Consider the following 57,671-nt stretch of genomic DNA (forward strand, 5'->3'; position numbering starts at 1 on the left):
ACCGCCATACTTCGAACCGTATCGTTGTTGACTACGCTCAGCTACTCGAGTCACATACTAAATACTCCGAGCTGCCAATTAATTATTCTCAGCTCACTACCTACGTCGCTCTTAAAATTTTTGTGTTCAAATAATAAAAAGAAACTGCGGCGACTGTTTTCCAAAATGGAAAATAGCGTTTCACGATTAATCAATATCTTAAATAACCTGTTATGATTAAAATCATGCTTGTTTATCATCAGGATGCCTTTTGTACCATGATCAAATATGTTCTTTTTAGTTTTTGGATAGTGTTAATTTATCCTCTGGGTGTAGATCTTCATCTAACCGGAATTCCACTTATCGCCGCCGACTTACACGCCACTGAAAGTCAGTTACACATGGCTTTTTCCATCTATCTGGCGGGAATGGCTTCAACCATGCTAATCGCAGGCTGGTGCGCAGATCATATCGGACGTAAACCAGTCGTTTTAGTGGGTGCAATGGTTTTTGCCGCCGCATCAATCATGGCCGGCTCAGCGACCACAGCGAATGTATTTTTAGTGGCTCGTTTCTTACAAGGAATTGGCGCTGGATTCTGCTATGTGGTGACATTCGCAATCTTACGCGATGTTTTATCCGCAAGAGTGCGGACTAAAGTGTTGTCGATGATGAATGGCGTCACCTGCATCGCTCCCGTGCTTGCACCTGTCATTGGCTTTGCTATTTTGCTGTTTTATCATTGGTCAGTAATGTTCTACTTTATGGCAGCCTATGCAATCGTCAGTATTCTCTTTTGCTTAGTTGGCATCAAAGAAACCAAGCCAACAATCAACAAAAGTGAGCAAGGAACCGTTTCGGCGTCCTCCTCTTCAGATGAAAACTTTTTAAATGTGTTCTTTCTGACTCGCTTAGTGATTTCATGTTTAGGTATCGCAGTGATCCTAACTTATGTGAACGTTTCGCCAATTATTTTGATGGGAAACCTTGGTTTCACAACGGGGCAATTCTCCACCGCGATGACATTATTGGCTATGCTAAGTATGGCAACGTCATTTTCTATGCCAAAATTGATATCGACATTTAAAAGTCAATCTTTGATCTACATTGGGCTAAGTTTATTTATTATCAACTCATTGATTTTAATTATTTATCAGTCAGGCTTTAACTCTATTATTCTCTTGTTTGTCGTGTTTGGTTTTTGTGGTGTTGGCTTCTCGATGTTATTCGGTATCATCATGAGCCAAGCGTTATCCCCTTATGCCCGAAAAGCGGGGATCGCCAGTTCGATTTTAGGAATTTCCCAACTCGGTTTTGCGTCGATTTATATTTGGGTAATGGGCTGGGCAGGTGTGCAATCAATGAGTATGTTGTTAATTATTTTGCTCGCCGCCGGTCTTATCGGAATGATTTTACTGAAAATATCGTCAACTCACGCAAATCAGCCAATGGAAGCGATGGAATAATCAATCAGTCATCATCAAGTAGGAGATGGGGTCACTCCCATCGTCCTCTCACACCACTGCACGTCTGGTTTGGTGCGGTAGTTCATGTTATCCCATTAGAGCCAAATACCTGTGCTATCGTCGTGTGTAATGGCCAAATAAAACAATAAAGATTTATAGCGTATATACTAGTCATACTTCAATTTGCAGGGTTGTTGACGACACTCAGCGAGTCGAGTCGAGTGAATCACTGAGTTTATCTATACTCCCCGCCTACATGCAACTCGAATTATTTAGAGTATAATTAAGCAAAATCTTATAGATATAAAAGTCTCCTATTTTTATAAACATCGGTGAAAACGCTGCCATACTTTCAGGCTAAATTAGCTCGTTTTTTAGTTCTGATTTTTACACTGGTACAAACCAGTACGTTTGATAACAGAATTAAGAGAATGATTATTATGGGATTACTTGTCATTAAATCTGATTCATAAACATAAGGCAACGCTATTCCCCCCAAAATATCTCCTGTAAGAAAAGCCGTTTGTACCAAACCAAAAATATGTTCCGCATTGTTATTTTGTGCAATTTCCATTTCAATAAAATTAATTAGCAATGAACAAACCGTTCTAAACATATACATTGCAATAATAGATACCGCAAAAACTAAAGGTAGTTCAAATTTCATAGACCAGAACATCGTATAAAGCATAAACATGCATAAACAAGAAAAAAACAATAATGAAATAGATTTATCTTTGCCAGAAAAAATAAGCACAAAATAATTCTTGAGTAGAAACCCCGCTATTACACCTGCTGACATGACTAAACCTACATTTGCATCTGAGAAATGCATATTCTTTAGATAAATGGGAATAATCGGCAATATTAATGCCCAACATGTTCCACTAATAATAAATGCAATAAAAAGGATCAAATTAGTTTTATTAAAAAATTTGAGAGATGAAGATGACTTTTTTTTACTTATTTTGGATACTTCCAACTCACTTTGATGAATGTCTAATGAAGGGATAGCGATTATTGCGATTAACACCATCACTCCACTGGCAAAAAGAGCTGAATGATATGGGTATTGAATTACCATAGAAAGAATCGACACTAAGCCCCCTGCAACAAAAGCACCAAGACTCTGTGCTATCGTGCTTATATTATCGGTGTGCAATAAGACTTTATCTTGTTCTTTTTTATGGAAATTAAAGATCAATGATTTAAGAGCAATAGCAATAATACTGGCCCCCACTCCAGCCATCAAACCTGAAGTTACAGCAATGCTTATCCCTATAGGGTATGCTCTGAGTATAAGACCTCCGCCGTAGAGAGAGAAACCAATAAATAAACCGATCTTAGTACCAATAAGAGATAACCCTTTTGCATAAAGAAGTGAACATGCACCTGCTACTGCCATCATTACATAAGAAATTGAAAATAATTTTAATTGTTCTTCCTGTTGCCAATATATCGGTTGTAGTGTTTTTGAGATCCACATGGGAAAAAGATACAAAAAGTATAAGATATATATTTTGTATGCCATGCTTAAACTCTCAACATTTCAATATTTTTATTAATTAAATGGTGCTCTGGGAAAATACGTTGACATTCTAAAAGGTAATTAAACGCCTCTTTATCAGAATATTGAGCAATATTTTCAGCTTGCAAAATTAGCCATTCGGGGATCAGAAAAACACTCGTTTTTTGCATAAGGCGATGCAACATCTTATAGTTATTATTCAAGGAAAGTATATGGGCATAATTATAAGCGGTAATGCTATCACCTGAAATTTCCCAAGCCAGTCTGGCATGCTTTTCGGCTAAAATGTCATCTTCAGATGATGATAGCTCAATACTCAGATGATAGTGACTATCGCTATGTAATGGACTAACAGATAATGCATTATTAATTTTTTCAATATAACTCGTCATATCTCCTTTTTCATAATAACACATTGCTAATTCAAGGTGATATTCAGGAAAGGTATAGTCAATCTCTAATAGTTGATTAAAGTATATGATTGCTTCATCATATCTACCCAACCATTTATAACACAGGCATATGTTATAAATAATGACTGACCGATGCATATAGTGCTGCATACTATCGCCATCTGATAATTGTTTAATTCCCCAATTAAGTAGTTTTATAGCCTCTTCAGAATGCCCGTCTCTAAAAAGAACAAGCCCATATCCATTACGATTGAATACTGAATAAAAATTTTTCTTATCTTGACCTAAATAATCTAGCTTTCCTAATTTAATAAGGTCATATGCTTCCTGTAGAAAATAACGTCCTTTTTCAAGGTTAAGCTTATTAGCTTTATGGTGGCGAAGATATAACATTGATAATGCATAATTAGCTTTAACAATACTTAATGCATCTCCAGACTCTTTACTTTTTAGATAGTAGTACTCCGCCTCTATAGGTTTATTAAGACAGTTTTTAATTGTGCCAATCAAATTTGCATGTGAACGCTCATAATTATCAAAACAAGTTAAACAATGTTCTATTAAATGGTCTGCGCTGTATATATCTCCAGAATTAATAATCATTTTTATATAATCATGAAGGATATCAACATTTCCAAACTCCCACCTAATTATTTCCTTCGTTAATTTCACTTCATTTTCTGTTAATTTAAATTCATTTACTACAGCATAGTCTGCAATTAAAATCACAGAAACACCCATACGATATAATGCTTGAATAAAATCATTAACAATTGGATACGTGGATGACTGAGCGAGAATGCTAATAACATTAACGCCTGAGTCAGATATTTTTTTTGCTAACTCAGCAACCTTTCTTGATACTCTATCACTTAAGTAAAATCTAATTTGGTCATCGGGACTAATTTTATCTGTCAATGACAAATCGCTTTTATCAAAATATTCCAAAGGATAAAGAAATTTTTTATCATTAATAGTTAATGTTTCTTTTGAAACATACCTGAGTAATACTTCGCGTATTATTAAATATTCCAATGGGATATTTATAGCCAAGTTAAAGTAATTCATTGAATATAGCCTCCTTAAATAAAAAGGAGATAGTTACTCTCCTTTTTATTACTCCAAATTACTTAACGTTATACATTACCGAAAAATCTATCCGTTTAGCGCTTGGTTTCATCTTTATCATTTTCATAATTATTTCCTTCAGATATAATTTAACTTTATTATTTAACCAACGTACTTATTATATTGGCCTATTTAAAGTTACACACATAAAATAATCATGTCAAAATTTATTTTTATTTTAATAACCACAATATACCACATATTATAATTAGTCTTTGAAACATTAGCCCACCTTTAATTTAATGGTGATATGATTTAATGAAAATCAGCTTAAGCATATCTGTTTTAGCGATTTTATTGATTTTTAATTTCAGTGATTTGAAATTAAATCTCGGACTTTTAATAATTACTCGCCAATCAAAATTAGCTAATTATTGAATTATTAATTCCTCTATTAATTAAATTGAAAGTGTAAACTAAAAAAATAGAACAAGTCAACCTACGTTAATTGAGAACATTAAGGTTTGATTAACTTTATAATGTTAGGTAGGCAATTAATCATATTCGGTTCTTGTCAGCACCAGACTTGGCGACCAATAAAAAAACCATCACAGTACAGAACAACTGCGATGGTTCAGGAAAATTGAAGTAAATAACTCGAAGACCAACAATCCCTGTATAAATCAGCGTTTTTTCTTACAACCTTGCACGGCTTTGAAGCGCGGATTTGTTTTACAAATAACATATACACGACCGTGGCGACGCACCACTTGGCAGTCTGGGTGGCGTAGTTTTGCCGTTTTTAACGAACTCAATACCTTCACGTTTATTTCTCCTCTTTTGACAAGAAGCGTGCAAAACGTTTCTGGAACTGTGCCGTTTTTCCTTCTTGTGAAATCATTTTCTGTTTACCGGTATAAAACGGGTGTGACTCCGAAGAGACATCTAGAGTGACATAAGGAAAGCTTTCGCCTTCAAACTCAATGGTTTTCTCCGTTTTAATCGTTGAACCAACTTTAAAATAGGCATCGGCACTGGTGTCATGGAAAACAACAGTTCGATATTTTGGGTGGATTCCGTGTTTCATCATAATGCACCATTTGTTATGTTATAATATAACAATACTAGAAATAAAAAAGAGGTGCAATTATTTTCGTGTGGAATAAAAGTAAAAAATGGATAATCAGAATGAAACTGTGAAATGAAGCTAGCCAATTATTTGGCTAGCTTTTTGATTTTAAATTGAAAAATGTATTATCTAAAAGATTGCGATAACGGCACTTCTGGATCAGGCTCATGTGTGATTCGGTTTCTTAAATCACGTCTTATAATTTCAATCGACCAAAACCAAACTGCGTGACCGAAGATCTCAGAAAAATACTCATCAAAAGGTAGCTCGGTTAAAGGCGGTGTCAGGTGCAATAGCGGGAAGCTAATGCCATGAACTGCAACAGTCGCGAGTAAACCCGCCATGATCCCTTGCCACATTTTTACTTTCGGGAAAATCTCGGCAACAAGGCAATAGCCAATTGCAAAGACCAAAGAGAAAATAATGTGCGTTATCATTACTGGATTAATAATGTGCTCAGAAAAGGTATAAACCGTTGAAGTAGGATCAATTCCTAAATAGTCACGCAAAAAGAGATAAGGTGGATTAAATTCATTCCTTCCCCCCGTAAAGGTTCTTGGCGGAAAAGGAACTTCTGCCCCCCATTTTACAAATGCAGAAACGATACCTCCCACTATCCCCACAATAAAAGCCACACCAAAACGACGTCGATGTTTTTCCGTGCGATAAAATAACCCTATAGACATAAACCACCATTATTTAATTTAAATTGGATGAGCTTTATTTATTCTCTTTTTTAAGAGAAACGTATATGACACATATCAAAAAAAGACTAATTAACGATATTAACTTTTCTTATCTATATTTCTATTTTATTCCTAACGCTTTATTTTTTGTGCAATTAAGCGTAATACTTATCTCCTTTCAATGAACCAGACTATTCCACATAATTTAAGTTACGACTAAACACTTTCAGCAACTTAAATTATTTTATGGATGGCTTATCAATACGCTATGCTATTTGAGGCTTTGGTAAATTGTATGACAATATTAATGTTAGTCCACACACAGAAAGAAATACACCAACATAGATCAAATTCAAACCGACCAAATAACTGATAATGAGAGGAGTAACTCCACCAACAAGAGTTGATGTTAAATTATAGCCCATGCTGAGTGTTGTGACTTGTCCATTCGCATCCTTTGCCATCATATAAGACCAATTACACAAGACCATAGAAGTAATTAGCATAATGCAGAGCAATGCAAACAGAATCAATTCAGTCACTTCACTAGCCATCATGAAATAAAGTGGCACAGAACATAAAATAAGCCCTAAAACGCCCACGTTATAAACCTTAATAGCTGAACTGTATTTATCTGTTAACCAGCTACAAATAGCAATCATTAACAGCAGCAAACTTGATAGCACAATAGAATATAGACTTTTTAAATCGCCAAGATTTAAATGTTCACGTATCAAAGAAGACGACAAATTCTGGGTATAGAATGCGACAGAACCGGGAACTACTACTAGGAAAATATGAAATGATATATACCAATTTACCTTGCGATACTCCTTCGAAATAATTGGAATATCAGGAAGACGAGAACGAAACCAAAAACTGATGGCGATATTGACTACGCCTAGCAACAAAGGGATACGCCAGCCAATCGTCTGCATTATTTGTAAATCAAGCGTACTTTCGAGTAATAGCACAACAGCTAAAGAAATAACCACCCCAGAAAGTCCACTACCTGTCATTAAGGCTGAGATCCTTGAGTACTCATTACTTTTTGCATCATGTAATAAATAAGTTGCTAACGCTGGATATTCCCCTGCATAGCTAAACGATAAAACCATTTGTAGTATTAATATCACTAATGGTGTGTAAATACCTAAAAGCGATATCGGTAAAAATGCCATGCATAACGTGGCTGTACCCGTAATAGAACTAGTGAGTATAAGCGCGCTTTTCTTTCCCACACGGTCAGCATAACGACCAATAATATAGCCGCCTATTGGTCGAGTAATAAATCTTAATGCAAAAATCCCCCAGATCATTTCGGTTGCTTGTAAATAACCTTGCCGTTCCAACTCGGCACTTAAATACATAGATATCGCAGTAAATACGGCAATATCATAATACTCAAGTGCATTTCCAATCACTGTGCCAAACCTGAATTTCCATTTCATTTATTGCCCTTACTATAGTTAATCATTGCTACTAGCGATTGATATTGGCATTACATATCAATCGCCTTAATGTCAAAGCAATTACGGATAACGTACTAATGTTTCCAAGCAAGACAATGTTATTCCCTGCTCTTTTAATGCATTAAATAACCCACTATCAGTTGCATGGGAACAATCGAGTTTATCTTTAATTTTTTGAATTCTTTGATTTTCAATCTCTTCAGAACATCCTTGAATAATACTAATTTCTGAAACTTGACAATTTGAGAGTAGTAGCCGAATAGTCATGATCTCTTCGCGGGTAAAACGGATATTACCAAAGCGCATATATTGTTGAATATCGGATGACTCAATCGATAGCTCCTCTATTGTTTGCAATGATCCTAAAGGTAATGCAATTTCGGCCCTGAGAGGCAAAACAATTTCCTCATTTTTTTCCCATGTTGTGTGAATATAATCAGCAATTGAAGGTCGATGACTATAAATAGCTAACAAATCATCCATTGATAATTGTTTTTTAGAATTAATTGATGTGATTTCAAATACATTTCCATATTGATTACAAAAATCCAATTTCAATGCATTTTTATTGGTCTTAGACAAAGCATCTGCATGAGCTTGTGAGTAGTTATTCCAATATTGAATGCCTGCCGTAAGCCTTTCACTTATTAACAGATCTAAGTCATCCCCCCAATATGTTAACATCCAATCATAATTACTTGATACGGTATGAATAACCTTATCACATATATCAATGCGCGAATAAGTTACATCTATATCATTCCAATCAAAATTATTAGTAAAGTTATTTTTAAAATCAACGCAGTTTTTTTCTATGAAATTATTTTCAATATTCATAACACTCCTTATATTATTAATTTTATATATCAAAAAAAATACATTTTACTCAAAAATCATCATCGTGACATGTCACGATATGGACTTATTACATTAAAACGAAATAATTACCTCGCAATATACTAAAGAAGAATAGTATTTATATTTATAGCGACAACTTAACGTGTTAAATAAATATTGAATTAATAAATAATGATAGACATTGATTAATCAAAACCCATAAAAATCAAATGCGAAAGACAGAAATTAGCCTATATATCATTATGATGAATTAACCAACGTTTCTAAACAGGCTAATGTAACACCCTGCTCTTTTAAGGCACTAAACAATCCACTTGGTGATGCGTACGGGCAATTGAGTTTCTCTTTAATTCGTTGAATACGTTTATGCTCAGAAGCTTCTGAACAACCTTGAATAGCACTAATTTCTTTAACTCTACAATGGGATAGGAACAATCTAATGGTGATGATCTCTTTGCGAGTAAATCGAATATTTCCAAAACGCATATATTGATGGATATCTAACAATTCAGTAGATTTTTCAATATTATTATTTAGTTCCATTGATTTTGGAAGATCAATTCGAAGTGGTAGAATTATACTTTTTTCTTTCCCTAATAATTGATGTATATAATCAGAAATAGTAGGGGTTAATTTATAAATCATCGTCATATCCAATAAAGAAAGCTGCCTCTTGGAATTGAACGATATAATTTCAAAATTATTCCCATATTTATTACAAAAATCAACCTTCATATTTCTTTTATCTGACTTTTCTAGAATTTTAGCAAAAACACTTGAATAATTACTCCAATATTGAATCCCAGGCTCTAGCCTCTCACGTAAGCTTAAATCTAAATCATGATCCCAACAAGTTAATAACCATTCGTAATTATTTGAGATGGCTTTAACTTTTTCATTAACCGTATCTACATGCATAACTGAAATATCCATATCATTCCAATCAAAATAATTAGCAAAGTTTTTTGTTAAGTTAGCACACGCCTTCTCTAGAAATTTGTTTTTTATGTCCATAAACACACCATTAAATTTAATTTAAAATTAATGGGCGTATCTTTAACACGTCGAATTAAATATTAAAATACTAAATTTATGATAATTTAAAAACACTAATATCTATGTGTTGTTATCAATCCTGAAAAACAAGAACTAGATATAATTAAATAGGTAATAATTAATATTGATAATAAATAGAAATATTACAATAGAAAATTTTCATCACTCCGTTCAGAATTAAATTATTAATTTTTTTGATACGAAACATAATTTGATCTCGTATAGGTGATAAATATCACCACACCTCAGCACTGTTTTTCTGTTAGCATTGTCCTTGGTATAGTTATTTTCAGTGCTTTCGCGAAATCAATTATAAAACATCACCATAATGAAATAATTTTTTACCTTAAATAATGGTTTAAAAATAGCCAAAAGTGACAAAATGGCACTTTTAGCGTTATTTTATGATGAGTTTGAGCTGAAAATACGACGACAAGAGAAGCAATACCAATAAACAAGCGCTAGGTGCATACATAGCTATGTGACTAGTGCGAATGAGCGCAGTGCCATATTTAAAAGCTATATTTAGAATGCATGCGCTGCAACTTAAAGTATGACGGGTAAGGCTAATAGGAGAATACCATGTATTACGGCTTCGATATGGGCGGTACAAAAATTGAACTTGCAGTGTTTGATGAATCACTCAAGCAGGTATGGCAAAAGCGTGTACCGACACCTAAAGAGGATTATCAAGCTCTCCTTAATGTTTTTAAGAGCCTAACCGAAGAGGCAGATGCGGCATTAGGTTGCCGAGGAAAAATAGGGGTCGGCGTACCTGGTATCGTTAATCACGAAAAAGGCACTGTTTTTACCACCAATGTTCCTGCCGCAAAATATAAACCGCTGATCCATGACTTAGCAAATATCTTACAGCGCCCAGTTAAAGTTGAAAATGATGCTAACTGCTTTGCACTATCTGAAGCTTGGGATCCTGAATTTACTCGCTACCCAACGGTGCTTGGCCTAATTCTTGGTACAGGTGTTGGTGGCGGATTTGTCACTAATGGCAAAGTACTATCGGGTAAAAATGGTATCGCTGGCGAAATTGGCCATATGAACATTTCACTACAGGGTGCTCGACTACTGGGTGAGACAGTACCAGAAATAGCCTGTGGTTGTGGTAAAACGGCCTGTTTTGAAACCTATTTGGCAGGCCCAGGTTTCGAGCGAATTTACGCCGCATTTACGGGTAAAAAACGTTCCGCTGTTGAAATTATTCAGCTTTACCAGCAAGGCGATGCCGTCGCAAAACAGCATGTCGATCGCTATATCAATTTATTAGCTATGTTTTTAGGGCAAGTACTGACCGTGCTAGATCCTGATCTTGTGGTTATCGGTGGTGGATTATCGCAGTTTGATGGCATATACCAGCTATTACCTACCGCACTGCCACAATATTTATATGGTATAGCCAATCTTCCTGCGATAGAAAGGGCTCGCTACGGTGATTCAGGTGGTGCAAGAGGCGCTGCTTGTTTAAATCTGAGAGACTAATCTCCTCAAACGAGTAACGTGGCCGCTTATATTTAAATTAATGGGCAGATAGCGCGGGAAAATGACCTTTTCCTGCGTTGTATTGAATCCTTAATCTGTCATTTAATTATTTGTTTATTTTCTTACTAATTGCATTGGTAATAATTCAATTTATAAGTAGGCAATAAACGACACTATTCCTATAAAAACACGCTTAAAGTTAGAATAGTGTAATGATTTAACTTGTTGAGGGATGTTAATATCCATCCAACTCTCAATATGATGAATAAGTTGACTTCCAATTATCTATATTTGATCACAGGTTATATTTAGCTTTTTTAATTAGTGCATTTCGATAATAAATAACATTTAATTACATATTACTGAGATTACTCATTATCTTTTGTTATTGATTGATGGCAAGATAATCCTTATATATCAATTTTTTATAATTTATCTTTGTTAATCCAAAATAAATCATAAAAATCAGCTAGATATTAGAGACTAGTCCGATACTACAAATCATTAAAATCGATATTATTCGGCAATACAAGTAATGCTTTAATTGTGTGACATCGTTTTAAATGCAGATCCTCGCCCGGTCATCAAATTTACATCATTATCTATGTTCATCGGGCTGGTTGGTTTTATCGAAATAGCACACGTCAACAACGCTGCGGCTTGAAGTATAAAGGGTATACCCAGTTTGAAATATAAATGGCTACCCTAAATAATTCGAATTGCAGCTAGGCGACAAGCGAAGATATCTCGGGGAGCATACATAAGTATGTGACTCGAGTAGCGAAGAGCAGTCAACAACGCTGCGGCTCGAAGTATGACGGGTATGGAGAACCTGATGAACTTATTCCTACAAAACTGCCTGACCTTTCCGGCGATTATTTTTAGCGGATTGCTCATTATTGTTATGTTTTATTGGCTATGCGCCGCCTTCGGCCTATTAGATATTGATTTATTCAGTGTTGATACTTCTATCGATAGTAACGGATTTGATGCAACAGGCTTTGCTGGCTGGCTCACAAAATTAGGCTTAGCGGGTATTCCGGTCACCATTATTCTGACTTTATTTACTCTCTTTGGTTGGCTACTGAGCTACTTTAGTGTTCATTGGTTTATTCGCTTTATTGATATCACGCCGCTGCGATACTTGGCTGCTGTAGTCGCATTATTGATAATTCTCTTTATTTCCCTTCATCTTACTGCCCTCTGTTTAAAACCATTACGCGATAAATTGGCTAACTATAACAAGCCGAAAAGTGTCCACCAATTAATGGGCAAACTCGCCACAGTACGTTCAGGCGAAGTAAACGAACAGAAAGGGGAAGCTGTTTTAGAGGATGGTGGTGCAGGGTTGATTTTACAAATTCGTTCAGCCTCAACAGAAAATATTAAACGTGGCGATCGTGTTGTCATCATTAGTTATGACGCGGATTCACACAGCTATCATGTCGTGACTGAAGAAGAGTTTCGACGCTAATAGCAAACCATATACCCTAAATCATTCAAGCTGCATTTAGATGTCCGACACCGATGCAACTTGAAGTATGACTGATATATATTAAAACGACGACATCGTCTGAACCCATGGAGAAAAAATATGGAATTGGCTGCATTTATGCCCTTTTTAACCATTGTCGGGGGCATTATCCTAGTCATACTAGGATTTTTTGGGCTGTTTAAAGCCTTCTATATCAAAGTACCGCAAGGAACTGCACTGATTGTTAACGACATGTCGGCGCAACCAAAAGTCCACTTTACGGGGGCATTAGTCTATCCAGTTATCTATAAAAAAGAGTTTATGCGCATTTCTCTTTTGACCTTAGAAGTGGATCGCCGCGGTAAAGATGGCTTAATCTGTCACGATAACCTACGTGCAGATATCACTGTTGCCTTCTATCTGCGTGTTAATGAAACAACAGAAGATGTATTAAAAGTGGCAAAAGCCATTGGTGTTGAGCGTGCATCTGATCATCAAGCGGTTAGTGCCTTATTCAGTGCAAAATTCTCAGAAGCGCTGAAAACGGTTGGTAAGCAATTCGACTTAGCGAAACTGTTTGAAGATAGACAAAATTTCCGCGATCGCATTGTTGATGTTATCGGCAAAGATCTTAACGGTTACGCCCTAGAAGATGTGGCGATTGACTATTTAGAACAAACACCAAAATCCGCACTTGATCCAAACAATATCTTTGACTCTGAAGGTATTCGGAAAATCACCGAAATCACAGCAATCCATAACATTGAAACTAACCAGAAAGAACGTGACCAAGAGCTGGCGATTCAAAAGAAAAATGTGGAAACCCGTGAGGCAAGCTTAGCGCTAGAACGCCAACAAGCTGATGCTGAAGCGCGTCAAAAACGTGAAATCGACAACATCCGTTCTCGTGAACAAGCTGAAACATTGCGAGTTCAAGAAGAAGAACGTCTGAAATCAGAACAAGCACGCATCCAAACCCAACAAGAGATCGAAATTCGCGAAGAGAACCGCATGCGTGAAGTTGAGGTCGCTCAACAAAACCGTACCCGTGCTGTCACTATTGAAGAAGAGCGTGTCACTCGTGCCCGTGACCTCGAAATTGTTGCTCGCGAACGCGAAGTTGAATTACAACGCATTGAAAAAGAAAAAGCGTTAGAAGAAGAACGCAAAAATATTGCTAATGTGATCCGTGAACGTGTTGTGGTTGAAAAAAGTGTGGCACAAGAAGAAGAGCGCATTAAAGAAGTGCGTGAAATTTCAGAAGCTGACCGTTTAAAACAAGTCACCATCATCAATGCTCAAGCCGAAGCAGAAGAATCATTGGTTCGCCAAGTGAAGAAAGCCGAAGCTGATGAGGCAAGCGCAAAACACCGCGCTGAAGAAATTAGCACCATGGCTCAAGCTGAGCTGGAAGCTTCAGCAAAACAAGCCGAATCGAAAAAACGCTTAGCGGAAGGGATTGAAGCCGAGCATGCTGCACTAGGTCTTGCTGAAGCTCGTGTGCGACAAGCAACCGCTGAAGCAGAAGAGAAAGAAGGTTTAGTCCTCGCCAATATTACTGCTGAGAAACTGTTAGCTGAAGCACGTGGCCTGAAAGAAAAAGGCTTAACTGAAGCGCAAGTGATGGAAGCAAAAGCTCACGCAGAACAGCAACAAGGCTTAGCAGAAGCGAAAATTCTCGAAGAGAAATTAACGGCTCAAGCACGTGGTGATGAGCAACAAGCCATAGCTAAAGAGAAACTGGGGCTGGCTGATGCTAAAGTCCTCGAAGAAAAACTGGCGGCACAAGCTCGCGGTGAAGGCCAACTGGGTGCAGCACAAGCTGAAGTCATTCGCCAACGCCTGAAAGCAGAAGCAGACGGTTTAACCGATAAATTCAAATCTATGGATCACCTCAGCGATACCGCTCGTAACCATGAAGAGTTCCGTATGCGTCTTGAGAAAGAGTTCGAGCAAGCGATGGCATCGATTGATGCAAATAAAGAGATCGCGCGTGAACAAGCCGATGTCTTGGCGGCAGCTCTGGCGAAAACCAATATCGAGATCGTTGGCGGGGATGGCAGCTTCTTTAATACCTTCTCTAAAGCCTTGAGTTTAGGTAAAGCAGTCGATGGCTTTATAGACAAGAGCAGCTTTGTCAAAGAAAATGTCGAAAAGCTTATCAACCGTAAAGACGATAAAAAAATCGATATCGCTGCACTGCTGAAAAATCCTGAAGTCCAAGAATTAGTTAATGGATTTATGGCAGCGAAAGGCGCAGGTCAGCTGGCAAAAACAGTAACAGCAAAAGCTGAAATCTCAACAGATGATGAACGCTAATTAGCCTATATCCAGATAATTCAAGATGTATGTCAGCAACTCCTATAAAGAACTGCGAATGACATAGGAAAGCTGACAACTTGAATAATTACAGATATATACCCAAAATATTCTAGGTGCATGTAGGCGATAAACGAAGCTAGTCGGGAAGCATAACATTAATAGCTATGTGACTCGGCTAACTGAGAATGTAGTCAACAACCATGCAACTTGAAGTATGAGGGTATATCAAGTTCAAAGGCATACTCTCTGGGTATGCTTGTTTTAATGTGTTGTTATACCCCAACTCATGGTTATTACGGCTGAGTGTCAAAGCCAATGATATCCTGAAAGATAAATTTGCTGGGTATAAGTTTGAGCCAAGGAAATCAGTCACACCATGTCAAATATTCAAGATACGAATAACGAACAGGAAATACTGGATAGCGCTGTTGCACAAGGTGGAGCTTATGACATATTACGTAAGCGTCTCACCGAACAAGGTCAGCAGCTCCACCAAAAAGCGGTACAACTCAATGACAGTCGTTTACAAGAGTTTGGCCAAAGCCAAATGGACATTATTGGCCGTATTCGTATTCGCACAGAAAATAATTGCCAAGCACGGGATATTGTTCGTGTGGGTGAATGGCTGCTATTTGGTTATAACGTTTTTCTTGGCCTCAAAAAAGAAACCCATCTTGAAGATGTTTTCTCGCTCTATCGATTAACTGAAAATAATGGCGAATTCGACGTTGAAACAGTCCCTTACGAAGAGACGTTCCTCAATGATACACGTTTCATTCAAGACTTTACTGAGCTATACACTTATTACAAAAACACGCAATTATTACAGCTAGTCGAACGCGACGGCAAATTACTCGCGAGCTTCCAAATTGGTGATCGGATCACTGATGTGCGTGTTTTCCGCTGGTCTATCTCCAGTGATAAACGCAAAATTGAGTACATTGATAACCGTGGTGAGCGCGATATCGCCCTACCACCTGCTTATGATTTTGAATGGACCAGAACCACTCGTGAAGACACCGTCAATGGTCGCTTCCCACATATCAATATTTTAGACACGGTCTTTGTTGAAACTATTGGTGGTGATCTCACCATTAAATGCGAAAACAACACAGAAGATGGTTTAGGGATTTATCGCGAAGCCGTTCTCGATAAAAACCAATCTCTCGATGATGGTCAAATTGAATATGCTCAGACGGGCAGTTTAATTTTACTGAAAATATTACCTTACCGCGAAGAAAGCTGGCGTTATCTGGTTTACAACACGTTGACGCAATCTGTGCAACGTATTGATGCTATTGGTCAAGCATGCGTGCAGCTACCGGAAGACCACGGTATTATTTTCCCTGGTGGTTATTACCTGCAAAATGGTGAGTACAAAACCTTTGATCAGCCTATGGATGGCATGCGTTTTCGCCGTCTGCGTCGCTCACCAAACGGTGAGGATGTGCTGTATGTTTTCTATTCGCCAAATCAAGGTCGTATTGCCCTATTTAACTATAATTTAATTGAAAGAAAGCTGGCTATTCCGCTGATCGGGCATGGTTATGCCATATTTGAAGATGGCAAGATGGTGCTATTTGAAGGGGAAGGCGAAGAAGCAACGCGCGTCCACCCAATGCAAGTATGGCAAACGCCTTTCTATTCTGATGAATTTGCCGACCAACAACCTCCTCGTGGTGGCTTTTTTGGTCGCATCGGTAACCCTGACTTGGTGCGTGGTATTTCCGAACTGTTGCATATCGCCAAAGAAATTGAAGGCAATCAAGTTTCTATCGCCCGCTATGAACAACTCAGTCAGCAACCGAAAAACCTATTAGATATCTATTATTGGTTCAATGATGAACAATGCTTAGGTCTTGGAAAATTACTCAAAGAGATCACCCAAACCAGTGAATTAGTCTTAGATGAATATGAAAAAGTAGAAAGTATTCGTCAGCAATCTGCAAAATCCATGAGCGAGGCGATTAGCCGCCAAAAATCCCTCATTTCACTGACGTTACCTGATAGTTGGCATGATATTCAGCAGTTTGTTGATGGCCTAAATGCACTCAGTGCACAGCGAGGTCACTTAATTTCCCTGCGAGAGTTCCGTTATATGGATTTAACGAAGCTCAGTCAGATGGAGACTGAAATTACCGAAGCACAACAACGTGTATCTCAAGCCACAGCGGCGTTTCTGGCGAGTGAAAAAGCATTACAGCCGTTTAGAAAACAACTGGCGACTTTTGAAGAGCAGATGGAAAGTGCTCAAAACAGCTCACAACTCGACATTCCAATGAACGGCATAGAAACCCTGTCTGCCGATTTGGATATGCTGTCGAATTTAATGGCTTCTCTAAAATTTGAAGATGTGACCCAACAAACTAGCATCATTGATGCCATCTCCCAAATTTATGCTCAATTAAACCAATCTCGCGCTCGCTTACAACAAAAACGTAAATCACAAAGCAGTGTCGAGACTGTCGCCCAATTTGGTGCCCAATTCCGTTTATTCAGCCAAGGGATTACTAACGCACTGTCACTCTCAACCGACCCTGAACGTTGCGATGATCAGTTATCACGATTATTAGTGCAGTTGGAAGAGCTAGAAAGCCAGTTCAGCAATCATGATGAGTTTCTTGAGGATATCTTATCTAAACGCGAAGAACTTATTGAGACGTTTGAATCACACAAACAAGCGTTACTTGATGATCGCCAGCGTCGTTCTCAGAACTTGCAAACGGCGGCAGAACGCCTGTTAGAAAGCTTACAGCGCCGCACCCTTCGTCTTCAGTCACAAGATGAATTGAATGCTTTTTTTGCTTCAGATCCTCTGGCTGCGAAAACCCGTGAAATCATTGAAAAACTCAAAGAAATCAATGATAACGTCAAAGCTGATGATATTGATGCACGACTGAAAGCCGCACGTGACCAAGCTATTCGCACATTGCGTGATAAAACGGATATTTTTGAAGACGGCGGCAACATCATCAAGTTGGGGCCTCGTCACCGTTTTAGCGTTAATACTCAAGAGTTGGATCTGACTATCTTGCCGAAAAATAACCAGCTTTGGTTATATCTTACGGGCACCGATTTCCAAGAACCGATCGACAATGCACAATTAGCCGAGCTACAACCCTATTGGTCAGCAACGCTTGAATCAGAATCTGACAGCGTTTATCGGGCAGAATATCTCGCTTATTCAATTATCTATGCCGCTAGCAAACGTCAAGATGGACTCGATTATGAACACATTAAATCAGCGCTGTCTGTCCCTGAAAAATTAGAGAAGATTGTTCGCGATTTTGCAGCCCCACGCTACAAAGAAGGTTATGAAAAAGGTATCCATGACCACGATGCCATCGCCATCTTAAAAAAACTGATCCCGGTTGGAGAAAGCGCAGACTTGTTGCGTTATAACCCAACTGCACGGGCTATTGCAGCAATATTCTGGGAATATGCACAAACTCTCGAATATCCAGCTCTCTGGCCAGAACGCGCCAGAACGGCAATGAACATCCATCAATTATTCCACAATGATGATGCCCTACTCGATTTACAAGCCGAAATCGAAGCGGATATCAGCCTATTTTTACAAGAACACCCAATTCCTTGTGAAGGTTACCAACAAACACAAGCGGCGGAATATCTTAGCTTTGCGTTAGCCAGAACCCCTATCGACCTTATCTACAGTAAATATGCACGTGATTTAGTGACAGCATTGCAAAGTCGATTAGAAGAAGCGCATATGTGGATTGACTTCAACCGTTCACAACAGAACCTTGCCGGTCGTTATGCACAGCGTTGGGCGTTAATTCAAAACTGGCTCCAAGGGTTATGCTCAGTACCTGAATTTGCCTATCTGATGCCTTATATTCCGGGTGCAATTGCGATTGTTATCTTGGATAAAGTGGCCTCTGCACGCTATAGCGAAGCCGACCTCTATTTTAAAGTGAGTGGCTTACTCGGCGAACATCCAACGATAGAAAATCAAACACTGTCTCTGAGTTTGGATAACTATTTCAGTCGCATGCGTCGCCAAAGAAAACAGTTCATCCCTGCATTTCGTGAATATCAGACCTTACGCCAGCGTATTGTTGTTGATGAGCGTCGTCGCCTGAAACTTCATGAATTTAAAGCTCGCCCACTGAGCTCTTTTGTGCGCAATAAGCTGATCAATGACGTCTATTTGCCGATTATTGGCGACAATATGGCGAAGCAGATCGGGGCATTAGGTGAAGGTAAGCGAACCGACTTAATGGGGCTGCTATTGATGATCTCCCCTCCTGGCTACGGTAAAACGACCTTAATGGAGTATGTTGCTGATCGTTTAGGTCTGATTTTCATGAAAGTGAATGGACCTGCTCTCGGCCATGATGTGCTATCACTCGACCCCGAGCAAGCCCCGAATGCGACAGCAAGGCAAGAGTTGGAGAAACTCAACCTCGCCTTAGAAATGGGAAATAATGTGATGCTGTATGTGGATGATATTCAGCACACGCACCCTGAATTCCTACAGAAATTTATCTCGCTATGTGATGGTACAAGGCGCATCGAAGGTATCTGGAAAGGGCAAACCAAAACCTATGACATGCGCGGCAAAAAATTCTGCGTGGTTATGGCCGGTAACCCTTACACTGAGTCTGGCGAAGTATTCCGTATTCCAGATATGTTGGCTAACCGTGCCGATATCTATAACTTAGGTGAAGTCCTTGGCGGCATGGATGAAGCCTTTGCGCTGAGCTATATCGAAAATAGTCTGACATCCAACCCTGTTCTCGCCCCACTAGCGTTGCGTGACTTAAATGACTTGTACCTTTTTGTCGATAGAGCCATGGGCAAGTCGGTCTCAACCAATGCCTTAAGCTATCCTTATTCTGATGCTGAAATTAGTGAAATCGTTTCTGTGATCAAGCACCTGATCAAATTGCGCGATGTGGTACTGAAAGTGAACCAGCAATATATTGCTAGCGCGGCTCAATCCGATAAATACCGCACCGAGCCTGCATTCCGCTTGCAGGGCAGTTACCGTAATATGAATAAACTCAGTGAAAAAGTCTCTTCGGTCATGAATGAAGAAGAACTCGAACGTTTATTAGACGACCATTACCTAGGTGAAGCGCAATTACTGACGACTGGAGCAGAAGAAAACTTGCTAAAATTAGCCGAGCTTCGCGGTACATTAACGGAACAAGAAGCCGCTCGTTGGCAGCAAATTAAGCGAGATTTCATGCGTAATAAAGCCCTTGGTGGCGATAATGCCGATGTGGGTGATCGCGTTGTTGCTCAACTTGCTGATTTGGTTGAGAGCGTACAAGCACTAAGTGCTCAATAAAAAGTGATCAATAAAAGGCGGTCATTATCATGAAGCCATGGTTGGTTCAGCGTATTAAATTGCTCGTCATCTTGACGGGATTACTGGTTGCGATACAAATTATCAACAGCCTAACGGGTTACGCGCTGACGGCCTTCGGAATAATACCAAGAACCATTGACGGGCTGGCTGGCATTCTGCTTGCCCCGTTTATTCATGGTAGTTGGAGCCATTTATTGAGTAATCTGCCGCCTTTGCTGATCCTCAGTGCATTACTCTTGCGCGATCAAATCAGGCAGTATCTGTATGCTTCACTGTTTATCATTATCACGACAGGACTCGCCGTTTGGCTGGTGGGTCGCTATGCTGTTCATGTTGGTGCCAGTGGTTGGATTTTTGGCCTTTGGGGATTACTGATCGCACAGGGCATTTTTCGCCGCCGCCTCTCTGATATTATTATCGCGATTCTGGTGCTATTTTATTTTGGCGCCATGGCATCCGGCTTATTACCCGTTCATCAAACTATCTCAACCGAATCCCACATTGCAGGCGCAATATCCGGCGGCTTTTATGCATGGTGGATAAATCAACGTCGTAAAAAATCACTGCAATCGACACCTCGAGCTTATTAGTTATCAAAACTGTCATACACTCGATTACACACCGCGATTTGAATGAAGTTTGACCATTTGAATAGCATTGTAAAACGCACTCAGAGAGCGACAAGTCTACGATATACTTTGCCATGAAATTATGATGTTAAGTGATCACAATCACCAACCTAACATATGTGTCTGATGAGGATAAGGAAAATGTCGAAAGCGCTACTGATTATCGATATGCAAAATTTTGTTATTGAGCGAATTGAATCTGGTATTAATTATTTTCCATTAAATAGTATTGATAACATGGAAAAGCTCCTTAACCGCTTTAGACATCATCAATACCCCATCCTTCATGTAAGACATCAAACTGTTGAAGAAGGCTCAGCATTACATCCTTCATCCTCCTATTGCTTTCCAATGACAGCGTTCACTGAACAAGCAAATGAACCTGTGTTTATCAAACATACCTCTTCAGCATTCGCCTCGACATCCCTAAAAGACTACATCGACCATGCTGATATATCAGAACTGATCGTGATTGGCGCGGTAGCCGGCTATTGCGTTAACTCGACGGTAAGAATGGGGGCTGATTTGGGTATTAAAATGACGGTAGTCAGCGACGCAGTCATCAGTTTTGATATTGCTAATGCAAATCTTCTAGCCGAAGATATACTTAAGGTAACTATCGGGTTACTCGATACTGAATTTGCTAAAATCGTAAATTTAACAGAGCTTACGTTCTAACAACCCTGACCACTTTAATACCCTGAAAAATAAGTAAAATAATATGGAGCGCATTATTGAAAGTTATACTTCTTTTTTTGAAAGTGGTAGCTTTGTCTCACTTACCCTATTTGCAATTACGGGATTATACCTAACCATCGAGTTAATGCCTCTTTTTGAAGGTGTTTTCGTAAGAAAAGTCAATAATTGACCTTTTCTGTTCATTCATAACATATGATTAAAAATCTAGCTACCCTCTGATTTTTAATCATAATAAGCCTCGTAAACACGATAACCTTGAGACTAAAAATGAAAACTTATTATTTTTATATGAAAGTGGATGAAGTGGTTGCTGTTGAAAAAAACAATGAGCAAGAAGCGAATAAATTAATAACGGCTGGCTTTAAAAAACAGTTTGAAGAAATCGACTCTAGCTCGGCTGAAAATGCACTAAAACGCTTTGCTGATATACGGGGTGATGAAATTGATACTATGCATGCATTTACCAGTGGTGCCGTGGTTTTAGGTCTGTTCTCTGCCATTTTAAGGTAATACAAAAAGCTGGGTTTCGCTGACCTTTTCAGATAATAGACCGCTAAGCGATCCTTTTCAATAACATCAATTAAGTCGTGTCGCTACGCAAATACTTCCTGACTGGCATATTTTTGATGGCCGAAAGCCCAACAATATTTTTATATTAGCAAACGTAGATCAATTTTAAATTCCCCACGACCGAGAACCTATCTCGGCCATGCGTTATTTCTCTGGTTGAACACGATAAACACAGCGCCCTGCGCCATCCAATAAATATTGCTCGCGTTCAACAGTTACATCATGTCCCATAATCTCGCGAAACAATTGCAGCTCTGAGCGGCAAAAATTTTGGCAAACTGTCGCAGCAGCACATATCGGACAGTGGTTTTCAATAAACAACCAACTATCACCTTCTTGCTCAACGTGTGCCATATAGCCTTCTTCACTGCGAATTTCGGCTAATTCCTGCAATCGTTCAACAAATGATAGTGATGTGCAACGAGATAGATATTTGGTTTTTATCTCACCTTCTCTTTGGCTGATCAGCTTCTCTAACCCTTCATTACCAAAAATATTTCGCACAGAATCAATCAGCTGTAATGCTAATTGGGCATGAGTATCAGGGAAGCGTTGATGTCCCAATTCGGTTAATACCCAGTTTTGTCTTGGCCTGCCCGCGCCGGTTTGCGAAGCACATTGCACGCCTTCCACCAGCCCTAAGGATGTTAGCTTTTGCAGGTGCTGCCGCGCAGCTTCTCCCGTCATAGCTAAATCTTTTGCTATCACCGCTGTCGAGATAGGCCCTTTTGTTTTAATACAAAACAGCACTTTATCGACAGCTTGGCTAAGGTTTAAATTATCAAAGTAATTACTTGCATTAATCATGGTGTCACTCTAATATCCAAGTCGATACTTGGATATTACCTTTTTTTTAACCCTTTCGTCCAGCAGGTCTCGCTATGAGCAATGATCAATCTATCGTCACCCAAGCCAAATGGGCTGATTTACTCCGTGGCACCAATGCATTACTGACTATTGCCCTAACAGGGGGCGTCGCACTGCATGCCATCAATATTTATATCGTGACAACCATCCTACCGAGTGTCGTGAATGACATCGGCGGCCTTGAGTATTATGCATGGAATACCACCTTATTTGTTGCTACCTCAATTGTTGGCTCAGCCCTTTCCAGTAAAGTACTCAATAGCTTAGGCCCTAAATTTGCGTATTTAACTGCATTATTGATTTTCATTTTAGGTTCTATTTGGTGTGCTGCATCGCCTTCAATGTTAATCCTGCTTGGCGGTCGCGCGCTTCAAGGGCTCGGTGGTGGGATCTTATTTGCCCTGAGTTATGCCTTAATCCGTATCGTTTTTGCCGAAAAACTTTGGTCTCGTGCCATGGGGGTGATTTCTGGCATGTGGGGAATTGCAACGCTATGTGGCCCTGCTATCGGTGGAATTTTTGCCCAAAGTGGACATTGGCGTTGGGCTTTTTGGGCGCTATTACCTGTTGCGATGCTGCTGGCATTGATCGTAATGAGTCAACTTCCAGGAAAGAAAAACCAACCGCAACAGGTCAACAAACTGCCCGTCTTGGCAATTTCGCTGTTGGTCGCCTCTGTTTTAGTTATCTCTATCGGCAGTTTATCTGAGAAATTACTGTTCAATGCAATTGGATTATTAGCAGGTATCGCCATTCTTATCACCATCGCATTGATTGACGGAAGAAAAGGTAAACGCTTATTACCAACAGGGTCGTATTCATTTAAAAGCTCACTGGGTGTGCTTTATTTATCCATGAGTCTGTTGGTTGGCGGTATGACAACCGAAATTTATGTGCCTTATTTCTTGCAAACAATCCATCACTTCTCGCCATTATCTGCGGGATACCTCACGGCAATTATGGCAGCAGGTTGGACCGTTGGTGCTCTATTAAGTGCAAATAAAACGGGTCCCATCGTATTAAAGATACTCAGAGCTGGACCGGTCATCATATTTATTTCACTGGTCGTCCTCGCCATTTTGACGCCTAACTTAGCGTTAGTGCACTCGACTGTGTTGTTTATTATTTATCTACTGGCGATGATGGGAGTGGGTCTTGGCATTGGCGTTTGCTGGCCACATCTTGTTTTACGGGTATTTAATGCTGCACCCAAGGGCGAAGAAAATCTCACTTCCTCCTCAAGTATCACGATCCAATTGTATGCAACTGCCTTCTCGGCAGCACTGGTCGGCGTGGTCGTGAACAACAGTGGGCTGATTAATCCTGGGGGGATTGAAGGTGCACAGCAAGCCTCAGTTTGGCTATTTGCTGTATTTGCTATTTTCCCATTCCTAGCGGCAATATTGATCCGAAAAGTGAAATAAGCACTAAAAGTGGAATTTTGACCACCGAACACCGCGGCATCACACACAGCGGCTCTTTCTGGAAGCGATGATCTGTTATCAGCATCGAGAGCTATGATTAGGAAACGAGAATAAAAAGACATTCTGTTTCCTAACCTTAGAGGGTCACGCAAGATATTTTATCTTAAATTCAATACGTTAGTGAAAAAAATCACTAACGTAGTCTCGTCACCTTAAATACAAAAAAACGATATCATGCATTTGCATCAATTTCTTTTTGTGTGCCTCGATATTTTTTTAGGTATGCCTCTATTTTTTCCTCTACTTCATCAATGCATTTACTTACCCACGCTTTATTATTGGGATCTTGTTGCTTACATCTATCACCCTCATTCGATATTTTCACTATGTCAACGTAGGTATCGAAATTCTTTAAGTAATACGCGTACTGTCCTCTAGGATTATCTTTTGCTAATTGTTCTAAATAATATTTGGCTTTATTAAAATCATTCGGCACCCCTCCATGTCCATGCATATAAATGCCATAAAGATTACCCCCTGCGGTAAGTATTCGATTTCCATGAAGACGATAAGCTTTCTCATAGTATGAGATAGCCTTTTGCATATTTTCTTCACCACTACCATCGCCGTGTTGATAGCTGGATCCAGTAGCCAATAATGCTAATCCGTTATTGGGATTAATGTTTAAAACCCGATTTAAAAAAAAGTTAGCAAGAGTGCACTCTTCTTTTACCGTTTCCGCATAAAAATGCGGGCTATTCATATCCGTACAGCCCACGCGAAAAAACTTGAATAACAAATAGTTATCATCTTCATGGTTGCCTGCCAACGCCTTATGATACAGGTCGATGACCTGTTGCTGTGTTTTTGGGCGCGGTGTACGTTTGGGTAAATCGGGGTCATAACGCAGCTCTGTTTCAGTATAATCGAGGTTGAACAACCTATCTCTGACTGTAGGAACGGTGGGAGCATCGGTATTTTCTCCCCATGTTGGTGTACTCATCATTAATGCTCCCGTGACGATGAACAATAAAACAGATTTCATCATACTCACCTTAAATAGTTTGTCGCCAGTGAAGCTGTATATGAATATTCCGTCGCGAGATGCGCAATTAAAGCAGTATTTCCATTGCTGAGCTGGGTAAAACTGACTATATCATCAATCATTTTATCGACAGTTTGTTGTATGCTAGGCATCTGTATTGAGGGCATTTTTTGATGAAATAACACATCGGTAATGTCGGTTTGTTTACCATCATCCCAATTCACCTTAGCCATTAATTTATGAAAGTTCCCATTATCGTCATAAAAATTGGTCTCTTTCACATTTAACTCAATCGATTTAGTTCCCAACTTTTCTAAGGTAGTTAATTCATGGGATTGGCTAATGCCATCTGAATTTTTATCTTGCCACACTTTTAGCTCAGACCATTGGCTATCGCTTCGGTCAATAATGCCATCGGCATTACTATCAAATTCAGATAACGCAGAAAAACCATCTTTGGCTTTTATGTTGTTACTCAGCAAACTATCATCACCAAACAATTCTTCGCCATGATTAATCAAACCATCTTTATTTTTATCCCACACCAGTAACCCGTCATCCGGGTGTACCCAACCTGTTTGTGATTTCGTTCCTTTCTCTTCAAAGTCGAAGCTAACCCCAAAGCTATCAGCAAGGGTTTGTACACCATTACCGTTTAAGTCAATCACCAACGGTGTTCTGTAATCATCAGCCAATTCTTGTAAATCCTCATAAGCATCATCTGGCAACAATGGGATCTGAACACCTTGTATACCCGCTTTTTTTAAAACAGCTTGAATGAATTTACCGCATGTTTTTTCGCCTGTTAAACTGAAAGGGTTATAGTTTGGCGGCAAGGTTTTTCCAGATCTATAATCATTAACGACATTAAATAAATTATTCAAATCGTTACGAAACCGCTCACTATTTGACAAGATGGTTAGCGTAGAAGCATCTTTATAACGAATATGATCATTAAAGGATAAATTATCTTTCGACGAACCCCAATCTTCCCTAGGGCTAAGACCAATACTTGTTTGTTCGTACTTACCTGTTGCTGGATTAAGACCGCTAACAGTCATGTAGGTATGCCCAAAATCGGAGGTTTTATCTGTGATATTCCCCTGCTCATCATAGATTTGACTACCCCTTGGTGCTACATGGATGGTAAAACTTGGCGGTCTTGGTTCCAATGGATCAAAGTTTGGACCTAAATCTTGTTGCACATTCATATCTTCGAGTTTAAACATTTGTAGATGTTTTATCGGTTTAGTCATTTTGATGCTCCTTATGTTCGCCGTTTCCTGTTTTTATTTCCGCGCTTAACGTCAATCCCACCTTTATGAGAAAGAAAGAGAACTCGCACCATTAATGATTCTCATTCAAGATTGATAAAGCAAAATAAATCAATCCTTCTTTTTCGTCTAGCCGCGCAACATAATTGAGACTTTTTATTATTCCCGTTAAGTAATCCTGTTATGTATAGGGAATATCGACCCAACATAAATCCCCTTCCTTACCTTTCCCTCTTGACCTAAATCAAAGAGCAAGTGGTTTGTAGCTTTATAACTTGACCGTTTATTAACCTTTAAACTATAAATCTAAATGATACGAATTATCATTCTCAAAAAGGTTAACTTTGAAAACTGAACTCAATTTAACACCTCATTATGCTATGGAGGGTAATCAGCCCTTCAAAGATCGCCATGCGACTATGCCATGGCGCGGTGCAATGCCCATTAGTCCAGAAAAACGCCAACAAACTTGGCAACAGTTGATCAACACAACCCCCGTGGCTCGTAAGCGATTGGTCTACTTGCACATTCCTTTTTGTGCCACACACTGTACCTTTTGTGGCTTTTATCAAAACCGCTATAAAGTTGACGAGTGTCATCACTATACCGATGTTTTAATTCGCGAAATCGAAGCTGAAGCCGATAGCCAATTACACCAATCAGCACCGATTCATGCAGTCTATTTTGGCGGAGGTACTCCTTCGGCATTATCAGCGCATGACCTTGCCCGCATCATCAGTACGTTGAGACGCTGTTTACCTTTGGCTCCTGATTGCGAAATAACGATTGAAGGACGAGTATTGAATTTCGACAATGAGCGAATCGATGCCTGTTTAGATGCCGGAGCAAACCGTTTTTCAATTGGTATTCAATCATTTAATAGCAAGATCCGTAAAAAAATGGCCCGAACCTCAAATGGGGAAGAAGCCAGAATCTTTATGGCAAATCTGTGCCGCCGTGATCGTGCTGCCGTTGTTTGTGACCTTTTATTTGGTCTCCCCGAACAAAATGCGAAACTTTGGGGAGAAGATCTAGCGATTGCCCGCGATATTGGTCTAGATGGGGTCGATCTCTACGCACTCAATTTAATTCCGAGTACTCCACTTGGAAAAGCCGTTGAAAATGGCCGAGTTACAATCCCTTCTCCAACTGAACGTCGTGATCTTTATTTGCAAGGTTGCGAATTTATGGACAAAGAAGGCTGGCGCTGTATCAGTAATAGCCACTGGGCACGTACTACCCGCGAACGTAATTTGTATAACCTACTTATAAAGCAAGGTGCTGATTGCTTAGCGTTTGGCTCAGGTGCGGGAGGTTCGGTAAATGGATTTTCATGGATGGGAGAACGCAATCTAGAGACTTATTATGATGCCGTTAATACGGGTCAAAAACCGCTGATGATGTTAATGCGTACCATCGACCCACAATATCAGTGGCGCCATCAGCTACAAGCGGGCATTGAAACAGCTCGTGTTGTCCTCGACCAACTCACTCCACATGCTGTGAAGCTCACGCCATTATTACAACAATGGTATCAAGTGGGGCTTACGCAGGATAGTTCCAGCTGTGTCAGACTGACCAACGAAGGTCGATTCTGGGCAAGTAATATTTTGCAGTCACTCCAAGAGCTGATTGCCGAACTCAATTTACCGCAATCAGCGGTCGAAAAAACCATTTAAAGGGGGCTTTCATGAGCAATATTGCATTATCTGATTTTTTAAAAACCGAGCCAGATGGAACATTGGAAGCGATTGCAAAACAATATGATACGACGCTACTTGAGGTTGTTAAAAATCTCCCAACTTACGTACTGGCCAGCGGTGAGTCTTTTGATCTGATCTGGGATACAGTGCATGAATGGGGTACTGTCACCACGCTTGTTCATACCGAAGATGTGATCCTCGAGTTTTCAGGTGAACTGCCATCGGGTTTTCATCGACATGGCTACTTTAATCTACGCGGCAAAAAGGGCATGACAGGTCATATCAAAGCCGAAAATTGCACTCATATTGCACTGATTGAACGAAAATTTATGGGAATAGATACCGCCTCAATTCTATTTTTTAACTCGTCTGGTGACGCGATGCTTAAAATTTTCTTGGGTCGTGATGAACATCGCCAATTGCTCTCAGAACAAGTTGAAGCCTTCCGTTCACTGGCAAAAAAGTTAAAAGTATCTGTTTAATAAAACGTTAAATTATATTGATTACCAACATATGCAATCGCGGCCAACGTTACACGTGGCCGGATTTTTTTGCATAATAGATTAGCGGTATCACCACCTAATCAATGCATTTTATTTCTTTGTACGGAAAAAGTGCTGAATAAACAATATGCTCAATATCAATACAATAATTGTTGCAACCATTACCCCAAAAAAGGCTTGGTCAAAGGCGATACTGGCTTGATTAACCAATAAATCTGCACTCTCTTTTGGCAATCTCTCAGCCACAATCACCGCTTCATCAAGACTGTCATAGGCTGTTTCATTTACAGATAAGCTATCTGGCAACGATAACTTCATCGTATAAATAGCGGTCATTAATCCACCCATGAAGGTCACGCCTAGCACATTACCCATTTCATAGGCAACAGCCTCAATAGAAGCCGCCATTCCCGCTTTATCATCAGAAGCATTTAACATCACAGTTGTTGATGCCGTCGTGAAAATCACCCCCAACCCAAAGCCGACTAAGAATAAAAATGCCAGTAATATCAAACCCGTTGATGTTTGATAAACATAGGTAAGCCCGATCACCCCAACCAATGTGCATGTAAAACCAAATATCGTTAGGAGTCTTTCACCAATTTTATGTAAAAACATCCCCGCTAATGGGCCCGCTAGCACAGAAGCGACAGGAATAGGAATAATATAAAGCGCGGCATGAAGCGGCGTGTAACCCATCACCAATTGCAATCGTTGACTTAATAACAGTTCAATACCGACAATAATCACCATCGATAAGATTGCCATCACAATACCCGCACTGAAGCGCGGGTTAGTGAATAATGTAAAGTCGGTCATTGGCGATTCCGCGGCTATTTGTCGACGACTGAAGATAGTCAAAAACACGCTAGCAATCGCAGCAGAAATAATGAAAGCCCACCAATCTGTGTAAGGTTTACCGATCTCTTTCAAAGCATAAATCGCGCCAATAAGCCCAATGAGAACCAATATAGAGCCGATATAATCAATGTGTTTTGCATTTTTACCACCACATTTTGGAATTAAAAAGTAAGCAAAAGGCAAAACGAATAGAACGACAGGAACATTAATTAAGAAGACAGATCCCCACCAAAAATGGTTAAGCAATGCGCCACCAACCAATGGACCCAGCGCTGCACCACCTGATGCGACTGCCGACCAAATGCCAATCGCTAATGCACGCTCTTTTGGGTCGAGGAAAACATGTCGCACAATGGCCAATGTGGCAGGCATGCTCATAGCGGCACCCACGGCTAAAAAGCCTCTTGATAAAATCAAGCTCGTCGCTGTTGGTGAGAATGCAGCACAAAGTGAAGCCAGTGCAAATAATGGCAAACCCGCAATAAACATCTCTTTATGGCCGACACGGTCGCTGAGCATACCCGCAGCCGGTAATAGCCCCGCGACAACCAGCGGATAGGCATTCATGATCCATAATTTTTCGGAAGCCGTGGCGCCTAAGTCATGGGTTAATCGCGGTAATGCGGTATATAAAACGGTGACATCAACGACGATGAGAAAGAGTACACTCGAAATTAAAAGTAAAACAATCCAGCGTCTATAATCTGCTAGCATAAAATCATCTCTACAAGTTTATTTAGTCACTGTTTATCAGTGATCGTGCTATAATATAAATCCATACGTATGTATTGAAAAGAGGTTTTTGCTAAATGGGACGTCAACGAACAATCGATCGCGATAAAGTATTAGATGCTGCTGAAGACATCGTGATTAACCAAGGTGCAGCAGCATTGACGATCGACGCTGTTGCAAAAGCAATGGGAATATCAAAAGGTGGGGTTCAATACTGCTTTGGTAATAAAGACGCTTTAATTGATGCGATGTTTGAACGTTGGAGCTATAGCTATGATGAAATATTCAATCGTGAAATTGAGCAAGATAGCTCCCCAGAAAATAGAATCAATGCCCATCGCCTTGCCACCTGTGAACATGACAAAGCGGCAATAGCAAAAGGGGCTGCATTAATGGCTGCTCTACTACAAACACCAGAATACTTAGAAAGCACGCGTATTTGGTATCGCGATAAGCTCCGTAATTTAGACACTTCAACAGAACGTGGAAAACAGGCACGACTGATGTTCCTCGCCACAGAAGGTGCTTTTATGCTGCGCTATTTTGGCTTTATGGATATTGATGATAATGAATGGCAATCGATGTTTGCTGATATGGCCGATCTTTTAGATAAAAAATAATTCGAGTTGCGTCTAGGCAATAAACAAATATATTCTGAACAACCTGAAATATGGCCGTTAATTACCCGAAATAATTCGAGTCGCATCTAGACGACAAACGAAGATATCTCGGGGAGTATACATAAGTATGTGGCCCGTGTTGCTCAGTACAGTCAACAACGATGCGGCTTGAAGTATGAAGGGTATAAAGGTTAACAACAATGCAAAATAGTAAACAAACTCCCCTGCTCCCCAACATGGACTCATTCTTTTTCTATGGGAAAATGACACCCGAGGCGGGAAAATGGAGCAGTGAACCTTTATGGAAAGGCATCAAAATCGTTCTGATGATGAATGGTGAGTTGGAATGCCAGCCAAATAATAAAGAGGTCGTCTCTTTATCGGGAACATCCCTGTGCGTGATCGCCAACCAAAGTGAACAAGAAAGTCAGCAACGTTTTTTACAGTCTGAAGATGTTCGCTATATTTCCGTTTGTTTGTCGGATAATTTATTAGATGCCTTTAAAATTAACCAACCAGAGTTACTATCTAAAGCAAAAACTGATGGGCCTCAGTTAATTTCTCGAAATGCGGGAAGCGTATTAACTACATTGGGTAATCAAATTTTAAATTGCCCACTAAATGGATCACTCGGTGATATCTATCTCACGGGGAAAATACTCGAGTTTTGTGCCTACTCTTTTGAGTTTCTTCAACAAGATACTCACCCTATTCATACACCAAAACTGACCACTCAAGATATAAATCGATTAAATGAGATCAAAGCACTGATTTTATCTGATTTAGCAAATCCGCCAAATTTATACCAACTAAGCCGATTATCAGGCTTGAACACCCGTAAACTTAACTTCGGCTTTAAACAGTTATTTGGCAGCTCGATTGCACCATTTATCCAAGAACAGCGACTACAATTAGCTTATCGCCTCCTTTCTACAGGTGCTGAACCTGTTTCTTCCATTGCGTGGAAAGTTGGATATTCACCTGCATATCTGTCAACGAGTTTCCGCAAACGCTTCGGTTTTTCCCCCAAAGAATTATGCTGAATAAAATCAATGTGATGCTCATTTCGCGAAATTAATAGTCATAAAACTAGAAGCGACTTTTTGCTAACAAGAATGAAAATGAGATACATTCTCGTTTTACATTTTTTGTTTCTATAGGTTCGCATCTTAATGAAAAATAATACAGATAATCAAATCGTTACAAAAAAAAGAAAACTATCACCTGTATATATAGCTATCTTGCCATTGTGTATATCTTCGTTCGCCTATGCTGATGAAAAAAACGAAACTATTATCGTAACAGCAAAACCTATTCAATCACCTACTGGTAAAGTAGATGGATATGTTGCAACACGTAGTACCAGCGCAACAAAAACCAATACCGCTCTCATTGAAACACCGCAAGCTGTTAGTGTTGTCACACGCGATGAAATTACGGCTCACAATGCACAAACAGTAAGCGAAGCGCTTCGTTACACTTCAGGCGTATTGCAAACAAATGGTGCCGCAGCCTCTCGTTTTGACAATATCAGTATTCGCGGTTTTAACGTCACAAGCACAGGGATGCTAAGAGATGGTTTGCGTAGTACAACAGCACAAGCATGGCCAAAAGTAGAACCTTATGGTCTCGAGCGTATTGATGTGATCCGAGGCCCATCATCTGTTCTTTACGGACAAAATTCTCCCGGCGGTATTGTCAATCAAGTGACTAAACGTCCGTTATATCAGCCATTCCATGAGGTAGAAATCCAACATGGCAACTTTGATCGCAACCAATTTCAAGCTGATTTCAGTGGACCGGTAAATGATAGCGATAAATATTTTTATCGCCTCACAGGTATGGTGCGCAAAAGCGATACGCAAATAAAACATATCAACGACGATAAAGTTTATATTGCGCCAGCATTTACGTGGTTACCTAATGACAATACCACGTTCACTATTTTGGCTGACTATAGCCATGATGAATTTGGGGCACCTCGACCTTTCTTACCACTTGCTGGCACGCTATTACCCAACCCAAATGGCAAAGTAAATCCGAATGTGTTTCTTGATGAACCGGGTTTGAAAAATGATCGAAAACAGGCCTCTATCGGTTACCAACTCGACCATAATTTTAACGATATATTATCAGGGCATTCTGCGGCGCGTTTTAGCCACACGGATTTGAACACCAATATTGCTCAAGGCTTATCACTCTTGCCAGATATGAGAACACTCAATCGCGCGGCTTACTATTTCCGTATTAAAGGGGATGTCTACAGTTTAGATAATAATCTGAATGCGAATTGGTGGGTTAATAATACCGAGATGACTTCTCTTGTCGGTATCGATTATCGTCATACCCGAGAAGATTATTTATTGATGGCGGGTAAAGCTAGCCCGATAGATATCTTTGACCCCAATTATGGTGGGTCATATGGACCCGTCAATAACATGATGTCAAATACGCTACAAACCAGCGTTCAAGTCGGTATTTATGCACAACAGCAAGCGAAATTTGATAATGGCCTTATTTTAGTTGTTAGCGGACGCGAAGATTGGTCAGACAGTAAAACCCAAAATCGCAAAAATGCCAATACCACTGAACAACGCGATAGCAAATTTACCTATCGTACCGCTGCGATGTATTTAACCGAGATTGGTTTAGCGCCTTATGTCAGTTATTCAACCTCATTTAACCCACAGCTCGGGGTTAATTTCTATGGTAATAATTACAAACCTATCACCGCAAAACAAATTGAAGCAGGGATTAAATACCAACCGGAAAATGAGAATATCAATCTTACTCTAACCGCATTTGAGTTGAAGCAGCAAAACATGCTAACGACCGACCCCGATAACAATTTAAATAGCATTCAAATTGGCGAAGTGCGCTCTCGCGGTATTGAACTCCAAGGCGTATACATGCCAATTGAAGGGTTAAATTTAACGGCTGCCTACACCTATAACCAATTAGAAAATACCAAAACCAATAAACCTGAAGAGAAAGGCCAACGCCCTACTGGATTACCAGAACACACGGCTTCCGCATGGGCAGATTACACCATTCAAGGCGGTCAGTTACAAGGGTTAGGCTTTGGTGCTGGCGTACGCTATACCGGCTCTTCACCAGTCAACACAGATGGATCAATTTCGAACCCATCAACGACGTTAGTTGATGCTGCGGCACATTATGACCTTGGGGGGCTGTCGTCTAATCTGAAAAATTGGCGTCTAGGTGTCAACGTCACTAACTTAACCGATAAGCAATATTATACCAGTTGCTCGATGGGTGGATGTTCTGTTGGGTTTGATAGAACCATTATTGGTTCACTTCGCTATCGCTGGTGATAATGATGGCGCTATTTTTAACGCGGCGAACTTGGTTAAAAATCCATTTATGGTTGGGATTAGTAATTGGTTTTTTTATCGCAATATTAGGGATTTCAGGTTCGCTATTATTATTAAAAAAACCGATTCTTGAATGGGAGATTGGGCGAAGCGCACTGTATGCTTCCCCCCATTCTGAGCACAGTGAAGCGAATACTTCGGCGCCTGATCTCTGGCGTCAAAGTGCTCAACAAAACTATCCTCAGCTTATCAAGATTATGGGCGTTGCCTTGCCGGAAACAGGATTTATCCCTGCGACGAATGTGATGGTTTTTGGTAAAACGTCACCGTCTAATAAGCTCGGAATTGCTTTTATTGATCCTGTTGATGCCAGCGCCAAAGGTTTTGTGATTTTCGATGATTTGATTTTTTCGCAAATCGTTTCATTGCATCGTGTATTGTTGTTACCTTCAAATATCGGAAGTTGGTTAGTCCTTAGCTGCGGTGTGATGCTCACTTTATCACTTATCAGCGGTGTCATTTTATGGTGGCCTAAAAAAAGCATTAAATCTTTATTTTCAGCATTGATTGATTGGCGTAGAGGTTTGAAAGGTGCGGCTAAATGGCGGCAATGGCATTATTTCGTAGCGATTTATCTCACCATTCCCTTATTCGTCATAGCCCTAAGTGGCATCGTACTTTCACGCCCAGAGCTTTCCTCGCTTCTGTCGTTATCACCTGAAAATAAACGATTCATTTCTCAATTACACAGTGAATTGGGACTCGGATTTTCTGGTCTGATTATCGCTTTTTTCTCTGGTTTCGTTTTACCTCTTCTTTATGTGAGTGGCGTCATCATCTGGTGGAAAAAAAGAATCCACCGTCGCTCCGAAATTATTTCGCCCCTAAATAGGAATGCAAAATGACACATTTAAATGGGTGGAAAACCCTCTTATCAATCGCATTGTTAAGCTTCTCTTTGAATATACAAGCCGTTACGGTGACCGATATTACAGGACGCAAAGTTGAAGTACCCGATAATGTAAAACGTATTTTATTGGGTGAAGGCCGGATGATTTACCCAATCTCAATCTTAGAAAAAGACGCACCTTTTGCACGAATTGTTGGCTGGCAAGGTGATTTTCGCGATCTTGATGTGCAAGGCTACGCCGCATACAAAGCCGTTTTTAAACAAATAGATGATATTCCAGCAGTGGGAGGGGGTTCCGAGGATACTTTCAGTATTGAAAAAGCCTTAGCACTGCAACCTGATTTAGTCATTTTACCCTTAACGGGAGGTCATGGTCCTGGGGCGGGCAGTGAAGCCGCTAAATTATTAGAATCTGCAGGTATTGCAGTAATCCACGTCGATTTTAGTCAACATCCAATCAAAAACACCCAATTAAGTATGAAAATATTGGGTCAAGCGATTGGTAAAAATGATCAAGCCAGAGCCTTTAATGATTACTATCAGCAAAAAATGGATTATGTGACGGCAAAAATCCCTGCAAACCTACCTATTGACCAAAAAACTACCATATTTGTTGATTACTTACCGGGTCTACAAGAATGCTGTGGTTCACCGGGTAAAGGCAGTATGACGGATATGATTAATCTTGCTGGTGGAATCGCTATTGGTGAAAATATCATTCCCGGTGCTATTGGCAAATTAAACCCAGAATATATTTTAAGCCGCCAGCCAGATGTGTATGTTGCAACCGGAGTTTTTCCTGAAGGCAAACCCGGCGTCACACTTGGCTATTCAGCCACTGAGCAAGCTGCACAATCTAGCTTAAAAGTACTATCTCATCGTAAACCTATCGGATAATTAACGGCTGTCGAGCAAGGACGAGTTCATGGGTTATGGCACATATTCTATGACTCACCCGAAAATATTATTGCCTTATTATCTTTAGCGAAATGGATGCACCCTGAACTCTTTCCAGATTTAGATCCTGAATTGGAACGCAAGCAGATGTATGAGCAATTTATGCCAATCCCACCAACTGGGGTGTTTTCTATTACGTTAAAATAACTGCTTTCAATATTATAACCGCACGGTGATTATCGATTTCCATAAAAAAGCCCAGTGTGCTTTTTAATCAGCACTACTGGGCATATTTGCATCACAACTATTTTTTCTAACTAAACAACCCGCAACTTAATCGATGATTATTTATTCTACCGTTACCGATTTCGCTAAGTTACGTGGTTGGTCAACGTCAGTACCTTTGATCAACGCAACGTGGTAAGAAAGTAATTGCAGTGGAACGGTATAGAAAATAGGTGCAATCAGTTCTTCAACATGTGGCAGTGAAATAATTTTCATATTTTCACTTGGCTCGAAGCCTGCGTCTTGATCGGCAAACACATACAGTAAACCACCACGAGCACGAACTTCTTCGATGTTAGATTTTAATTTTTCCAACAATTCATTGTTCGGTGCAATGATGATGACTGGCATATCTGCATCTATGAGGGCTAAAGGTCCATGTTTTAATTCACCAGCAGCATAAGCTTCAGCATGAATATAAGAGATCTCTTTTAGTTTCAATGCACCTTCAACGGCGATTGGGAACTGCTCACCACGACCAAGAAATAACGCATGATGTTTATCAGAAAAATCTTCCGCCAGCGCTTCAATCACTTTATCCTGAGATAACATGCTTTCAATACGTGCAGGCAATGCGTGCAATGCGTTAGCAATATTCTCTTCAAGCTCAGGATTAGCCTTTTTCAAACGCCCCATAAATCCAACAAGCATCAGTAAAACGGTCAACTGAGTGGTGAACGCTTTCGTTGAAGCGACACCAATCTCAACGCCTGCTTTTGTCATCAGCGCAAATTCTGATTCACGCACCAGTGAAGAACCTGCAACGTTACAAACAGCTAGCGAGGTTAAATAACCGAGATCTTTTGCTAAACGCAGTGCTGCTAATGTATCCGCCGTTTCACCAGACTGTGAAAGGGTGATCATCAAGCTGCCATTGCGAGGAGCAGGCTTGCGGTAACGATATTCCGATGCAATTTCAACATCACAAGGAATACCCGCTAATGACTCGAACCAATAACGAGCAACCATACCGGCATTGTAAGAGGTACCACAAGCAACAATTTGGATATGTTCAACTTGAGATAAAATCTCGTTTGCTTTAGGACCTAATTCACTGAGGTCAATGCCATTGTCTTTGCTAAAACGCCCTTCAAGGGTGTTTTTAATCGCCATTGGCTGCTCATAGATCTCTTTTTGCATGTAGTGACGATAAATACCTTTATCACCCGCATCGTATTGCGCGCTTGATTCTACCTGCTCACGTTCAACAGGCTCACCTTGTTTATCAAAAATTCGGACTGTGCGACGAGTGACTTCCGCAACATCACCTTCTTCAAGATACATAAAGCGGCGAGTCACAGGCAATAATGCAAGTTGGTCTGATGCAAGGAAATTCTCACCCATACCAAGACCAATCACTAATGGGCTTCCCGAGCGGGCTGCCACTAATAATTCAGGAATACGGCTATCCATAATAACGGTACCGTATGCGCCACGTAATTGTGGGATAACCCGTTGAACGACTTCAACTAAAGAACCCCCTTTTTGCTGTTCATGATGAACAAGGTGAGCAATCACTTCAGTATCTGTCTCAGAACTAAAGACATAACCAAGTTGTTTTAACTCGTCTTTAAGTTCTAAATAGTTTTCAATAATTCCGTTATGTACTACGGCAATAAAACCAGAAGTATGTGGGTGAGCATTACGTTCGCTAGGAACACCATGCGTAGCCCAACGGGTATGTGCAATCCCCGTTCCACCTGATACCGGATTTTTCTCCGCTTCTTCCGCCAGCATTTGAACTTTACCGACTTCACGTAAGCGTTGAACATGACCTTCATGGTCGATGACGGCCAAACCGGCTGAATCATAACCACGATACTCAAGGCGGCGAAGACCTTCGATCAGAATTTCTGCGATATCACGTTGTGCGACAGCACCTACAATTCCACACATATTAATTTATTCCTAAACAAAAGGGCTCTTGCCCTTATGGTGTCGCTGCCTGATTGTTTTCACAGCTTTTGCTGTATACCCCGAGCCTTGTAGAGATTGGGGTTTATTTTTATATACTCGCCACTCTTCAAGTTGCCGCGTTGTTGACTGCACTCGAATTATTTAGAGTATTGTTAACGCTAATAGAGGAGAAACATTGTCTCCTCCTTAAAATTTATTTTATTTTTTCTTTACTGGACGCTGCCAGTTTTTAATATGGACTTGTTTAACGCGGCTAACCACTAACTCACCTTCGTTAACATCACGAGTAACCGTGGTACCAGCACCAATAGTGACACCATTAGCCACCGTTACTGGCGCGACTAGCTGAGTATCAGAACCGACAAAGACATCATCACCAATAACTGTTTTATGCTTATTTGCACCATCATAATTACAAGTGATAGTACCAGCGCCGATATTGACGTTTTCGCCTATCTGGGCATCACCTAAATAACTTAAATGACCTGCTTTAGAACCAAGGCCAAGTGAGGCATTCTTTATTTCAACAAAGTTGCCTACATGTGCTTTAGCTGCCAATTTAGCACCTGGACGTAAACGAGCAAAAGGTCCAACGGTACATTCTGTCGATAATTCAGAGTTTTCTATGACCGAGTAAGGGCTAATAACGGAGTTATCACCAATTACACAGTTTTTAAGAATACAGCCCGACTGGATATGAACGTTGTTGCCTAAAGTGACATGTCCTTCAATGATAACGTTAGTATCAATGATAATATCGCGCCCATGTGTTAATGTGCCGCGAATATCAAAACGCTCAGGGTCAATTAACATCACGCCAGCTAACAACAGCTTTTCAGCTTGTTCTTTTTGATAAATTCGCTCAAGAGCAGCAAGTTGTAAACGATTATTCACGCCTTCCATCTCACTTAGACGACTAGGGTGGACAGTTTCAATCTTGTTCCCTTCTTTGTGAGCTAAAGCAATAATGTCAGTGATATAGTATTCACCCTGCGCATTATTGTTATTCAATTGGGACAACCAGCGTTTGAAGTCTTTTCCGCTCGCGACCATGATCCCTGTATTGATTTCTTGGATCTTACGCTGCTCTTCACTCGCATCTTTTTGTTCAATAATACCAACGACTTCACCGTTTTCACGGATAATACGTCCATAGCCTGTTGGATTATCCAGAATTACGGTTAATAAACCAATGCCACCTTCAGGTTTGGCTTCAATTAACCGCTGTAAGGTGTCTTGAGCGATTAATGGCACATCACCATAAAGCATGATGACATCTTCATCATCGTGAAAATTTGGAGCAGCTTGTTGCATTGCGTGGCCAGTACCAAGCTGTTCGGCTTGTAAAACCCAGTTTAAGTTTTGCTCACCCAATTTTTCTTTCAGTAAATCACCACCGTGTCCATATACAAGGTGGATGTCTGACGCACCTACTGATTTAGCTGTATCTATTACATGCTGAACCATTGATTTACCTGCTAATAAATGCAGGACTTTAGGCAGTTCTGAATACATTCGAGTGCCCTTACCAGCAGCAAGAATGACGACACTTTTTCTTTGCACAGTCATAATTTCCTGAAACTCCAACTTTGGGGGGAAAGTAAACCTATTTCCTTCATAAAATACTACATATTTCGCACAAATAAAAAAGCCAGTCAGGTATTAACTAACTGGCTTCTCACTAAACTGCCGTCATTACATCCGCTTTTTAGTCAACTCGATCACTCGAAGTTTGGCTATTGCTTTCGCAAGTTCTGCCGATGCCTGAGCATAATCAACATCACCGTGCGCTTTACGGACATGATCTTCCGCTCTGCGTTTAGATTCTAGCGCACGCGCTTCATCTAAATCTTTACCACGGATAGCCGTATCAGCCAGTACGATAACACCAATTGGTTGCACTTCTAAAATACCACCAGAGAGGTAAATTAGCTCTTCTTCACCAGATTGCTTAGTAATACGTACCATGCCCGGTTTTATGGCAGTCAGCAGCGGGGTGTGCTGTGGATAAATCCCCAGTTCACCTTCACTACCTGTCACCTGAATTTTCTGTACCAGTCCTTCAAACATCTGTTTTTCAGCACTGACAACTGTCAGGTGGTATGTCATTGCAGCTACCATATCAAACTCCCGTCAGCCAGATTAAAGCTTCTTAGCTTTTTCCACAGCTTCTTCAATGGTACCAACCATGTAGAACGCCTGTTCTGGCAGGTGGTCGTAATCGCCATTCAGAATACCACTGAAACCACGGATAGTGTCTTTCAGGGAAACGAACTTACCTGGTGAACCGGTAAAGACTTCTGCAACGAAGAATGGTTGAGACAGGAAGCGCTGGATCTTACGAGCACGAGCAACAACCAGTTTGTCTTCTTCAGACAATTCATCCATACCCAGAATTGCAATAATATCTTTCAGTTCTTGGTAACGCTGAAGGATAGACTGAACGCCACGTGCAACATCATAGTGCTCTTGACCAACAACGAGTGGGTCAAGCTGACGGCTGGTAGAATCCAGAGGGTCAACCGCTGGGTAGATACCCAAAGAAGCGATTTGACGGCTCAGAACCACGGTTGCGTCTAAGTGAGCAAAGGTTGTTGCTGGTGATGGGTCAGTCAAGTCATCCGCAGGTACGTAAACAGCTTGTACAGAGGTGATTGAACCCGTCTTAGTAGAAGTGATACGTTCTTGAAGAACGCCCATCTCTTCTGCCAATGTTGGCTGATAACCTACTGCTGATGGCATACGACCTAATAGCGCGGATACTTCTGTACCTGCCAGTGTATAACGATAGATGTTATCCACGAACAATAGAACATCACGGCCTTCATCACGGAATTTTTCCGCCATAGTCAGACCAGTCAGAGCAACACGCAGACGGTTTCCTGGTGGCTCGTTCATTTGACCATAAACCAGCGATACTTTATCCAGAACGTTAGAGTCAGTCATTTCATGATAGAAGTCGTTACCTTCACGGGTACGCTCACCAACACCCGCGAACACTGAGTAACCTGAGTGCTCAATCGCGATGTTACGGATAAGTTCCATCATGTTTACTGTTTTACCAACACCCGCACCACCGAACAGACCAACTTTACCACCTTTCGCGAATGGACAGATTAAGTCCATTACTTTGATACCGGTTTCGAGTAATTCTGTTGAGCTTGATAGCTCTTCGTAGCTTGGCGCAGCACGGTGAATAGACCAGCGCTCTTCTTCGCCGATATCACCTTTCATATCAATAGGCTGGCCCAGAACGTTCATGATACGTCCCAGAGTTGCTTTACCTACTGGTACTTCAATTGGGTTTTCTAAATCTGTAACTATTAAACCACGGCTCAAACCATCTGATGTACCCATTGCGATACAACGGACAACACCGCCGCCTAACTGTTGCTGAACTTCCAGCACGAGTTTTTCTTTACCGTTCATAACCTCAAGAGCATTGTACACTTTTGGTACCGCATCTTGAGGGAACTCGACGTCCACAACGGCGCCGATTACCTGGATAATCTTTCCAGTAGCCATCTTGAATCCTCTACGTAATTCGTAAACCTAGCTGTTAAACCGCGGAAGCACCTGAAACAATTTCGGTAAGCTCCTGAGTAATGCTAGCCTGACGAGCTTTGTTGTAAACCAACTGCAACTCTTTGATCAGGTTTCCACCATTATCAGTAGCCGCTTTCATCGCTACCATTCGTGCGGCCTGCTCACTAGCTAGGTTTTCAACGACGCCCTGATAAACCTGAGACTCGATATAACGACGTAGCAGGGTATCCAGCAACGCCTTAGGATCGGGTTCATATATATAATCCCAAGATTTTTTCTTCAATGTTTCGTCATTGCTTGGTGGCAATGGCAGAAGTTGAAGAATAGTAGGCTCTTGAGACATTGTATTGATGAACTTGTTTGTCACCACATACAGTTTATCTAAACGCCCTTCATCATAGGCTTGTAGCATAGAGTTAACTGGACCAATCAAATCCGAAAGCGTTGGGTTATCCCCCATTCCAGTTACTTGTGTAACGACATTGCCGCCAACAGAACCGAAGAATGAAACTGCTTTAGAACCGATTAAAGCCAAATCAACCTGAACATTTTTTTCAGACCATGACTTCATATCTGCTAGTAACTTTTTGAACAAGTTAATGTTCAAACCACCACATAGACCACGGTCTGTTGAAACAACCAGATACCCGACGCGTTTAACTTCACGCTCTTCGAGATATGGGTGTTTATATTCCAGATTACCTAACGCTAGGTGACCAATCACACTGCGCATGGTTTCTGCATAAGGACGGCTGGCCGCCATGCGTTCCTGCGATTTACGCATTTTGGACGCAGCAACCATTTCCATCGCTTTAGTGATCTTTTGCGTGTTTTGCACGCTGGCGATCTTGGAACGTATCTCTTTTGCGCCGGCCATCTCTGCTTCTCCTTATTAACCAGACGGCCCACTAAAATTCATGGGCCGAATAGTATTACCAGGACTGGGTTGCTTTAAATGATTCGAGGAGTTGTTTCAACTTACCTTCGATTTCATCGTTATAGTTACCCTTCTGGCCGATTTGATTCATAAGGTCAGCATGCTCGCGCAATGCATAAGAAACTAATGCAGCTTCAAACGCACCAATTTTCGCTAACTCAACATCGTCCAAATATCCACGTTCTGCAGCAAACAGAGAAAGAGCCTGTTCCGCTACTGACATAGGTGCATATTGTTTCTGTTTGAGCAACTCAGTTACTTTCTGACCATGGCTCAACTGTTTACGAGTTGCGTCATCAAGGTCGGAAGCAAACTGAGCAAACGCAGCCAGTTCACGATATTGAGCAAGTGCAGTACGGATACCACCAGACAGTTTCTTGATAATTTTAGTCTGAGCAGCACCACCAACACGAGATACTGAAATACCTGGGTTAACCGCTGGACGAATACCAGAGTTAAACAGGTTAGATTCCAGGAAGATCTGACCATCAGTAATCGAAATTACGTTCGTTGGTACGAATGCAGAAACGTCACCGCCTTGAGTTTCAATGATAGGCAGAGCCGTCAGTGAACCAGTTTGGCCTTTTACTTCACCTTTAGTAAAGTTTTCAACGTATTCAGCGTTAACACGAGCAGCACGCTCAAGTAAACGTGAGTGCAGATAGAAAACATCACCTGGATAAGCTTCACGTCCTGGCGGACGACGTAGCAACAGTGAAATTTGACGGTATGCAACAGCCTGTTTAGACAGGTCATCATAAACGATCAGAGCATCTTCACCGCGGTCACGGAAGTATTCACCCATTGCACAGCCAGAGTAGGCTGAAAGGTATTGCAGTGCAGCTGATTCAGATGCAGTTGCAACAACAACAATCGTATTTGCCAGTGCGCCGTGTTCTTCGAGTTTACGAACTACGTTAGAAACGGTAGACGCTTTCTGACCGATAGCAACATAAACACATTTGATACCAGAGTCGCGTTGGTTGATGATTGCATCGATAGCCAAAGCAGTTTTACCCGTTTGACGGTCACCGATAACAAGCTCACGCTGACCACGACCGATTGGAATCATCGCATCAACTGATTTATAACCAGTTTGTACAGGTTGATCAACCGATTGACGTTCGATAACACCTGGAGCAATAACTTCTATTGGCGAGAAGCCATCGTTCTCAACAGGGCCTTTACCATCAATAGGCTCACCCAGTGTATTCACAATACGTCCCAACAGGCCACGGCCAACTGGAACTTCAAGAATACGACCAGTACATTTAACTTTCATTCCTTCTGCCAAATCGGCATAAGGGCCCATGACAACAGCACCAACAGAGTCGCGCTCTAAGTTCAATGCAATTGCGTAACGGTTGCCAGGCAGTGCGATCATCTCACCCTGCATGACTTCGGCTAAGCCGTGGACACGAATGATACCGTCATTAACGGATACAATCGTACCTTCGTTGTGAGCTTCACTCACTACATCGAACTGAGCAATACGCTGTTTGATCAGTTCGCTGATTTCGGTGGAATTCAGTTGCATATGCTCCAGTCCCCTTAAGACTGCAAGACGTCTGTTAAACGCTCTAAGCGACCGCGGACACTCCCGTCAATAACGAGATCTCCCGCACGAATGATCACTCCAGCAATAACAGACTTATCAATTTTGCAATTCAGCTTAACTTTGCGTGACAGACGTTTTTCCATCGCTGCAGAAATTTTGGCCGACTGCTGCTCATTCAGTTCGGTGGCAGAAATCACATCAACTTCAATAGTTGATTCCAGAGTATCACGCAATTGAATAAATTGAGCTAACACTTCTGGTAGCGTACTTAAACGCCCATTATCCGCCATAATACGAATCAGATTTTGAACATGCTCGTCAATTTCATCTCCGCAAACAGAGATAAACGTTTTAGCTAATCGTTCTGGTGCAATAGAACCAGAAAGTAGCTCACCAACCTGTTCATTGCGCGTCACCTCAGAGGTGAAGGCCAGCATATTCTGCCATTTATCAACAGACTGGTTTTCCACAGCAAAATCAAAAGCTGCTTTGGCGTAGGGGCGAGCTACAGTAGCAATTTCAGACATGCCCCTCCCTCCTTACAGTTCAGCGACTAGTTTATCAACGATGTCGCTGTTGGCAGCTTCATCCACGGAACGTTCGATGATCTTCTCGGCACCTGCGATAGCAAGCATCGCAACCTGTTTACGTAACTCTTCACGTGCACGTTTACGCTCAGCATCAATTTCGGATTGAGCTTGCGCGACGATTTTTGCACGTTCTGTTTCAGCTTCCGCTTTAGCTTCTTCAATCATCTGATTGCGTTGTTTATTCGCTTGTTCGATGATGACTTGCGCTTCAGCTTTTGCTGTTTTCAGTCGGTCGGTTGCATCGGTTTGCGCCAGTTCCAGGTTCTTTTTAGCACGTTCTGCAGAAGATAAACCGTCAGCAATTTCTTTTTGACGTTTTTCTATGGCCGCCATAATCGGAGGCCATACATATTTCATACAGAACCAAACAAACAGGACAAACGCGATAGCCTGGCCGAGGATTGTTGCATTTAGATTCACAGACAATACCTCTTGTTAATTAATGAGTTAATGTTCTAAGTGTTCTGTAAATTAGCCAGCAACAGCGAACATTACATACAGGCCCAGACCAACAGCAATCATCGGAATAGCATCAACAAGGCCCATTACGATAAAGAACTGTGTACGCAGCAGAGGGATTAAATCCGGCTGACGAGCAGCACCTTCTAAAAATTTACCACCTAGGATGCCGATACCGATCGCAGCACCGATCGCCGCTAAGCCCATCATAATAGCAGCAGCCATGTACAGCAGATCCATATTCAGGTTTTCCATGACAGTCTCCAGTTTGTTTCAATTAATACAATTATTGATAGTTAAATTAATGTTCTTCAGATGCCATCGAGAGATAGACAACAGTCAGAACCATAAATATAAAGGCTTGTAGCGTAATAATCAGTATGTGGAAGATAGCCCAAGGGAGGCTTAACAACCACTGTGACCACCACGGAAGCAGAGCCGCGATAAGAATAAAGATCAATTCACCTGCATACATGTTACCAAACAGTCGCAGACCGAGTGATACAGGTTTTGACAGCAGGCTTACCCCTTCGAGAATTAAGTTGATAGGGATAAAGACAGGATGATTAAAAGGTTGCATAGTCAACTCTTTCGTAAATCCGCCAATGCCTTTCATCTTAATGCTGTAGAAGAGGATCAGGATAAACACACCAATTGCCATCGACATAGTGACGCTAACATCTGCAGTTGGAACTGCACGCAGAGCTGGCAATCCTAAATAGTGCTCACCAATATACGGAAGGAAATCAATTGGTAGTAAATCCATAAGGTTCATTAAAAATACCCAGACGAACACGGTTAATGCCAACGGGGCAATAACTTTGCTCTTACCGTGATACATATCACGTACTGTGTTATCAACGAAACCAATGATCAGTTCTATTGCAGTCTGTAACTTACCGGGTACGCCACTAGTTGCACGAACTGCAATTCTTCTAAATAGCCACAGGAACAGTGCCCCAAGAACTATGGAGAAAAAAAGCGAGTCAATGTTCAACGTCCAGAACGTTGTATCACTAGCGTGGGGATCGACCAACTTAAAGGTACGTAAGTCCAACTGAAGGTTTCTCAGATGGTGGCTTATGTACTCATTTGTAGTCATCACTTCTCCTGATGCAGACATGATGCCTCTTACCCTTTTGTAGTTTAAAAATACTTACCGTTTAAAAACGGCCGGTGCAACAATCTGAACAATTAGCACCGCTAAATAGGTCAAACCCAGTGGTGTCAATGACGCTTTGAACACACCAAATGCAACAACCAATACAGTAATAGTTGTCACAACCTTTAGCCCTGCTCCTAATGCAAAGAACCAGGCAATGCGGACAGGTTCATCCTCTTCTTTTGCTTTCTGGAAGTGTGCTAGCAGCATAAATACGATATTTGGTAACCAGCATGCTAAACCACCCGCAAGAGCAGAGGCCCCCCATTCTATACTATTTGCACAGAAAGCCCCACTGAGGATAACAAAAGTTATTAACTGAAAAGACAACAGCTTTACCGCATGCTTGTTGTCGTAAAGGGATACAGACATAACTTTTTGTGTACTCCCAGCTATTCTCAGCCTCAGAAACGCTAAGTGTTGTATAAAACTGCCTTTGCTTTAGTGTGTCAAGAGACAAAAACGAGCAAATTATACGGGCAGGCGAAATGAATTCAATCAGTAAGTAGCGAAAAGGTGAATAAATATTTAATTTTTTCGAGATAGCGCAGAAATGTGGCAATAATAATTAATAAATTGTTAACGACCCAACCTCAAGAAACATTTTTTTGTGATAAATATCACAATATATATTTACTGAACTCTCCATTCACTCTGGCTTTCTTATGAAGAAAAAAGATATTTGAGCAGTAAATCAAATAATTAAAACCGATAATTTTTAATCAAAAAAAATATTTAATAAATTAAATATTTCATTATTAATCATCTCAGCAATAACCTAAATTCTCTAAAATATCCATTTAGCTATATTTTTTAGTGCCTAAGCATTATTTTTTATAGTTATTCGTTATTACCATGTAAACACGACGTAAATTCCGAAGTGGGAAAATAGAAGCTAAAAGAAAAATAGCAGTAACATTGTAAATGTGACTGCTAAAGCTCTAAAAGATAAATATATTTGATAATAATTAACTTTATTTAATCGAAATAATAACCAAGTGACGTTGCTCATCGAGCTCAGGAACTTTTAAGTCTGTCACTGACTCGATTGAAAAACCGGCTGGTAGATCGGCAAGTTCTTCATCACGCACTACACCTTTCAGCGCATAAAATTGCCCTGAAGCACTTGGAAGATGATGGCACCAACTCAACATATCACTTAGAGATGCAAACGCACGGCTGATCACGCCATCAAAACCCGTTTCAGCTTGGTATTCTTCAACACGATATTGAACAGGTTCGATATTGTTTAGTCCTAATTCATGTTGTACTTGTTTTAGGAAGCGAATTCGCTTGCCTAAGCTATCCAACAAAACAAAATGAGAATCAGGACGAACGATGGCTAGTGGTACACCAGGTAGTCCTGGGCCTGTACCCACATCAATAAATGATGTTCCCCTGAGCTGACCGTTCACCACAATGCTATCCATAATATGACGGACTAACATTTGTTGAGGGTCTCGAACAGAAGTCAGATTATAGGCTTTGTTCCATTTAACTAATAATTCGACATAACCCACTAGTTGCTGTTTTTGTTTTTCAGTTAATGCAATATCAGCCAATGCGGATAAACGAGTCAGTTGTGCGAGTAAACTCATATTTAAGCGCTCCTACGTAGCATGCCTTGCTTTTTCAACCAGACAAGTAGGATTGAAATTGCCGCTGGAGTAACACCAGAAATACGTGAAGCTTGGCCGACTGAAGTTGGCTTGTGATCGTTCAGTTTTGCCATCACTTCATTCGATAAGCCTTTCACTTGTTGATAATCAAGATCAACAGGAAGCAGTGTATTTTCATTACGTAACTGACGTTCGATCTCTTCTTGCTGACGAGCAATATAACCTTCATATTTAACTTGGATTTCTACTTGATCAGCAGCTTGAGGATCAGTAATACCTGGCGCAAAACGACTAAGTGAGATCAGTTTTTTATAGTCCATTTCAGGACGACGTAATAGTTCTTCACCATTAGCTTCTTTCGAAAGCGGTACTGATAGTATTTGGTCAATTTCTTCATGACCTTCAGCTTTAGGATGAACCCAAATATCTTTCAAGCGTTGGCGTTCTTTTTCGATAAGTTCCACTTTGTTATTAAAGTGAGCCCAACGAACATCATCGACGAGACCTAATTCACGACCTTTTTCTGTCAGACGAAGGTCAGCGTTATCTTCTCGCAGCATTAATCGGTATTCAGCACGTGAAGTAAACATGCGGTACGGTTCTTTGGTACCTAATGTACACAGATCGTCCACTAAAACACCGATGTAAGCTTGATCACGGCGAGGGAACCAACCATCTAAACCAAATGCATATTGAGCCGCATTCAAGCCAGCAAGCAGTCCTTGAGCTCCAGCTTCTTCATATCCAGTGGTTCCGTTAATTTGGCCAGCAAAGAACAGACCATTGATAAATTTGCTTTCAAGTGTTTGTTTTAGATCTCTTGGGTCGAAGAAATCATATTCGATAGCATAACCAGGGCGAATGATCCTTGCATTTTCCATTCCCTTCATCGAATGGACAATTTGCATTTGAACATCAAACGGTAAACTGGTTGAGATCCCATTCGGATATATTTCGTTGCTGGTTAAACCTTCAGGTTCTAAAAAGATCTGGTGAGCATTACGATCAGCAAAACGCATGACTTTATCTTCGATCGAAGGGCAGTAGCGAGGGCCGATCCCTTCAATGATCCCTGTATACATTGGGCTACGATCAAGATTATTTCTAATCACATCATGCGTTTTTTCATTGGTATGAGTGATATGACAAGGCATTTGCTCTGGGTGCTGATCTTGTGAGCCTAAAAATGAGAAAACAGGCATCGGGTTATCACCCAATTGCTGTTCTAATTGGCTAAAATCAATTGTTCGCGCATCAATTCTTGGTGGTGTACCTGTTTTTAAACGGTTAACACGTAAAGGTAATTCCCTTAAACGTTGTGACAGAGATATTGCTGGCGGATCACCTGCTCGACCACCACTATAATTCTCTAGACCAATATGAATTTTGCCATCAAGGAAGGTGCCAACCGTTAGCACAACTGATTTAGCTCTAAACTTAATTCCCATGCGGGTTACAGCACCGGTTACAGTGTTGTTTTCCACAATGAGATCTTCTACAGGCTGTTGAAAGATCATCAAATTAGGTTGGTTTTCTAAAGCTGTTCTTACTGCTAATCGGTAAAGAACTCGGTCAGCTTGTGCTCGAGTTGCACGAACTGCTGGCCCTTTGCTTGCATTCAAAGTTCTAAATTGAATCCCCGCTTTATCAGTTGCGGTAGCCATTAAACCGCCTAGAGCATCAATCTCTTTTACCAGATGACCCTTACCGATCCCACCGATGGCTGGGTTGCAAGACATCTGACCCAATGTATCAATATTGTGAGTCAGTAATAGGGTTTGACGCCCCATACGTGCAGCTGCCATTGCTGCTTCAGTACCGGCATGACCGCCACCGATTACGATGACGTCAAATTGCTCTGGATAAAACATGTGTGAACCTTACGTTAGGAAAATGCTGAGTGCCGCATTTGAGGAGTGAATACTACTCAAGTTTTAAGGATAGACCAAGCCCTGTTGATCCGAGCCTTATAGTATTAAGATCTTTTTATTTAAAGATCTCTTTATTAGATCTTTTATTAGGATCAGACATATCTGTGGATAACTGAATATTCACTATAAAGATCATCAAAGTGTAAAGGATCATATACTGTGAATGATCCGTGATCCTATTGCGTATAAGCTGGGTGCAAAAAGGGTAGTTATGCACAGGGGGATCACTCCCTAAAACTTATACTATGGATAACTACCGGTTAATACCGTGATCTTACCAGAGTTATCCACAACTGACTGCTGTTATTTTAAACGATTTAGAGTTCAACTGCCCAAATTTTAACCCATTCTCCTGCCGGATCCTCGGGTATTTCATGTTGCTGAACATCGATTTCAAGGTTTTCACCGATCCTTTTAGCGCCATGATCGAGCAATAAAGTACTTAATGTCTGGATCGCACCACAGAAAGTGTCATATTCCGAGCTGCCGATACCAACAGCACCAAATTGCACTTTACTTAGGTCAGGTGATTGATTTGCTATTTCTTCAGCGAGAGGTTGAATATTTTCAGGAAGATCACCCGCACCGTGAGTGGAACTCACGACCAGCCATATGCCTTCAAGTGGAAGTGAATCAAGCTCAGGGCCGTGTTGAACATTAGTTTCATGGCCGAGTTCTTCTAATATCTCTGCCATATGCTCAGCAACATATTCAGCACTGCCCATTGTGCTGCCGCTTATAAGGGTTACTTTTGTCATGGTGATTCCCGATAGCAATAATTGGGCGCTATTGTACGCTGTGAATGAGCTGGGATCTACCTGTGGATAATGTGGTTATCTAATTTTTTTTTAAGGGCTAATTGTTCGCATGATCGGGTTCTGTAGCGAGATCAGCGTTTCAGTGGACTGTATTTCATCGATAGTTTGAATTTTGTTGATAAGTACATCTTGAAGAGAATCGATCGATCGGCACATGACCTTTATAAAAATACTGTATTGGCCTGTTGTATAGTAAACCTCAACCACTTCTTCTAATGCATCAAGCTTTTTAACTGCGGTAGGATAATCTTTAGCACTTTTCAATATGATCCCAATAAAGCAGCACACATCAAAACCTAACTGTTTTGGACTGATATCAATGCGTGTACCTGTAATAATTCCAGCTTGCTTCATTTTTTCAACACGAACGTGAATTGTTCCAGGACTAACTAAGAATTTTTTTGCCAATTCAGCATAAGCTGTACGGGCATTTTTCATTAATTCGTGAAGTATGTCACGATCGAGATTATCGATCTGATAATTTTCAGCCATTATTTGCTCCTTATTTTAACGAATTATCATTTTTAAACCTATTTTTTTAGATAAAATTAATGGTAAAGGGTTTTTTTGATGAAGTATATTGAATTTGTACCCTGTTTTGTTGCTTAATCTACACATCGGCTAACGCAGCTAACAAATTATGGGTGAATACAATGGACAAATCATTTATCGAACAACAACAACAAATCAGTTTTGTAAAATCATATTTCTCACGTTTACTTGAAAAAGAACTTGGCTTAATTGAAGTTCAAGGTCCTATCTTAAGTCGTCTAGGGGATGGTACTCAGGACAACTTATCTGGCCATGAAAAAGCAGTTCAAGTAAAAGTGAAATCAATTCCTGACGCAACCTTTGAAGTGGTTCATTCTTTAGCTAAATGGAAACGCAAAACTTTAGGTCGTTTTGATTTTCAAGAAGGCCAAGGACTGTACACTCATATGAAAGCGTTACGTCCGGACGAGGATCGCTTAACACCAATCCACTCTGTCTATGTAGATCAGTGGGATTGGGAAAAAGTGATGGCAGATGAGGAAAGAACGCTTCCTTATCTGAAGCAGACAGTGGGTAAAATATATCAGGCAATAAAACAAACAGAAGCCGCTATCAGTACCGAATTTGGACTGGCACCGTTCCTGCCAGACCAAATTCACTTTATCCACAGTGAAGAGTTACTCCAACGCTATCCTGATTTAGATGCAAAAGGTCGTGAGCGTGCGATTGCAAAAGAATTAGGTGCTGTTTTCCTTATTGGTATCGGTGGCAAGCTGTCTCACGGCGAATCACATGATGTACGTGCTCCAGACTATGATGACTGGACAACAGAAAACGAAGAAGGCTTCAAAGGCTTAAACGGCGACATTATTGTTTGGAACCCAGTATTAGAAGATGCATTTGAGATTTCTTCGATGGGTATCCGTGTAAGCCCTGAGAGTTTGACTCGCCAATTAGGTTTGACTGGTGATGAAAAACGTATGGAATTGGATTGGCATCAAGCACTGGTGCAAGGCAAAATGCCACAAACGATTGGTGGTGGGATTGGTCAGTCACGTTTAGTGATGTTGCTTCTGCAACGCCAACACATTGGCCAAGTTCAGTGTGGTGTTTGGTTACCAGAAACTCGTGAAACTATTGTTGGTATGCTGTAAGCATAGCTAACGACTAAAACGGCGCAATAGTCTGCTTTTTAACCCGGTATCAAAGCGCCAGATATGATCAAATATCTTCATGATGCCGGGCTTCCCATAATTTGAAACTGATACCGCATGGAAGCGGTATTTTCCTTTCTTTTGAAGGGTTCTTATCTTCTGTATCAATTCATCAGGTAAACGTTGAGCAACAAAATCCGAGATCACGACTGCATCAGCATCTGCCCACAAAGGCGATTCTAACCTTTTAACTGTTTCTTCTAAACAGCCAGCTAAGTCCGTACCACCACGAAATGTTTGATTCAAAAATCGGATGCATTGCTCTAATCCATCTGCTGATAATAGGTCATAGTGAACTATCTCTGTTGCAAATAGCATGATGTGACATGACCTATTATCCGCCAGCGCTATTTTCATCAATGCGAGACAAAACGCTTTTGCACAGCGTTCATTTAGGCCGCCCATTGAACCTGAAGTATCAATACAGATAATAAACGGGCCTCTAGGCTGTTCTTCATCATGATGATGAAGAACAGGGCGTAATACCTGCCTTTCTTGCCAGCTTTCCCCTTGTAATCGATAAGTGAGAAGTTGTTTTTCTAGTAACTTACGATAGAACTCAAACTCAATTTCTTCTATACCTAGCATAGCTAATTCAGCAGGAAGTAATCGCAAAATATCATCACTTTGGCCAAGTCCTTCAACTTGTTCAGGAACGGTTTCAGGAACTTTTTCCATAATAGTCATGGGTTCCATGATGATGCTGTCATCAGGTAATGATCGCGCTGATTGGCTTCTACCTAATAGTTGAGCTATTTTTTCAAGTTCAGGTTGCTGGCGTAAAAAATCACTATAGCGAGTCAATAATTTGTCATTATAAACAGAGGTGCTGGTAGCACCTTTGCTTAAATCCCATAAACGTCCAGCTGCTCTTTCATTTTCACCTAAAATTTCTTCGAGATTACCACTCAGTGCAAGCCGTCTTTGTAGCTCTGCTAATAGTTGTTCTTTTTCTTGTTCTAATAATTCTTTATGTAAAGTCGTAACTTGTAATATCAAACTGATACGCCAGCGTTGGATAAAAAGGCTTTGCCGTGCGCTTTGGTTATCAATTTTTCCATTACCTAATTTGCATGCTTCCGTATAAAAAGGGGAATTCATTTGCTCTAATTTCGCTATAACTGTTGGTAATTGAGTGAAAAAGAGTTCTGTTGGATGCCCGAGTGACTGTTGATAAAGTTGAAATTCTTCGGTTAGCTGGGCGGGAACTAATGCATCTTGTAATTTTTGTTTGAGATCTTTTTTCCATTCCGATAAATCTTTCAACAGCGCTTTCTTTAATCGGGGGTGTTTTTCAAAGAAAACGGCTAATTGAGGTGTCGCGAGAAGAGAAATAATGATCTCTTCTATTAATTGGCTTTCATTAACAGAAAGCAATAAGTCTAGCGTAGCTAAGCTGAGCATCGCTAACTCACCACTTTACCAGTAATTTGGTTGCGTAACTGAGTCAGTTTTTCTGTTAGCTTGATAAAACTACCATCAATACCAGCCATCCAACTTGGGTCTATAAATAAGTTAGGTTGTTGTTTTTCAAATTGATAGCGTGCGGATTGTATTTCATTTTGAATATTATCAAGCTTATCTAACCAAGTTTTATTATCTGTTTTTTCTACCGTAGCAGCTTGCTCTTGTAAATAGAGAGTTGAGGTTTGATTACTGGCATCTAATAGTTGTATCTGGTTTAAATTGCTAATCTCGGCTGAAATTTCTTGTGCAAACCCAATTCCATTAAGGTGGGCGGAAAGTGTGGTGCCTTTAACCAAAAAATGGGTGAGTAATTTTTTATCTGTAGTAATAAACGTCACTTTCATATCATGTAATTGCAATGGTTTATGTAAAAACAGTGTTAAACGGCCTTCTTTTATATCTTCAGGGAGAGTATAAGAAGGCCGTCGTGCAAACATTGCCGTACTTTTATTAACTTTAAACGCATTTTGGTTGTTTTGATCTTGTGTTGAATATGTCCATTCTTGATATAACTGTTCAAGTTCTCGGGATAATTTCCGTTGTTGCCAGCCATCTTCTTCTAATATCGATTTAAGCAATTGAGGTAAAACATTCATGGATTGCATGTCATGCCATAAGCAATCTTTCAACAATATGATATCGAGGGGGGATACGGCGTTTCTGCCATTAAAAAATGCACTTGCTTGTAATAAATAAACTGCTTTTTTCCAGCGTCTATCGGAAACATAAAGATTTTTTTCAGTGACATCGAGCTGCTGGCGAAGTTGATAAATTAATTCAAAACAGTGATCAGGCAACGCAATTTTCGGTATTTCTAGTTGCCATTCATAGTATTCTTCATCGCTAATTTTTAAGTGTTCAGGCACCAATGATTCATCTTGAGGTGACTTACCTGTTAATAAAGCCCGGAAATTTTGTTTTTCTTGAACGTTATCGAGCCAAATACGGATTAACATTCTGTCAAATAGCGCTTCAAGACTATTATCCGCATCTGGTAGTTCATTAGAGGCCGTCACTAATAAACGCATAGGAATAGCAGCTTCACCATCACCATTACGGAATTTTCGTTCATTGATTGCAGTCAGTAGAGTATTGAGAATTGCAGGGCCTGCTTTCCAAATTTCGTCGAGAAAAACCACTTCTGAATCAGGTAAATATCCCTTTGTTAGTCGCTGATAGCGCCCTTCATCTTTTAGTGCTTGAATTGATAACGGCCCAAAAATTTCTTCAGGTGTTGAAAAACGTGTCATTAAGTATTCAAAGGCATTGGCATGACGAAATGCATACTTCATTCGACGCGCTATTAAGCTTTTGGCTATACCAGGAGGACCTAAGAGGAAAACACTTTCACCACTTAAGGTCGCTAATAGGCATAAACGGATAGCGTGCTGACGTTCATACAAGCCACTTTCAAGGTAGTTGCTAAGTTGAGCAATTCGTTCCGCTATCTGCATATCCGTTCCTTTTATTATTTAGGGTTATCCTTCGGAGCCCCTAGGGGCTGTTGATCTTAACTGCTTATTTTACTTCACTAATTGATTGAAATGACATCAATTTCATTCTACCTATTGAGGCTATTAAAAAATATCATCACAACCCCAAACCGTAAAGGAAAGCGCCCTTCGGGTTCGATTAAACGTGATTTTTCGCTGTGTTGAGCGACGCTTGTCTAGTCCACTCGCCTTGCTTTTTTTGTCTTAACTAAAGACGTGTAATTCGAATAAAAATTGACCTTCAAAGATCAACAGCCCCTAGGTTATCTACCGAGCGATGAATTGTGCAATGAATTTTATTATTTTTCTTTGATGACTATTAATATCTCAAAAATGATTCAATATTAATTAATTCAATAACTTCATCTTTTAATGCCTTTTCATCGGCAACGAAACGTTTCGATTGTGATCACAGATCTGATCTAACTAAATTGAGTTGTTCATTTTTTTATCTATTATTGGATTGAGCGAAACGTTTCGCTGTAGAGGGAGTGGCGAAAAAAATGAGAAAAGGTATTTTGCTTAATGCCAATATTGTGTCTGTGATAGCAAAAATGGGACATACCGACCACATTACTATCGCTGATGCTGGGTTACCTATCCCACAACAGGTTGAACGTATTGACTTAGCTATTACACAAGGGCTACCTGATTTTATGTCGGTATTGAATGTGGTTATTCAAGAGATGCAAGTTGAAAAAATCATCTTAGCGGAAGAGATAACTACCATTAATCCTGAAGTAAAAAGTGCCATTTTGGCACTTTTGGAGCAATTATCTTTATCTCAAGGAAAACCCATTGAGGTGGAATATTGTCGCCATGAAATATTCAAACAAATGACGCATGACAGCAAAGCGGTGATTAGAACAGGGGAATGCTCACCTTTTGCTAATGTGATCCTCTGTTCTGGTGTGACTTTTTGAGGTATGTATGCAACCTTTATTAGAGCTTATCGGCATTGATAAATCGTTTCCTGGAGTCAAAGCACTTAGCCATGCTGCATTAAAAGTTTATCCGGGAAAAGTCATGGCGCTTGTTGGTGAAAATGGTGCAGGTAAATCCACTATGATGAAAGTGCTTACCGGTATCTACAGCAAAGATGCGGGTGCTATTCGTTATTTAGGCAAGGAAGTGGTATTCCATGGCCCTAAAAATTCACAAGAAGCGGGGATTGGCATTATTCATCAGGAATTGAACCTGATCCCGGAACTAACTATTGCTGAAAATATTTTTCTTGGTCGTGAATTTGTCAATAAATTTGGCAAAATTGACTGGAAAACGATGTTTAACGAATCAGATAAACTGCTAAAACATCTTAATCTTAATTATGACAGCCGCCAGCTGATTGCTGAGCTTTCAATTGGTGAGCAGCAAATGGTTGAGATAGCGAAAGTATTGAGCTTTGAATCTCAGGTCATCATTATGGATGAACCAACAGATGCCCTGACCGATACCGAAACAGCCTCACTATTTCGTGTGATTGAAGAGCTAAAAGCGCAAGGTCGCGGTATTGTCTATATTTCCCATCGACTAAAAGAAATTTTTGAAATCTGTGATGACGTGACGGTTTTTCGTGACGGGCAATTTATTGGTGAAAAACCTGTTAAAGAGCTAGAAGAAGAAACTCTGATAGAGATGATGGTAGGCCGTAAATTAGAAGAACAATATCCCCGTATTCAAGTTTCCGTGGGTAATGTGCGTTTACAAGTAGAAAACCTATCTGGGTCGGGGGTCGATAATGCAAGTTTTTCATTACGTAGCGGTGAAATTTTAGGTGTTTCAGGTTTGATGGGCGCTGGCCGAACTGAGTTAATGAAGATTATCTATGGTG

48 protein-coding genes (1 of these 48 only partly in view) are annotated in these 57,671 nt (G+C 40.5%); 19 read left to right on the forward strand and 29 right to left on the reverse strand.

Translation table 11 applies throughout. From position 1 onward, the window contains the following. The first annotated feature begins 257 nt into the window (after positions 1-257). Positions 258-1,445, forward strand: coding sequence for an MdtL family multidrug efflux MFS transporter (locus OOA_RS18345; protein WP_008913669.1), 1,188 nt, complete (start codon positions 258-260; stop codon positions 1,443-1,445). A 352-nt stretch (positions 1,446-1,797) separates the two neighbouring features. Here the strand turns inward: OOA_RS18345 and OOA_RS18350 are convergent, their stop codons facing one another. The 8 genes from OOA_RS18350 to OOA_RS18385 all read right to left on the reverse strand — a co-directional run bounded on the left by OOA_RS18350 (position 1,798) and on the right by OOA_RS18385 (position 9,613). After that, positions 1,798-2,976, reverse strand: coding sequence for an MFS transporter (locus tag OOA_RS18350; RefSeq protein ID WP_008913670.1), 1,179 nt, complete (start codon positions 2,974-2,976; stop codon positions 1,798-1,800). 2 nt (positions 2,977-2,978) lie between these two features. Then, positions 2,979-4,454, reverse strand: a complete 1,476-nt coding sequence (locus OOA_RS18355) for a tetratricopeptide repeat protein (protein ID WP_008913671.1) — start codon at positions 4,452-4,454, stop codon at positions 2,979-2,981. Between the two features lie 683 nt (positions 4,455-5,137). Next, complete coding sequence (gene ykgO, locus OOA_RS18360; RefSeq protein WP_008913672.1) at positions 5,138-5,278, reverse strand: type B 50S ribosomal protein L36; 141 nt, start codon at positions 5,276-5,278, stop codon at positions 5,138-5,140. Between the two features lie 2 nt (positions 5,279-5,280). Then, positions 5,281-5,541, reverse strand: coding sequence for a type B 50S ribosomal protein L31 (locus OOA_RS18365; RefSeq protein WP_008913673.1), 261 nt, complete (start codon positions 5,539-5,541; stop codon positions 5,281-5,283). A gap of 167 nt (positions 5,542-5,708) precedes the next feature. Continuing rightward, entirely contained in the window at positions 5,709-6,269 is a 561-nt protein-coding gene (locus OOA_RS18370; protein WP_008913674.1) for a YagU family protein, read from the reverse strand. A gap of 266 nt (positions 6,270-6,535) precedes the next feature. Beyond that, complete coding sequence (locus OOA_RS18375; protein ID WP_008913675.1) at positions 6,536-7,720, reverse strand: MFS transporter; 1,185 nt, start codon at positions 7,718-7,720, stop codon at positions 6,536-6,538. A gap of 81 nt (positions 7,721-7,801) precedes the next feature. Then, positions 7,802-8,578 carry a hypothetical protein gene (locus OOA_RS18380; protein WP_008913676.1) on the reverse strand — a complete coding sequence of 259 codons (777 nt, stop codon included), beginning with the start codon at positions 8,576-8,578 and terminating at the stop codon, positions 7,802-7,804. Between the two features lie 261 nt (positions 8,579-8,839). Further along, positions 8,840-9,613 carry a helix-turn-helix transcriptional regulator gene (locus OOA_RS18385; RefSeq protein WP_008913677.1) on the reverse strand — a complete coding sequence of 258 codons (774 nt, stop codon included), beginning with the start codon at positions 9,611-9,613 and terminating at the stop codon, positions 8,840-8,842. Between the two features lie 624 nt (positions 9,614-10,237). Here OOA_RS18385 and nagK point away from each other — a divergent pair. The 7 genes from nagK (at position 10,238) to OOA_RS18420 (ending at position 22,121) form a co-directional block, all read left to right on the forward strand. After that, complete coding sequence (nagK, locus tag OOA_RS18390) at positions 10,238-11,149, forward strand: N-acetylglucosamine kinase (protein WP_008913678.1); 912 nt, start codon at positions 10,238-10,240, stop codon at positions 11,147-11,149. 835 nt (positions 11,150-11,984) lie between these two features. Next, positions 11,985-12,623 carry an OB-fold-containig protein gene (locus OOA_RS18395; protein WP_008913679.1) on the forward strand — a complete coding sequence of 213 codons (639 nt, stop codon included), beginning with the start codon at positions 11,985-11,987 and terminating at the stop codon, positions 12,621-12,623. A gap of 120 nt (positions 12,624-12,743) precedes the next feature. Next, positions 12,744-14,942: a flotillin family protein gene (locus OOA_RS18400; protein ID WP_008913680.1), complete on the forward strand. Its 2,199-nt coding sequence runs from the start codon at positions 12,744-12,746 to the stop codon at positions 14,940-14,942. Between the two features lie 379 nt (positions 14,943-15,321). After that, positions 15,322-20,262 carry a DNA repair ATPase gene (locus tag OOA_RS18405; RefSeq protein ID WP_008913681.1) on the forward strand — a complete coding sequence of 1,647 codons (4,941 nt, stop codon included), beginning with the start codon at positions 15,322-15,324 and terminating at the stop codon, positions 20,260-20,262. A 29-nt stretch (positions 20,263-20,291) separates the two neighbouring features. Next, a complete protein-coding gene (locus OOA_RS18410; protein WP_008913682.1) occupies positions 20,292-20,873 on the forward strand; it encodes a rhomboid family intramembrane serine protease in 582 nt (193 codons plus the stop codon). Between the two features lie 180 nt (positions 20,874-21,053). Continuing rightward, positions 21,054-21,590, forward strand: coding sequence for an isochorismatase family protein (locus OOA_RS18415; RefSeq protein ID WP_008913683.1), 537 nt, complete (start codon positions 21,054-21,056; stop codon positions 21,588-21,590). A 288-nt stretch (positions 21,591-21,878) separates the two neighbouring features. Then, positions 21,879-22,121: a hypothetical protein gene (locus OOA_RS18420; RefSeq protein WP_008913684.1), complete on the forward strand. Its 243-nt coding sequence runs from the start codon at positions 21,879-21,881 to the stop codon at positions 22,119-22,121. A 204-nt stretch (positions 22,122-22,325) separates the two neighbouring features. On the opposite strand, the gene OOA_RS18425 is transcribed toward OOA_RS18420, so the two are convergent. After that, entirely contained in the window at positions 22,326-22,988 is a 663-nt protein-coding gene (locus OOA_RS18425; protein WP_008913685.1) for a helix-turn-helix transcriptional regulator, read from the reverse strand. A 74-nt stretch (positions 22,989-23,062) separates the two neighbouring features. On the opposite strand from OOA_RS18425, the gene OOA_RS18430 reads away from it, so the two are divergent. Further along, on the forward strand, positions 23,063-24,472 hold the full coding sequence (locus OOA_RS18430; protein ID WP_008913686.1) for an MFS transporter: 1,410 nt from the start codon (positions 23,063-23,065) through the stop codon (positions 24,470-24,472). 232 nt (positions 24,473-24,704) lie between these two features. Here the strand turns inward: OOA_RS18430 and OOA_RS18435 are convergent, their stop codons facing one another. Both OOA_RS18435 and OOA_RS19850 read right to left on the reverse strand, forming a co-directional pair. Continuing rightward, on the reverse strand, positions 24,705-25,517 hold the full coding sequence (locus OOA_RS18435) for an SEL1-like repeat protein (RefSeq protein ID WP_008913687.1): 813 nt from the start codon (positions 25,515-25,517) through the stop codon (positions 24,705-24,707). A 5-nt stretch (positions 25,518-25,522) separates the two neighbouring features. Next, positions 25,523-26,773, reverse strand: coding sequence for a hypothetical protein (locus OOA_RS19850; RefSeq protein ID WP_008913688.1), 1,251 nt, complete (start codon positions 26,771-26,773; stop codon positions 25,523-25,525). Positions 26,774-27,171: 398 nt separating this feature from the next. Here OOA_RS19850 and hutW point away from each other — a divergent pair, with 398 nt between their 5' ends. Together hutW and hutX are read left to right on the forward strand one after the other, a co-directional pair. Further along, a complete protein-coding gene (hutW, locus tag OOA_RS18445) occupies positions 27,172-28,470 on the forward strand; it encodes a heme anaerobic degradation radical SAM methyltransferase ChuW/HutW (RefSeq protein ID WP_236611279.1) in 1,299 nt (432 codons plus the stop codon). Between the two features lie 11 nt (positions 28,471-28,481). Then, positions 28,482-28,976 carry a heme utilization cystosolic carrier protein HutX gene (gene hutX / locus OOA_RS18450; RefSeq protein WP_008913690.1) on the forward strand — a complete coding sequence of 165 codons (495 nt, stop codon included), beginning with the start codon at positions 28,482-28,484 and terminating at the stop codon, positions 28,974-28,976. A 111-nt stretch (positions 28,977-29,087) separates the two neighbouring features. On the opposite strand, the gene OOA_RS18455 is transcribed toward hutX, so the two are convergent. After that, positions 29,088-30,572, reverse strand: a complete 1,485-nt coding sequence (locus OOA_RS18455) for an MFS transporter (protein WP_008913691.1) — start codon at positions 30,570-30,572, stop codon at positions 29,088-29,090. A gap of 95 nt (positions 30,573-30,667) precedes the next feature. On the opposite strand from OOA_RS18455, the gene OOA_RS18460 reads away from it, so the two are divergent. From OOA_RS18460 to OOA_RS18480, 5 genes are all read left to right on the forward strand, one after another. Then, positions 30,668-31,210, forward strand: a complete 543-nt coding sequence (locus OOA_RS18460) for a TetR/AcrR family transcriptional regulator (protein WP_008913692.1) — start codon at positions 30,668-30,670, stop codon at positions 31,208-31,210. Positions 31,211-31,410: 200 nt separating this feature from the next. Then, the gene (locus tag OOA_RS18465) at positions 31,411-32,253 is read left to right on the forward strand and encodes a helix-turn-helix domain-containing protein (protein ID WP_008913693.1); all 843 of its coding nucleotides are present in this window, start codon (positions 31,411-31,413) and stop codon (positions 32,251-32,253) included. A 129-nt stretch (positions 32,254-32,382) separates the two neighbouring features. After that, the gene (locus tag OOA_RS18470) at positions 32,383-34,545 is read left to right on the forward strand and encodes a TonB-dependent siderophore receptor (protein ID WP_008913694.1); all 2,163 of its coding nucleotides are present in this window, start codon (positions 32,383-32,385) and stop codon (positions 34,543-34,545) included. 5 nt (positions 34,546-34,550) lie between these two features. After that, entirely contained in the window at positions 34,551-35,450 is a 900-nt protein-coding gene (locus OOA_RS18475; RefSeq protein ID WP_008913695.1) for a PepSY-associated TM helix domain-containing protein, read from the forward strand. Further along, positions 35,447-36,352 (forward strand): ABC transporter substrate-binding protein, encoded by a 906-nt coding sequence (locus OOA_RS18480; RefSeq protein ID WP_201764611.1) that lies wholly within the window; start codon positions 35,447-35,449, stop codon positions 36,350-36,352. Before OOA_RS18475 ends, OOA_RS18480 begins: the two co-directional genes overlap by 4 nt. A 348-nt stretch (positions 36,353-36,700) precedes the next feature. On the opposite strand, the gene glmS is transcribed toward OOA_RS18480, so the two are convergent. The 15 genes from glmS to asnC form a co-directional block, all read right to left on the reverse strand. Continuing rightward, positions 36,701-38,533, reverse strand: a complete 1,833-nt coding sequence (gene glmS, locus OOA_RS18485; protein ID WP_008913696.1) for a glutamine--fructose-6-phosphate transaminase (isomerizing) — start codon at positions 38,531-38,533, stop codon at positions 36,701-36,703. A 219-nt stretch (positions 38,534-38,752) separates the two neighbouring features. After that, positions 38,753-40,123 carry a bifunctional UDP-N-acetylglucosamine diphosphorylase/glucosamine-1-phosphate N-acetyltransferase GlmU gene (glmU, locus tag OOA_RS18490; protein WP_008913697.1) on the reverse strand — a complete coding sequence of 457 codons (1,371 nt, stop codon included), beginning with the start codon at positions 40,121-40,123 and terminating at the stop codon, positions 38,753-38,755. Positions 40,124-40,249: 126 nt separating this feature from the next. Beyond that, positions 40,250-40,675 carry a F0F1 ATP synthase subunit epsilon gene (locus tag OOA_RS18495; RefSeq protein WP_040691927.1) on the reverse strand — a complete coding sequence of 142 codons (426 nt, stop codon included), beginning with the start codon at positions 40,673-40,675 and terminating at the stop codon, positions 40,250-40,252. Positions 40,676-40,696: 21 nt separating this feature from the next. Beyond that, positions 40,697-42,079 carry a F0F1 ATP synthase subunit beta gene (gene atpD, locus OOA_RS18500; protein WP_008913699.1) on the reverse strand — a complete coding sequence of 461 codons (1,383 nt, stop codon included), beginning with the start codon at positions 42,077-42,079 and terminating at the stop codon, positions 40,697-40,699. 34 nt (positions 42,080-42,113) lie between these two features. Beyond that, positions 42,114-42,977 (reverse strand): F0F1 ATP synthase subunit gamma, encoded by an 864-nt coding sequence (gene atpG, locus OOA_RS18505; RefSeq protein ID WP_008913700.1) that lies wholly within the window; start codon positions 42,975-42,977, stop codon positions 42,114-42,116. A gap of 55 nt (positions 42,978-43,032) precedes the next feature. Further along, a complete protein-coding gene (gene atpA / locus OOA_RS18510) occupies positions 43,033-44,574 on the reverse strand; it encodes a F0F1 ATP synthase subunit alpha (protein ID WP_008913701.1) in 1,542 nt (513 codons plus the stop codon). Positions 44,575-44,588: 14 nt separating this feature from the next. Next, positions 44,589-45,122 (reverse strand): F0F1 ATP synthase subunit delta, encoded by a 534-nt coding sequence (gene atpH, locus OOA_RS18515; RefSeq protein ID WP_008913702.1) that lies wholly within the window; start codon positions 45,120-45,122, stop codon positions 44,589-44,591. Positions 45,123-45,134: 12 nt separating this feature from the next. Beyond that, positions 45,135-45,605, reverse strand: coding sequence for a F0F1 ATP synthase subunit B (gene atpF / locus OOA_RS18520; RefSeq protein ID WP_008913703.1), 471 nt, complete (start codon positions 45,603-45,605; stop codon positions 45,135-45,137). A gap of 51 nt (positions 45,606-45,656) precedes the next feature. Then, complete coding sequence (gene atpE, locus OOA_RS18525) at positions 45,657-45,899, reverse strand: F0F1 ATP synthase subunit C (protein ID WP_008913704.1); 243 nt, start codon at positions 45,897-45,899, stop codon at positions 45,657-45,659. A gap of 46 nt (positions 45,900-45,945) precedes the next feature. Next, positions 45,946-46,767, reverse strand: coding sequence for a F0F1 ATP synthase subunit A (gene atpB, locus OOA_RS18530; protein ID WP_008913705.1), 822 nt, complete (start codon positions 46,765-46,767; stop codon positions 45,946-45,948). Positions 46,768-46,800: 33 nt separating this feature from the next. Next, positions 46,801-47,178, reverse strand: a complete 378-nt coding sequence (gene atpI / locus OOA_RS18535; RefSeq protein WP_008913706.1) for a F0F1 ATP synthase subunit I — start codon at positions 47,176-47,178, stop codon at positions 46,801-46,803. A gap of 602 nt (positions 47,179-47,780) precedes the next feature. Beyond that, on the reverse strand, positions 47,781-48,404 hold the full coding sequence (gene rsmG / locus OOA_RS18540) for a 16S rRNA (guanine(527)-N(7))-methyltransferase RsmG (protein WP_008913707.1): 624 nt from the start codon (positions 48,402-48,404) through the stop codon (positions 47,781-47,783). A 2-nt stretch (positions 48,405-48,406) separates the two neighbouring features. Further along, positions 48,407-50,296, reverse strand: a complete 1,890-nt coding sequence (gene mnmG, locus OOA_RS18545; RefSeq protein WP_008913708.1) for a tRNA uridine-5-carboxymethylaminomethyl(34) synthesis enzyme MnmG — start codon at positions 50,294-50,296, stop codon at positions 48,407-48,409. Between the two features lie 377 nt (positions 50,297-50,673). After that, positions 50,674-51,114, reverse strand: a complete 441-nt coding sequence (gene mioC, locus OOA_RS18550) for an FMN-binding protein MioC (RefSeq protein ID WP_008913709.1) — start codon at positions 51,112-51,114, stop codon at positions 50,674-50,676. 90 nt (positions 51,115-51,204) lie between these two features. Beyond that, entirely contained in the window at positions 51,205-51,666 is a 462-nt protein-coding gene (gene asnC / locus OOA_RS18555) for a transcriptional regulator AsnC (protein WP_008913710.1), read from the reverse strand. Between the two features lie 161 nt (positions 51,667-51,827). On the opposite strand from asnC, the gene asnA reads away from it, so the two are divergent. After that, positions 51,828-52,820 carry an aspartate--ammonia ligase gene (asnA, locus tag OOA_RS18560; RefSeq protein ID WP_008913711.1) on the forward strand — a complete coding sequence of 331 codons (993 nt, stop codon included), beginning with the start codon at positions 51,828-51,830 and terminating at the stop codon, positions 52,818-52,820. Positions 52,821-52,826: 6 nt separating this feature from the next. Here asnA and viaA read toward each other — a convergent pair whose 3' ends face one another. Together viaA and ravA are read right to left on the reverse strand one after the other, a co-directional pair. Next, positions 52,827-54,284: an ATPase RavA stimulator ViaA gene (gene viaA, locus OOA_RS18565; protein ID WP_008913712.1), complete on the reverse strand. Its 1,458-nt coding sequence runs from the start codon at positions 54,282-54,284 to the stop codon at positions 52,827-52,829. Between the two features lie 2 nt (positions 54,285-54,286). Then, complete coding sequence (ravA, locus tag OOA_RS18570; protein WP_008913713.1) at positions 54,287-55,801, reverse strand: ATPase RavA; 1,515 nt, start codon at positions 55,799-55,801, stop codon at positions 54,287-54,289. 542 nt (positions 55,802-56,343) lie between these two features. Between ravA and rbsD the strand changes: the two genes are divergently transcribed. Both rbsD and rbsA read left to right on the forward strand, forming a co-directional pair. Continuing rightward, positions 56,344-56,763, forward strand: coding sequence for a D-ribose pyranase (gene rbsD / locus OOA_RS18575; protein WP_008913714.1), 420 nt, complete (start codon positions 56,344-56,346; stop codon positions 56,761-56,763). A 7-nt stretch (positions 56,764-56,770) separates the two neighbouring features. Continuing rightward, positions 56,771-57,671, forward strand: partial view of a ribose ABC transporter ATP-binding protein RbsA gene (rbsA, locus tag OOA_RS18580; RefSeq protein ID WP_008913715.1) — the 5' portion only. The gene runs 614 nt beyond the window's last position; only the first 901 of its 1,515 coding nucleotides appear in the window; it begins with the start codon at positions 56,771-56,773; its stop codon lies beyond the right edge, outside the window.

Origin of the sequence: Providencia burhodogranariea DSM 19968, from assembly GCF_000314855.2 — a bacterium.
GTDB classification, from domain to species: Bacteria; Pseudomonadota; Gammaproteobacteria; order Enterobacterales; family Enterobacteriaceae; genus Providencia; species Providencia burhodogranariea.

Bases quoted from the DNA above. Each gene is read 5' to 3' on its own strand.
- OOA_RS18345 (WP_008913669.1), top strand. From the start codon at position 258: ATGATCAAATATGTTCTTTTTAGTTTTTGGATAGTGTTAATTTATCCT.
- OOA_RS18350 (WP_008913670.1), bottom strand. From the start codon at position 2,976: ATGGCATACAAAATATATATCTTATACTTTTTGTATCTTTTTCCCATG.
- OOA_RS18355 (WP_008913671.1), bottom strand. From the start codon at position 4,454: ATGAATTACTTTAACTTGGCTATAAATATCCCATTGGAATATTTAATA.
- OOA_RS18365 (WP_008913673.1), bottom strand. From the start codon at position 5,541: ATGAAACACGGAATCCACCCAAAATATCGAACTGTTGTTTTCCATGAC.
- OOA_RS18370 (WP_008913674.1), bottom strand. From the start codon at position 6,269: ATGTCTATAGGGTTATTTTATCGCACGGAAAAACATCGACGTCGTTTT.
- OOA_RS18375 (WP_008913675.1), bottom strand. From the start codon at position 7,720: ATGAAATGGAAATTCAGGTTTGGCACAGTGATTGGAAATGCACTTGAG.
- OOA_RS18380 (WP_008913676.1), bottom strand. From the start codon at position 8,578: ATGAATATTGAAAATAATTTCATAGAAAAAAACTGCGTTGATTTTAAA.
- OOA_RS18385 (WP_008913677.1), bottom strand. From the start codon at position 9,613: ATGGACATAAAAAACAAATTTCTAGAGAAGGCGTGTGCTAACTTAACA.
- nagK (WP_008913678.1), top strand. From the start codon at position 10,238: ATGTATTACGGCTTCGATATGGGCGGTACAAAAATTGAACTTGCAGTG.
- OOA_RS18395 (WP_008913679.1), top strand. From the start codon at position 11,985: ATGAACTTATTCCTACAAAACTGCCTGACCTTTCCGGCGATTATTTTT.
- OOA_RS18400 (WP_008913680.1), top strand. From the start codon at position 12,744: ATGGAATTGGCTGCATTTATGCCCTTTTTAACCATTGTCGGGGGCATT.
- OOA_RS18405 (WP_008913681.1), top strand. From the start codon at position 15,322: ATGTCAAATATTCAAGATACGAATAACGAACAGGAAATACTGGATAGC.
- OOA_RS18410 (WP_008913682.1), top strand. From the start codon at position 20,292: ATGAAGCCATGGTTGGTTCAGCGTATTAAATTGCTCGTCATCTTGACG.
- OOA_RS18415 (WP_008913683.1), top strand. From the start codon at position 21,054: ATGTCGAAAGCGCTACTGATTATCGATATGCAAAATTTTGTTATTGAG.
- OOA_RS18420 (WP_008913684.1), top strand. From the start codon at position 21,879: ATGAAAACTTATTATTTTTATATGAAAGTGGATGAAGTGGTTGCTGTT.
- OOA_RS18425 (WP_008913685.1), bottom strand. From the start codon at position 22,988: ATGATTAATGCAAGTAATTACTTTGATAATTTAAACCTTAGCCAAGCT.
- OOA_RS18430 (WP_008913686.1), top strand. From the start codon at position 23,063: ATGAGCAATGATCAATCTATCGTCACCCAAGCCAAATGGGCTGATTTA.
- OOA_RS18435 (WP_008913687.1), bottom strand. From the start codon at position 25,517: ATGAAATCTGTTTTATTGTTCATCGTCACGGGAGCATTAATGATGAGT.
- OOA_RS19850 (WP_008913688.1), bottom strand. From the start codon at position 26,773: ATGACTAAACCGATAAAACATCTACAAATGTTTAAACTCGAAGATATG.
- hutW (WP_236611279.1), top strand. From the start codon at position 27,172: ATGGAGGGTAATCAGCCCTTCAAAGATCGCCATGCGACTATGCCATGG.
- hutX (WP_008913690.1), top strand. From the start codon at position 28,482: ATGAGCAATATTGCATTATCTGATTTTTTAAAAACCGAGCCAGATGGA.
- OOA_RS18455 (WP_008913691.1), bottom strand. From the start codon at position 30,572: ATGCTAGCAGATTATAGACGCTGGATTGTTTTACTTTTAATTTCGAGT.
- OOA_RS18460 (WP_008913692.1), top strand. From the start codon at position 30,668: ATGGGACGTCAACGAACAATCGATCGCGATAAAGTATTAGATGCTGCT.
- OOA_RS18465 (WP_008913693.1), top strand. From the start codon at position 31,411: ATGCAAAATAGTAAACAAACTCCCCTGCTCCCCAACATGGACTCATTC.
- OOA_RS18470 (WP_008913694.1), top strand. From the start codon at position 32,383: ATGAAAAATAATACAGATAATCAAATCGTTACAAAAAAAAGAAAACTA.
- OOA_RS18475 (WP_008913695.1), top strand. From the start codon at position 34,551: ATGGCGCTATTTTTAACGCGGCGAACTTGGTTAAAAATCCATTTATGG.
- OOA_RS18480 (WP_201764611.1), top strand. From the start codon at position 35,447: ATGACACATTTAAATGGGTGGAAAACCCTCTTATCAATCGCATTGTTA.
- glmS (WP_008913696.1), bottom strand. From the start codon at position 38,533: ATGTGTGGAATTGTAGGTGCTGTCGCACAACGTGATATCGCAGAAATT.
- glmU (WP_008913697.1), bottom strand. From the start codon at position 40,123: ATGACTGTGCAAAGAAAAAGTGTCGTCATTCTTGCTGCTGGTAAGGGC.
- OOA_RS18495 (WP_040691927.1), bottom strand. From the start codon at position 40,675: ATGGTAGCTGCAATGACATACCACCTGACAGTTGTCAGTGCTGAAAAA.
- atpD (WP_008913699.1), bottom strand. From the start codon at position 42,079: ATGGCTACTGGAAAGATTATCCAGGTAATCGGCGCCGTTGTGGACGTC.
- atpG (WP_008913700.1), bottom strand. From the start codon at position 42,977: ATGGCCGGCGCAAAAGAGATACGTTCCAAGATCGCCAGCGTGCAAAAC.
- atpA (WP_008913701.1), bottom strand. From the start codon at position 44,574: ATGCAACTGAATTCCACCGAAATCAGCGAACTGATCAAACAGCGTATT.
- atpH (WP_008913702.1), bottom strand. From the start codon at position 45,122: ATGTCTGAAATTGCTACTGTAGCTCGCCCCTACGCCAAAGCAGCTTTT.
- atpE (WP_008913704.1), bottom strand. From the start codon at position 45,899: ATGGAAAACCTGAATATGGATCTGCTGTACATGGCTGCTGCTATTATG.
- atpB (WP_008913705.1), bottom strand. From the start codon at position 46,767: ATGTCTGCATCAGGAGAAGTGATGACTACAAATGAGTACATAAGCCAC.
- atpI (WP_008913706.1), bottom strand. From the start codon at position 47,178: ATGTCTGTATCCCTTTACGACAACAAGCATGCGGTAAAGCTGTTGTCT.
- rsmG (WP_008913707.1), bottom strand. From the start codon at position 48,404: ATGAGTTTACTCGCACAACTGACTCGTTTATCCGCATTGGCTGATATT.
- mnmG (WP_008913708.1), bottom strand. From the start codon at position 50,296: ATGTTTTATCCAGAGCAATTTGACGTCATCGTAATCGGTGGCGGTCAT.
- mioC (WP_008913709.1), bottom strand. From the start codon at position 51,114: ATGACAAAAGTAACCCTTATAAGCGGCAGCACAATGGGCAGTGCTGAA.
- asnC (WP_008913710.1), bottom strand. From the start codon at position 51,666: ATGGCTGAAAATTATCAGATCGATAATCTCGATCGTGACATACTTCAC.
- asnA (WP_008913711.1), top strand. From the start codon at position 51,828: ATGGACAAATCATTTATCGAACAACAACAACAAATCAGTTTTGTAAAA.
- viaA (WP_008913712.1), bottom strand. From the start codon at position 54,284: ATGCTCAGCTTAGCTACGCTAGACTTATTGCTTTCTGTTAATGAAAGC.
- ravA (WP_008913713.1), bottom strand. From the start codon at position 55,801: ATGCAGATAGCGGAACGAATTGCTCAACTTAGCAACTACCTTGAAAGT.
- rbsD (WP_008913714.1), top strand. From the start codon at position 56,344: ATGAGAAAAGGTATTTTGCTTAATGCCAATATTGTGTCTGTGATAGCA.